The 49,648-nt window shown below is 65.6% G+C and carries 45 protein-coding genes, 3 tRNA genes and 1 pseudogene; 11 read left to right on the top strand and 38 right to left on the bottom strand.

Annotated elements, in window-relative coordinates; all coding sequences use genetic code 11:
- Positions 1–293: 293 nt before the first annotated feature.
- The 10 genes from rseP to GH737_RS00435 all read right to left on the bottom strand — a co-directional run bounded on the left by rseP (position 294) and on the right by GH737_RS00435 (position 9,062).
- On the bottom strand, positions 294–1,421 hold the full coding sequence (rseP, locus tag GH737_RS00480; protein ID WP_155262895.1) for an RIP metalloprotease RseP: 1,128 nt from the start codon (positions 1,419–1,421) through the stop codon (positions 294–296).
- Positions 1,421–2,581 carry a 1-deoxy-D-xylulose-5-phosphate reductoisomerase gene (locus GH737_RS00475; protein ID WP_155262894.1) on the bottom strand — a complete coding sequence of 387 codons (1,161 nt, stop codon included), beginning with the start codon at positions 2,579–2,581 and terminating at the stop codon, positions 1,421–1,423. The genes rseP and GH737_RS00475 overlap by 1 nt, the downstream gene beginning before the upstream one ends.
- Positions 2,578–3,210 (bottom strand): phosphatidate cytidylyltransferase, encoded by a 633-nt coding sequence (locus GH737_RS00470; RefSeq protein ID WP_230558542.1) that lies wholly within the window; start codon positions 3,208–3,210, stop codon positions 2,578–2,580. Before GH737_RS00470 ends, GH737_RS00475 begins: the two co-directional genes overlap by 4 nt.
- Positions 3,207–3,953: a polyprenyl diphosphate synthase gene (gene uppS, locus GH737_RS00465; protein WP_275401936.1), complete on the bottom strand. Its 747-nt coding sequence runs from the start codon at positions 3,951–3,953 to the stop codon at positions 3,207–3,209. The genes GH737_RS00470 and uppS overlap by 4 nt, the downstream gene beginning before the upstream one ends.
- Positions 3,950–4,498 (bottom strand): ribosome recycling factor, encoded by a 549-nt coding sequence (frr, locus tag GH737_RS00460; RefSeq protein WP_155262899.1) that lies wholly within the window; start codon positions 4,496–4,498, stop codon positions 3,950–3,952. The genes uppS and frr overlap by 4 nt, the downstream gene beginning before the upstream one ends.
- Positions 4,499–4,513: 15 nt before the next feature.
- Complete coding sequence (gene pyrH, locus GH737_RS00455; protein WP_155262893.1) at positions 4,514–5,236, bottom strand: UMP kinase; 723 nt, start codon at positions 5,234–5,236, stop codon at positions 4,514–4,516.
- A gap of 88 nt (positions 5,237–5,324) precedes the next feature.
- Entirely contained in the window at positions 5,325–6,269 is a 945-nt protein-coding gene (gene tsf / locus GH737_RS00450; RefSeq protein ID WP_155262892.1) for a translation elongation factor Ts, read from the bottom strand.
- A 92-nt stretch (positions 6,270–6,361) separates the two neighbouring features.
- A complete protein-coding gene (rpsB, locus tag GH737_RS00445) occupies positions 6,362–7,117 on the bottom strand; it encodes a 30S ribosomal protein S2 (protein WP_155262891.1) in 756 nt (251 codons plus the stop codon).
- Positions 7,118–7,485: 368 nt separating this feature from the next.
- Positions 7,486–8,283 carry a CDP-alcohol phosphatidyltransferase family protein gene (locus GH737_RS00440; RefSeq protein ID WP_155262890.1) on the bottom strand — a complete coding sequence of 266 codons (798 nt, stop codon included), beginning with the start codon at positions 8,281–8,283 and terminating at the stop codon, positions 7,486–7,488.
- Between the two features lie 38 nt (positions 8,284–8,321).
- Entirely contained in the window at positions 8,322–9,062 is a 741-nt protein-coding gene (locus GH737_RS00435; RefSeq protein WP_155262889.1) for a phosphatidylserine decarboxylase, read from the bottom strand.
- A 105-nt stretch (positions 9,063–9,167) separates the two neighbouring features.
- On the opposite strand from GH737_RS00435, the gene GH737_RS00430 reads away from it, so the two are divergent.
- Positions 9,168–10,403, top strand: a complete 1,236-nt coding sequence (locus GH737_RS00430) for an NADP-dependent isocitrate dehydrogenase (protein WP_155262888.1) — start codon at positions 9,168–9,170, stop codon at positions 10,401–10,403.
- Here the strand turns inward: GH737_RS00430 and GH737_RS00425 are convergent.
- A complete protein-coding gene (locus GH737_RS00425) occupies positions 10,321–11,610 on the bottom strand; it encodes an FAD-dependent oxidoreductase (RefSeq protein WP_155262887.1) in 1,290 nt (429 codons plus the stop codon). The genes GH737_RS00430 and GH737_RS00425 overlap by 83 nt on opposite strands.
- A gap of 47 nt (positions 11,611–11,657) precedes the next feature.
- Between GH737_RS00425 and GH737_RS00420 the strand changes: the two genes are divergently transcribed.
- Positions 11,658–13,472, top strand: coding sequence for a cation:proton antiporter domain-containing protein (locus GH737_RS00420; RefSeq protein WP_155262886.1), 1,815 nt, complete (start codon positions 11,658–11,660; stop codon positions 13,470–13,472).
- A gap of 19 nt (positions 13,473–13,491) precedes the next feature.
- On the opposite strand, the gene alaS is transcribed toward GH737_RS00420, so the two are convergent.
- Positions 13,492–16,149: an alanine--tRNA ligase gene (gene alaS, locus GH737_RS00415; protein WP_155262898.1), complete on the bottom strand. Its 2,658-nt coding sequence runs from the start codon at positions 16,147–16,149 to the stop codon at positions 13,492–13,494.
- Between the two features lie 78 nt (positions 16,150–16,227).
- Between alaS and mtgA the strand changes: the two are divergent.
- Together mtgA and GH737_RS00405 are read left to right on the top strand one after the other, a co-directional pair.
- Positions 16,228–16,953 (top strand): annotated as a pseudogene (gene mtgA / locus GH737_RS00410) (monofunctional biosynthetic peptidoglycan transglycosylase); the annotation flags it as partial.
- 329 nt (positions 16,954–17,282) lie between these two features.
- On the top strand, positions 17,283–17,927 hold the full coding sequence (locus tag GH737_RS00405; RefSeq protein WP_155262884.1) for a hemerythrin domain-containing protein: 645 nt from the start codon (positions 17,283–17,285) through the stop codon (positions 17,925–17,927).
- A 28-nt stretch (positions 17,928–17,955) separates the two neighbouring features.
- Here GH737_RS00405 and dnaE read toward each other — a convergent pair whose 3' ends face one another.
- The 6 genes from dnaE to proS all read right to left on the bottom strand — a co-directional run bounded on the left by dnaE (position 17,956) and on the right by proS (position 26,572).
- Positions 17,956–21,396, bottom strand: coding sequence for a DNA polymerase III subunit alpha (gene dnaE, locus GH737_RS00400; RefSeq protein WP_155262883.1), 3,441 nt, complete (start codon positions 21,394–21,396; stop codon positions 17,956–17,958).
- Between the two features lie 60 nt (positions 21,397–21,456).
- The gene (locus tag GH737_RS00395; RefSeq protein WP_155262882.1) at positions 21,457–22,008 is read right to left on the bottom strand and encodes a hypothetical protein; all 552 of its coding nucleotides are present in this window, start codon (positions 22,006–22,008) and stop codon (positions 21,457–21,459) included.
- Between the two features lie 55 nt (positions 22,009–22,063).
- Entirely contained in the window at positions 22,064–23,107 is a 1,044-nt protein-coding gene (locus GH737_RS00390; RefSeq protein WP_155262881.1) for a lysozyme inhibitor LprI family protein, read from the bottom strand.
- 58 nt (positions 23,108–23,165) lie between these two features.
- The gene (locus GH737_RS00385) at positions 23,166–23,843 is read right to left on the bottom strand and encodes an ABC transporter ATP-binding protein (RefSeq protein WP_155262897.1); all 678 of its coding nucleotides are present in this window, start codon (positions 23,841–23,843) and stop codon (positions 23,166–23,168) included.
- 31 nt (positions 23,844–23,874) lie between these two features.
- Positions 23,875–25,125, bottom strand: a complete 1,251-nt coding sequence (locus tag GH737_RS00380) for a lipoprotein-releasing ABC transporter permease subunit (protein ID WP_155262880.1) — start codon at positions 25,123–25,125, stop codon at positions 23,875–23,877.
- A 124-nt stretch (positions 25,126–25,249) separates the two neighbouring features.
- Complete coding sequence (gene proS, locus GH737_RS00375; protein WP_155262879.1) at positions 25,250–26,572, bottom strand: proline--tRNA ligase; 1,323 nt, start codon at positions 26,570–26,572, stop codon at positions 25,250–25,252.
- 471 nt (positions 26,573–27,043) lie between these two features.
- Between proS and GH737_RS00370 the strand changes: the two genes are divergently transcribed.
- Both GH737_RS00370 and metC read left to right on the top strand, forming a co-directional pair.
- Positions 27,044–27,283 carry a YgaP family membrane protein gene (locus tag GH737_RS00370; RefSeq protein ID WP_155262878.1) on the top strand — a complete coding sequence of 80 codons (240 nt, stop codon included), beginning with the start codon at positions 27,044–27,046 and terminating at the stop codon, positions 27,281–27,283.
- Between the two features lie 75 nt (positions 27,284–27,358).
- Positions 27,359–28,513, top strand: a complete 1,155-nt coding sequence (gene metC / locus GH737_RS00365; protein ID WP_155262877.1) for a cystathionine beta-lyase — start codon at positions 27,359–27,361, stop codon at positions 28,511–28,513.
- Between the two features lie 5 nt (positions 28,514–28,518).
- Here metC and GH737_RS00360 read toward each other — a convergent pair whose 3' ends face one another.
- Positions 28,519–28,830 carry a hypothetical protein gene (locus GH737_RS00360; RefSeq protein WP_155262876.1) on the bottom strand — a complete coding sequence of 104 codons (312 nt, stop codon included), beginning with the start codon at positions 28,828–28,830 and terminating at the stop codon, positions 28,519–28,521.
- A gap of 148 nt (positions 28,831–28,978) precedes the next feature.
- Positions 28,979–29,055: transfer RNA gene (locus GH737_RS00355), tRNA-Met, on the bottom strand.
- Between the two features lie 125 nt (positions 29,056–29,180).
- On the opposite strand from GH737_RS00355, the gene GH737_RS00350 reads away from it, so the two are divergent.
- Positions 29,181–29,603: a DUF3775 domain-containing protein gene (locus tag GH737_RS00350; protein WP_155262875.1), complete on the top strand. Its 423-nt coding sequence runs from the start codon at positions 29,181–29,183 to the stop codon at positions 29,601–29,603.
- On the opposite strand, the gene GH737_RS00345 is transcribed toward GH737_RS00350, so the two are convergent.
- The 3 genes from GH737_RS00345 to GH737_RS00335 form a co-directional block, all read right to left on the bottom strand.
- A complete protein-coding gene (locus GH737_RS00345; protein WP_155262874.1) occupies positions 29,596–30,096 on the bottom strand; it encodes a 2'-5' RNA ligase family protein in 501 nt (166 codons plus the stop codon). The genes GH737_RS00350 and GH737_RS00345 overlap by 8 nt on opposite strands.
- Positions 30,081–30,590 carry a PRC-barrel domain containing protein gene (locus tag GH737_RS00340; protein ID WP_155262873.1) on the bottom strand — a complete coding sequence of 170 codons (510 nt, stop codon included), beginning with the start codon at positions 30,588–30,590 and terminating at the stop codon, positions 30,081–30,083. Before GH737_RS00340 ends, GH737_RS00345 begins: the two co-directional genes overlap by 16 nt.
- A 149-nt stretch (positions 30,591–30,739) precedes the next feature.
- Complete coding sequence (locus tag GH737_RS00335) at positions 30,740–32,680, bottom strand: potassium transporter Kup (RefSeq protein ID WP_155262872.1); 1,941 nt, start codon at positions 32,678–32,680, stop codon at positions 30,740–30,742.
- A 176-nt stretch (positions 32,681–32,856) separates the two neighbouring features.
- On the opposite strand from GH737_RS00335, the gene ald reads away from it, so the two are divergent.
- Complete coding sequence (ald, locus tag GH737_RS00330; protein ID WP_155262871.1) at positions 32,857–33,963, top strand: alanine dehydrogenase; 1,107 nt, start codon at positions 32,857–32,859, stop codon at positions 33,961–33,963.
- A 42-nt stretch (positions 33,964–34,005) separates the two neighbouring features.
- Positions 34,006–35,415 carry a S41 family peptidase gene (locus GH737_RS00325; protein ID WP_196232893.1) on the top strand — a complete coding sequence of 470 codons (1,410 nt, stop codon included), beginning with the start codon at positions 34,006–34,008 and terminating at the stop codon, positions 35,413–35,415.
- On the opposite strand, the gene GH737_RS00320 is transcribed toward GH737_RS00325, so the two are convergent.
- The 9 genes from GH737_RS00320 to GH737_RS00280 form a co-directional block, all read right to left on the bottom strand.
- Positions 35,351–36,040: a tetratricopeptide repeat protein gene (locus tag GH737_RS00320; protein ID WP_196232892.1), complete on the bottom strand. Its 690-nt coding sequence runs from the start codon at positions 36,038–36,040 to the stop codon at positions 35,351–35,353. The two genes, GH737_RS00325 and GH737_RS00320, sit on opposite strands and share 65 nt — an antisense overlap.
- Entirely contained in the window at positions 36,001–36,387 is a 387-nt protein-coding gene (locus GH737_RS00315; RefSeq protein ID WP_230558541.1) for a cytochrome c-type biogenesis protein, read from the bottom strand. The genes GH737_RS00320 and GH737_RS00315 overlap by 40 nt, the downstream gene beginning before the upstream one ends.
- A gap of 71 nt (positions 36,388–36,458) precedes the next feature.
- Entirely contained in the window at positions 36,459–36,986 is a 528-nt protein-coding gene (locus GH737_RS00310) for a redoxin family protein (protein WP_155262867.1), read from the bottom strand.
- Positions 36,983–38,917, bottom strand: a complete 1,935-nt coding sequence (locus GH737_RS00305) for a heme lyase CcmF/NrfE family subunit (RefSeq protein WP_155262866.1) — start codon at positions 38,915–38,917, stop codon at positions 36,983–36,985. The genes GH737_RS00310 and GH737_RS00305 overlap by 4 nt, the downstream gene beginning before the upstream one ends.
- Positions 38,914–39,354: a cytochrome c maturation protein CcmE gene (ccmE, locus tag GH737_RS00300; RefSeq protein WP_155262865.1), complete on the bottom strand. Its 441-nt coding sequence runs from the start codon at positions 39,352–39,354 to the stop codon at positions 38,914–38,916. The genes GH737_RS00305 and ccmE overlap by 4 nt, the downstream gene beginning before the upstream one ends.
- Positions 39,351–39,479: a heme exporter protein CcmD gene (locus GH737_RS00295; RefSeq protein ID WP_155262864.1), complete on the bottom strand. Its 129-nt coding sequence runs from the start codon at positions 39,477–39,479 to the stop codon at positions 39,351–39,353. The genes ccmE and GH737_RS00295 overlap by 4 nt, the downstream gene beginning before the upstream one ends.
- Complete coding sequence (ccmC, locus tag GH737_RS00290; protein ID WP_155262863.1) at positions 39,476–40,192, bottom strand: heme ABC transporter permease CcmC; 717 nt, start codon at positions 40,190–40,192, stop codon at positions 39,476–39,478. The genes GH737_RS00295 and ccmC overlap by 4 nt, the downstream gene beginning before the upstream one ends.
- A gap of 11 nt (positions 40,193–40,203) precedes the next feature.
- Positions 40,204–41,253, bottom strand: a complete 1,050-nt coding sequence (locus GH737_RS00285) for a Glu/Leu/Phe/Val family dehydrogenase (protein ID WP_155262862.1) — start codon at positions 41,251–41,253, stop codon at positions 40,204–40,206.
- Between the two features lie 30 nt (positions 41,254–41,283).
- A tRNA-His gene (locus GH737_RS00280) sits at positions 41,284–41,360 on the bottom strand.
- 189 nt (positions 41,361–41,549) lie between these two features.
- Here GH737_RS00280 and GH737_RS00275 point away from each other — a divergent pair.
- Positions 41,550–42,260 carry a Crp/Fnr family transcriptional regulator gene (locus GH737_RS00275; protein ID WP_196232891.1) on the top strand — a complete coding sequence of 237 codons (711 nt, stop codon included), beginning with the start codon at positions 41,550–41,552 and terminating at the stop codon, positions 42,258–42,260.
- Here GH737_RS00275 and GH737_RS00270 read toward each other — a convergent pair.
- From GH737_RS00270 to lon, 6 genes are all read right to left on the bottom strand, one after another.
- The gene (locus tag GH737_RS00270; RefSeq protein ID WP_155262896.1) at positions 42,257–43,666 is read right to left on the bottom strand and encodes an alpha,alpha-trehalose-phosphate synthase (UDP-forming); all 1,410 of its coding nucleotides are present in this window, start codon (positions 43,664–43,666) and stop codon (positions 42,257–42,259) included. The genes GH737_RS00275 and GH737_RS00270 overlap by 4 nt on opposite strands.
- Complete coding sequence (locus tag GH737_RS00265; RefSeq protein ID WP_155262860.1) at positions 43,663–45,444, bottom strand: glycoside hydrolase family 15 protein; 1,782 nt, start codon at positions 45,442–45,444, stop codon at positions 43,663–43,665. Before GH737_RS00265 ends, GH737_RS00270 begins: the two co-directional genes overlap by 4 nt.
- On the bottom strand, positions 45,441–46,199 hold the full coding sequence (gene otsB / locus GH737_RS00260; RefSeq protein WP_155262859.1) for a trehalose-phosphatase: 759 nt from the start codon (positions 46,197–46,199) through the stop codon (positions 45,441–45,443). Before otsB ends, GH737_RS00265 begins: the two co-directional genes overlap by 4 nt.
- A gap of 27 nt (positions 46,200–46,226) precedes the next feature.
- Positions 46,227–46,301: transfer RNA gene (locus GH737_RS00255), tRNA-Val, on the bottom strand.
- A 56-nt stretch (positions 46,302–46,357) separates the two neighbouring features.
- Positions 46,358–46,648, bottom strand: coding sequence for an HU family DNA-binding protein (locus GH737_RS00250; RefSeq protein ID WP_275401935.1), 291 nt, complete (start codon positions 46,646–46,648; stop codon positions 46,358–46,360).
- A gap of 78 nt (positions 46,649–46,726) precedes the next feature.
- A complete protein-coding gene (gene lon, locus GH737_RS00245) occupies positions 46,727–49,126 on the bottom strand; it encodes an endopeptidase La (protein ID WP_155262857.1) in 2,400 nt (799 codons plus the stop codon).
- 94 nt (positions 49,127–49,220) lie between these two features.
- Here lon and GH737_RS00240 point away from each other — a divergent pair, with 94 nt between their 5' ends.
- A complete protein-coding gene (locus GH737_RS00240) occupies positions 49,221–49,436 on the top strand; it encodes a hypothetical protein (protein ID WP_155262856.1) in 216 nt (71 codons plus the stop codon).
- Positions 49,437–49,648: the final 212 nt, after the last annotated feature.

Genomic DNA, 49,648 nt, shown 5'->3' with positions numbered 1-49,648 from the left:
GAGCCGCTGGTTGCCGCGCACCGTGATCGAGCGGATTGTCCCTTGCGCGGCCTGTACGGGGGCGAGCGCGGGCTGGGCCGCCTGCGGCGCTGCGGGGGGCTGCTCGGCGGGGGCCGTCTGCGCGAGCAGAGGCGCTGCCGAACCGCCAAGCACGGTGCCAATCAAAAGCATCGCGCCGGTTCGCCGGCTAAAAGTCGTCGTCCTTGAAATCACCCGTCCCCGCCTTTTGTGCAGTTGGTGCTACGGCGCCCTTCGCCGATTAGCCTCCGGTTGTCGCCCCTGCCCCAAGCCTCCTAACCAATCAAGCGTTGAAGCCGATCCCACAGACCGATGGAGCCGAGATCGTTGACGGTCGTGAAGACCACGAGCGCAAGGATGAGAGCCAGACCACCGCGGAAGGCCCAGTCGAGCGCCCGCGCACTGAGCGGGCGGCGCCTGATCGCTTCCACTGTGTAGAAAAACAGATGTCCTCCATCCAGCAGCGGGACTGGCAAGAGGTTGATGAATCCCAGATTAATTGAGAACAGCGCCAGCAGCTGAACGAACGGCAATGCGCCGAGCGATGCCTGCTGTCCGGCGATCTGAGCGATCTTGATCGGGCCTCCGACGTCCTCGGTCCCGCGCCTGCCGGTGACGATCTGGCCCAGCCCGTCGATCATCGTCCGGGTGATCCGGAAGGTGTAGGTGGTTGCCTCCGGGATGGCGTCGTAGACTGGCAGGCGCTGAAGCACACCGGTCGTCGGGTAGACGCCGAGCAACCCACGGGTGAAGCTCTGGCCGAAGGGGTCGGTAACCGTGTCCGACTTCAGACGGACGCGAATCTCGTGCACCTCGCCGGCGCGTTCGAAGCGCAGCGGGACCGACTCGTTCGGACGCAGAAGCACGACCGAGCGGATGTCCTCGAAATTCGGCGTGCCCTGCCCCGCGACCGACAGGATCTTGTCGCCGGGCCTGAGCCCTGCCTCTGCCGCAGCGGTGTCCGGAACGACCTCGCCGACGACGTTCGTCCGCGGCGCGCCGAGCGTCATGAAGAAAGCCGCGAAAATCAGGATCGCCAGGAGGAAATTGGCCATTGGCCCGGCGAGGACGACGAGGAAACGCTGCCAGACGGGGCGCAGCTGGAAAGCCTTGTCGCGAAGCTCGGGCGGGATGTCATCGAGCGCGGCGGGATTGCTCGCCGGACTCATGTCGCCGACAAAGCGCACATAACCGCCGAGCGGTAGCCACGCGACTTTCCAGCGCGTCCCCTGGCGGTCGGTCCAGCCGAACAGCTCGTGCCCGAAGCCGATCGAGAAGATCTCGGCCGGGATGCCGAACATCCGCGCCACCAGATAATGGCCAAGCTCGTGGAAGAAAACGAGCGGGCCCAATGCGCAGATGAATGCGATCAGGATCAGCCACAGCGGCGGCTGCGGGAGCATTAGTGGCAATCCTCGGTCATCAGCGATTCAATAAGCGACCGCGTGGCGCGGTCGATTTCCAGCACCTCGTCGATGGTTTGGGGCGCAGGGAAATCGGCAGAGTCGAGGGTCCGTTCGACGAATTCGGCGATTTCAGGAAAGCGCAGGCGATTGCCGAGGAAGCCGGCGACGGCGACCTCGTTGGCGGCGTTGAGGACGATCGGGGCTGCGCCCCCGGCTTCGAGCGCCTCGCGCGCGAGACGCAGCGCGGGGAAGCGACTCAGATCGGGCGTCTCGAAGTCGAGCCTGCTGATTGCCGCAAGATCGAGCCGCTGGGCGGGCGTGGCGATCCGCTTGGGCCAGGCGAGCGCGAACGCGATCGGGATACGCATGTCAGGCGATCCCAGTTGAGCGAGCACGGAACCGTCGACGAACTCAACCAGCGAGTGAACCACCGATTGCGGGTGGATGAGCACGTCGATCCGCTCGGACGGAAGCCCGAACAAATAGCGTGCCTCGATCAGCTCGAGGCCCTTGTTCATCATCGTCGCCGAATCGACCGAGATTTTGGCGCCCATCGACCAGTTGGGATGGGCGCATGCCTGTTCGGGCGTGGCGCCGGCAATCGTCTCGGGCAGCGCCGTGCGGAACGGTCCTCCGCTCGCGGTCAGGATGATTCTTGAGACATCCTCCGCGCGAGAACCCGCCAGACATTGGAATATCGCATTATGCTCGCTGTCTATCGGTAGCAGTGTTGCGCCGCTCGTCTGCGCCGCGCGGGTCATCAGCTGCCCGGCCGTGACGAGGGCTTCCTTGTTGGCCAGAGCCACCGTCGTGCCGGCCTCGACGGCCGCCATCACCGGGCGGAGTCCAGCGCACCCGACGATCGCGGCAATCACGATTTCCGCGTCCGCCAATGCGGCGTCGATCAGCGCCGCCTCGCCCGCCGCTGCCCGGCAGCCGGTACCGGCGAGCAGGGCCTGGAGCTGTTCCAGTCGGGATTCGTCAGCGAGGACAGCGAGCTTCGCGTCCATCCGGCGGGCGATGTTCGCGAGTCCCTCGGCACTGGTCGCGGCCGTTACCGCGACAACCTCGAACCGGTCGGAGTTGCGCTCTATGAGATCGAGCGTCGACTTGCCGACCGAGCCAGTCGCGCCCAAGATGGAGATCTTTCGCCTCACGTCAGCCCCAGTAGCTGCGCCGCGGCCGTAAGCACAGCCACGGGCACCAGCCCGTCGAGCCGGTCGAGCACGCCGCCATGCCCCGGCAGCCAGGTGCCCGAATCCTTCACACCGGCGCGCCTCTTCATGCCGCTCTCGAACAAATCGCCCGCCTGCGCGGCGACCGCCAGCACCGGAGCGAGCGCCAGGAGCGCAACGCCAAGGCCGGTCGCAAGCGCCCATGCGCCGCCGAGCAGCGTTGCCGCCGCGATACCGCCGTAGAGCCCCTCAACCGTCTTTCCCGGACTGATCGCCGGCGCGAGCTTGCGCCGTCCGAAGCGGCGCCCTGCGAAATAGGCGCCGATGTCGGTCGACCAGGTTACGATGAACACCCAGATCAGCAGCTCGAGCCCGTGCGCATCGCGCTCACGGATCCAGAGCAGCGCGAGCGCCGGGATCAAGGCATAGAGGAAACCGCTCGCGTACCACACCGCGCCCCGGCCGCGGACGAGCCGGGTCCATTCGTAGAACATCGCCGTCGCGACTGCAGCCACAAAAACCGCGAACACGGTCCCGCCGAGCACCGCCGTCAGCAGCGCCGCCGCGACGAGGAGGAGACCGGTGGCGGTGCGGACGAAAAGCTCGGTCACCGACCACCGAAGCGCCGCTCGCGCGCCGCGAACTGCTCTAGCGCCGCCGCGAAGTCGCGCTCGGCGAAATCGGGCCAAAGCGTACCGACGAACATCAGCTCGGCATAGGCCGCCTGCCACAGCAGGAAGTTCGACAGCCGCACCTCGCCCGAGGTGCGGATCAAAAGGTCGAGCTCGGGCAGGCCGCGGGTCTGCAGTTCGCCCGCGAGTGCATCCTCGTCGATCATTTGCGCGTCGACATCGCCCGCGACCGCCTTTTCGGCCAGATTTCTTGCCGCCGCGACAATCTCGGCGCGCGAGCCGTAGTTGAGCGCGACGACCAGCGTCAGCCGCTGGTTTGTCGCCGTGTGGTCGATCGCCCGGTCGAGCCTCGCCACCAGGTCCGGCCCGAACGCCGAATAGTCGCCGATCAGCCGGAGCTTTACGCCCTCCTTGTGAAGCGTCGCCAGCTCGCGCTCGAGGTAGAAGCGCATGAGGCCGGTGAGGTCGGCAATTTCCTCACTGGTGCGCTTCCAGTTTTCCGACGAGAAAGCGTACAGCGTCAGCACCTCGACGCCATGGTCGACCGCGGACTGCATCGCCCGCCGCACCGCTTCCGCGCCGGCCTTGTGCCCGGCGACACGCGGCAGCCCGCGCTTTTCGGCCCAGCGGCCGTTGCCGTCCATGATAATCGCGACGTGGCGCGGAATCCTCGAGCCCCCCGCAAGCCCGGCGGCGCCCTTGGGGGCGGGAGCGGCGCTCACTTGCCGAGGATTTCCTTTTCCTTCGCCTCGGCCGCCTGGTCGATCTCCTCGATCGTTGCGTCGGTCAGCTTCTGTACCTCGTGCTCGAGCCGCTTGCGCTCGTCCTCGCCGATCTCGTGCTTCTTCTCGTCCTGCTTGAGGTGGTCCATCCCGTCGCGGCGCACGTTGCGAACCGCGATGCGCGCCTTCTCGGCATATTGACCGACGAGCTTGGCGAGCTCCTTGCGGCGCTCTTCGGTGAGCTCGGGGATCGGAAGGCGGATGAGCTGGCCGTCAGTAATCGGGTTCAAACCCAGACCGGCCGAGCGGATCGCCTTCTCGACCGGGCCGACATTCGAACGGTCCCATACCTGTACGGTCAGCATCCGCGCCTCGGGCACGGACACCGTGGCGAGCTGGTTGAGCGGCATATTGGCGCCGTAGACCTCGACGTTGATCGGATCGAGCAGCGCCGTCGAGGCACGGCCGGTGCGAAGCCCGCCAAGGTCGTGCTTCAGCGCCTCTACCGCCCCGTGCATCCGGCGCCTGAGGTCGTCGGTGCTCATCGTAGTCGTCATCATCTACTCTCCATTCTGCACGATCGTCGCCGTCCCGCTCCCCGCTAGCACGCGGGCGAGGTTGCCCGGCTGGCGGACGTTGAAGACGACGATCGGGATATTGTTGTCGCGGCACAATGCCACGGCGGCGGCGTCCATCACCTTGAGGTCGTCGCTCAGCACCTTGCCGAAGGTCAGCGTCTCGTAGCGGGTGGCATCGGGCACCTTCTTCGGGTCGGCGGTGTAGACGCCGTCGACGCTGGTTCCCTTGAACAGTGCATCGCAGCCCATTTCGGCGGCCCGCAAAGCGGCAGCGGTGTCCGTCGTGAAGTACGGATTGCCGGTGCCGGCGGCGAACAGGACGATGCGCCCTTTTTCGATGTGCCTGAGCGCGCGGCGACGGATGTAGGGTTCGGACACGCTCGCCATCGGGATCGCCGACTGGACTCGGGTGTCAACGCCGAGGCGCTCGAGTGCGTTCTGCAGCGCCAGCGCGTTCATGACCGTCGCGAGCATCCCCATATAATCGGCGCTCGCCCGGTCGAAGCCCTTGGCTGCCGCCGCCATGCCGCGGAAGATGTTGCCGCCGCCGACGACCAGGCAAAGCTCGTGCCCCTGCCCCTTGGCTTCGGCGATCTCTCCCGCGAGCCCTGCGGCAGCGTCGGGATCGATCCCGAACTGCCCCTGCCCCATCAGCGCTTCGCCCGACAGCTTCAGCAGGATCCGGTTGAAGCGCGGGCGGGTCATGTGGCGAGTTGGTCCTTCGGCAACGAAAAGGGCGGACACGCTTTAGCGCGCCCGCCCCGTTTTCCAACTGCTAAGCAGCAATCGTCGCTTAAGCGACCGGCTCGGCCTTGCTCGCGCCGGCGGCAGCCGCGACTTCCGCAGCGAAGTCTTCCTGCTTCTTCTCGATCCCTTCGCCGAGCTGAAAGCGGACGAAGCCGATCAGCTGGATGCCGGTCCCGGCCTGCTTCGCGGCGGATGCGACGACCTCGGCGACCGGGGTTTTGTTGTCGCGGACGAAAAGCTGGGTGAGCAGCGCATTCTCCTTGCGGAACTTGGCAAGGCCGCCCTCGACCATCTTCTCGACGATGTTCTGCGGCTTGCCGCTCTCCTTCGCCTTTTCCATGGCGATGCCGCGCTCGCGCTCGATCAGGTCGGACGGAAGGTCGTCGGCGGCCAGCGCGAGCGGGTGCGCCGCGGCGACGTGCTGGGCGATCTGCCGGCCGAGCTCGTTCAGCGTCTCACCAGGCGCGGCGCTATCGAGCGCGACGAGGACGCCGATCTTGCCGAGGCCCGGAGCGACCTGGTTGTGGACGTAGGGCACGACCGCACCCTCACCGACCTCGAGCACCGCTGCCCGGCGGAGCGACTGGTTCTCGCCGATCTTGGCGATATTGTCGGTCAGCTTCTCCTGGACCGTGCCGCCGCCAGGGTACTGCGCCGCGCCGAGGGCTTCAACGTCGCTGCCGTGCTGCAACGCGAGCTGGGCCGCGTTGCGGACGAAATCCTGGAAGATATCGTTCTTGGCGACGAAATCGGTTTCTGAATTGACCTCGACGAGAGCGCCGCGGTTGCCCTCAACCACAGCTCCGATCAGGCCCTCGGACGCCGTCCGGCCGGCCTTCTTGGCAGCAGCCGAGAGACCCTTGGCGCGGAGCCAGTCGATGGCCGCTTCCATCTCGCCATTGTTCTCGGCGAGCGCCTTCTTGCAATCCATCATTCCAGCGCCGGTGCGCTCGCGAAGTTCCTTGACGCTTGCGGCCGTAATGTCAGCCATTTGGTATTCCTTTCGTTCCCCGGCGAAGGCCGGGGCCCAGCCCAAACAAGAAGATTCTGGACTCCGGCCTTCGCCGGGGTACAGGCCAGCTCTTAAGCCTCCAGCGCGGCTTCGACCGGCGGCTCGGCCATTGCGCCGACGTCCTCGCCGCGCGCGGCGGCGTTGCCGCTTCGGCCCTCGTTGGCGGCCTGGGCGACCGCGTCGGTATAGAGGCGGATCGCGCGGCTCGCATCGTCATTGCCGGGGACCGGGAAGGCGATGCCGGACGGATCACTGTTCGAATCGAGGATCGCTACGACCGGGATACCGAGCGTGTTGGCTTCCTTGATCGCCAGCTCTTCCTTGTTGGTGTCGACGACGAACATGACGTCGGGGAGCCCGCCCATGTCGCGGATACCGCCGAGGCTCTTCTCGAGCTTGTCGCGCTCGCGGGTGAGTTGGAGAACTTCCTTCTTGGTCAGGCCGGCCGTGTCGCCGCTGAGTTGCTCCTCGAGGCTCTTGAGCCGTTTGATCGAGTTGGAAATGGTTTTCCAGTTGGTCAGCATGCCGCCGAGCCAGCGGTGATTGACGAAATGCTGACCACTCGCTTGAGCGGATTCCGCGATCGCGTCCTGCGCCTGGCGCTTGGTGCCGACGAACAGCACCTTGCCGCCGCGCGCCACGGCCTGCTGGACGAATTCCAGCGCGCGGGCGAACAGCGGCACGCTCTGCGACAGATCGATGATGTGCACCCCGTTACGATCGCCGAAGATGTACGGCTTCATCTTGGGGTTCCAGCGGTGGGTCTGGTGGCCAAAATGCGCTCCGGCCTCGAGCAATTGCTGCATGGTGACGACGGTGGTCGCCATTGGTCTTCTCCTTCCGGTTCTGCCTCGGCGGAGCCAGTCACCGGCCTTTCGGCCAGCACCGGTATGTCAGCTCCGCCTGTGGGATGCCGGCCACCTAGTCGAACAGGCCGCCGCTTTCAAGGGCTTGGCCGATGGGCCGAGCGAGCGCTTGACAAGTGAGAACAAAAAGAGAACATTGCAGTCCTCACCCCGGGCGGCCCCACTTTCCACCGGAACAAATCAGGTCCGGCTCGGTTGGGCGCTCTCAAGAAGGATGGACACGATGATCGCAGCGCTGGGCACCCTCGCCTTTCTCGTCACCTTGTGGCTGATCGTGGTTCTGGGCGCTTCGGTTCTTGAGGAAAGCGGCGCGAAAATCGCGGCTGCCTTCAAGGGCGTGCCTCGGGCGACGTTGCGGCACGGCCCGCTCGGGCTTCGCTCGCGTGCCCGTTTCCGCCAGCCGATCCGCGGCCGAGCGCAGTGGCGCGCCGCTGCTTGACTCGCGCATAGCTCGCAAGGCTGAACGGGATCATTCCCAGGTAAACTACGGTAATCGCGAGAAGCACGTGCCACGGCGCAGTCAGCAGCGCCGCTCCGAGCAACGCGATTCCGGCAAGTGCGAACAGCCGCCAACCGCTTCGAATCCGAACGCTCGACCAGCTGTAGGTCGGTACGCTCGAGATCATCAGCAACGCGACGAACAGCACCCACGGCATCACGACGTACCAGGCCTGGAACCAGACGCTGCCGGTCACCAGCCACAGGAACACTGGAAGGAAGGCCAGCCCCGCCCCGGCCGGCGCGGGCACGCCGGTGTTAAATCCGGCGGATTTGTGGGGCTGCTCAGTCGCATCGATGCGCGCGTTGAACCTCGCGAGCCGCAGCGCGCAGCAAACCGCCAGCGCCAGTGCCGCCACCCAGCCGAACTTGGGTGCATGTTGCAGCGACCACAGGAACAGGATCAGCGCGGGCGCGGTTCCGAAGGCGACATTGTCACTGAGGCTGTCAAGCTCGGCCCCGAACTTGCTCTGGGCGCGCAGGAGCCGGGCGATTCGGCCGTCCATGCCGTCGAGAACGCCGGCAATGATGATTGCGGCGAGCGCCTTCTCCCATTCGCTGTCGACGGCGAAGCGGACGCCCGTGAGGCCCGAGCACAGCGCCAGTGCAGTCACTGCGTTGGGCACCATGGCGCGAAATGGAATCCCTCGCGCCTCGCGCTCCTCGATCACTGGCTGACGCCCGTCAGAGTCGCATCGACGCCGACTTCAGCGAGCACAGTTTCACCGGCGATTGCACGCTGGCCGAGCAGAACCTTGGGGGCCGTGCCCGCAGGAAGGTAGACGTCGACCCGGCTGCCGAAGCGGATGAGGCCGATTCGCTGCCCCGCCTCGACGTCGTCGCCTTCGCGAACGAACGCGAGGATGCGCCGCGCGATGAGGCCGGCGATCTGGGTCATGCCGATCCGGAGCCCGTCCGCGCCCTCGATCAGGAAATGCTGCCGCTCATTGTCCTCGCTCGCCTTGTCGAGGTCGGCATTGACGAACTTGCCGGGCACGTAGGCGATGCGCCGGACGCGGCCGGTGATCGGCGAGCGGTTAATGTGGACGTCGAACACGCTCATGAAGATCGAAACGCGGGTGCACTCTGTCTCGCCGAGGCCATCGTCCGCGCGCAGCTCCGGTGGCGGCGGCACTCTGGCGATCATCGTCACGAGCCCGTCCGCCGGCGCGATGATCAGCTTGTCGCCGAAGGGGGTGGTGCGCACCGGATCGCGAAAGAAAGTCGCGATCCAGATCGTGATCCCGACCAGCACCCAGTCAAGGACGTGGACGTGAAGCAGAAAAGCGAAGAATGTGATCGCCGCAGCGCCCACAACATATTTGCGGCCCTCGGGATGGACCGACGGGAAGCGCCACTTGACCGTCGTGGCGGGAAGCGGCGTGTCATGCTTGTCGAGGGCGGGCATCAGCGTTCCTTAAAGGGCGCTTGGCGGCCGCACAACGGCGCGGTTGCGTGGCTGTGCCGTGCATCCTAGAGCGCCGCCAACTCCGAAAGACCGCAGGAAAGCGCGATGGCCAAGATCAAGGTGAAGAACCCCGTCGTCGAACTCGACGGCGACGAAATGACCCGCATCATCTGGGAGTGGATCCGCGAACGCCTGGTCGAGCCCTATCTCGACGTCGAGCTGATCCGCTTCGACCTGTCGATCGAGAACCGCGACGCTACAGAAGACCAGGTCACGGTCGACGCGGCGAACGCCATCAAGCAGCATGGGGTCGGGGTCAAATGCGCGACGATCACGCCCGACGAGGCGCGGGTCGAGGAGTTCGGCCTCAAGAAAATGTGGAAATCGCCCAACGGCACGATCCGCAACATCCTCGGTGGTTGCATTTTCCGCGAGCCGATCGTGATCTCGAACGTGCCGCGGCTGATCCCCGGATGGACCGACCCGATCGTGGTGGGGCGCCATGCATTCGGGGACCAGTATCGCGCGACCGACTTCCTCGTGCCCGGGCCAGGTAAGCTGACGATGAAGTGGATAGGTGAGGACGGGCAGGAGCTCGATTTCGACGTGTTCGACTTCCCCGGCTCCGGCGTCGCGATGGGCATGTACAACCTCGACGCGAGCATCCGCGACTTCGCCCATGCCTGCTTCAACTACAGCCTCGACCGCGGCTGGCCGCTCTACCTCTCCACGAAGAACACCATCCTCAAGGCCTATGACGGCCGTTTCAAGGACATCTTCCAGGATATTTACGACAAGGAATACAAGGCGAAATTCGAAGCTGCCGGCATCGAATATCAGCATCGCCTGATCGACGACATGGTGGCATCCGCGCTCAAGTGGAGCGGCAAGTTCGTCTGGGCTTGCAAGAATTACGACGGCGACGTCCAGTCGGACCAGGTCGCGCAGGGCTTCGGCTCGCTCGGGCTGATGACCTCGGTGCTGATGACCCCGGACGGCAAGACGGTCGAGGCCGAGGCGGCGCACGGCACGGTCACCCGCCACTACCGCATGCACCAGCAGGGCAAAGCGACCTCGACCAACCCGATCGCGTCGATCTTCGCCTGGACCGGCGGCCTCAAATATCGCGGCAAGTTCGACGATACGCCCGACGTGGTGCGCTTCGCAGAAACGCTCGAGCGGGTTTGCGTGGAAACGGTCGAGGCTGGTCAGATGACCAAAGACCTGGCGATCCTCGTCGGCCCCGAGCAGCCGTGGCTTACGACCGAGCAGTTCTTCGAGGCGATCGCGAAGAACCTCGAGGCGGCGATGGCGGAGACGACTCAACCGCAGCCCGCTTGAGCCCCGCGTCCGGCGAACGGATGTGCTCGCGCCGGACGCCGAGACCGATGACCCTCGCGGGAATCCGTCGAAGCACCGGGAAGCGGCCGAACAGCCGCAGCACCAGCGGCACCTTGTCGAGAACGGCCTTGCGGACGACCAGCGGTGTCAGCACGCGATCATGGACGGTCTTCTGGCCGCGCTGGATGACCTTCGTCGGAAGCATCCGCCGATCCTGCACCTGTTCCAGCAACCCATCGACGTTCTCGCCGCGCGCCAGCGGCCCGGCTAGGATGTTGGCTGCCGCGACCGCATCCTGAACCGCAAGATTGATCCCGACTCCGCCGACCGGCGACATGGCGTGCGCCGCATCGCCGATCGCTAGCAGTCCGGGCCGCCACCAGCGCGTCAGCCGGTCGAGCGACACCGAGAGCAGCTTCACCTGGTCCCAGTCCTTCAGCGTGTCGACAACTGACGCCAGCCCGGGCGCGGCTTTTGCGATGTCCGTGCGGAACGCCTCGATGCCTCTTGCCTGGATCTCGTCTGCCGCGCCTTTCGGAACGACATAGGCGCACTGCCAGTAATCGCCGCGGTCGATTTCGACGACCAGGGTTCCCGAGCCGAACGTCCCGCCCGTCTGGTTCTCGGCCGTTTTCGTCTTCGGAAGCCGGAACCACAGGACGTCGATCGGCGCTCCGAGGTCCTTCTTCGGAAGCCCCGCCTTCTCACGAAGGGCCGAGCTGCGCCCGTCGGCCGCAATCACGAGCCGCCCGCTCACCTCGTCTCCGCCGGCAAGGCGAACGCCCGCAACGCGCTCCTTCTCGAAAAGGAGGTCGACGACCTCGGCCTCCATTCGAAGCTGGAAGCCGGGATAGCGTCGCGCCTCGTCGGCGAGGAAATCGAGGAAGTGCCATTGCGGCATGAGCGCGACGAACCGGCTCTCGACGGGAAGGTGGCGCATGTCCGCGATGGTGACCTGGCGGTCGGCGACCCGGACCGAGAGCGTGCGGACCTCGTCGTGCGGCCGCTTGAGGAACTCTTCGAGCAGGCCGAGTTCGCGCAGCAGCTCGAGCGTCGAAGGGTGAACCGTGTCGCCGCGGAAATCGCGGAAGAAATCGGCATGTTTCTCGAGCACCTGCACCTTGCAGCCGGCCCGGGCGAAGAGGAGTCCCGCCATCATGCCCGCGGGGCCGCCTCCAGCGATCACCAGATCCTCATCTGACGTCATGGCGTCAGGCTCTACCGCCGTTTCGCAGAAAAGGGCAAAGACGGAGCATGGAAGGTGAATTTGCAACATCTGGATTTAGCGACGCCCTGGTTATCCTGGGTGCCGCGGGGCTCGTCATTCCGGTTTTCGCGCGCTTCCGAATCAGCCCGATCATCGGGTTCATCCTGATCGGAATTGTCGTCGGTCCCGCCGGGTTCGGATCGCTCGCGGCCGCCGATCCCTGGCTCCATTACATCACCATCTCGAACGCCGAGCGGGTTGCCCCGTTCGCCGAGCTGGGAATCGTCCTGCTGCTCTTCTCGATCGGGCTCGAGCTCTCGCTTCGCCGCCTGTGGTCGATGCGCCGCCTCGTCTTTGGGGTCGGCGCGACCGAGCTCATCGGCTGTGCGGTGATCATCGGCGCCGGGCTTCACTGGATCGGTCAGGGGTTGCCCGGCTCAATCGGCCTCGGCCTCGCCCTTGCACTCTCGTCGACGGCGATCGTGATCCCGCTGGTGGGGACGCACTCCGCGGTCGGGCGTGCCGCCTTCGGCATGCTCCTCTTCGAGGATGTCGCCCTCGTCCCGATCGTGTTCGCGCTAGGCGCGATGGCGCCGAGCGCCAGCGCAGGGTTCGGTCCGCTGGTCGGAACCTTGCTGCTCGGTGGGGCGGTCGCCCTGGGACTCCTCTTCGGCGGCAGGCTTCTGCTCCCGATCCTGTTCGCCCAGGCGGCGCGCACTAAAAACCCCGAAGTGTTCCTCGCGGCCTGCCTACTCGTGGTCATCGTCGCCAGCCTGGTCACCTCCGCCATCGGCTTTTCCGCCGTGCTCGGCGCACTGATCGCCGGCATTGTCATCGCCGAAACTGAATATCGCGGCGAGGTCGAGGTCGTTACCGCGCCCCTTCGCGGCCTCGGCCTCGGCATTTTCCTGATCACGGTTGGAATGAGCGTCGACCTCGGACTGGTTTACGCCAATTGGCCCAGCATCCTCGCCGCGCTCGCCTCCGTGCTCGTCATCAAGGGGGTTGTGACTGCCGCGCTTCTTAGAGCTGCGGGGAGCCGAACGGGAGTCGCGGCCGAGACTGGGTTCCTTATGGCCTCGCCGTCCGAAACCACGCTGATCGTGCTCGGCTCGGCAACCGCGGCGCAACTGATCCGGCCGGAAACGGCGGCATTCTGGCAGATTGTCACTGCACTGGGGCTCACCATCACCCCCGTGCTCGGCGTGATCGGACGTCTCGCCGGCCGCCGAATCGACCGAACCGGCGACGCCGAGCTCGGAGATGAGCTCCACGAGGGAGGGCCCGGGAAAGTCGTCATCGTCGGCTTCGGACGCGTCGGTCGGGTCGTCGCGGACATGCTTGCCGCTCACGATCGCGACTATGTTGCGATCGACGCAGACACGGATGCGGTCCGAGGGGGCCGCAGCAAGGGATATCCGGTGCTGTTCGGCGATGTGTCTCGCGGAACCCTCGTCGGGCGTCTGCAACTCGGCCGCCCGAGCGCGGTCATCCTGACAATGGATACGCCGGTGCTGGTCAACCGCCTGGCGCGGCGTCTGCGTGAGGCGTTCCCGGAGCTGCCGATCATCGCCCGCGCCCGCGACACGGCGCACGCCGTCCAGCTTTACAAGGCCGGCGTCACCGACGCGGTCCCGGAGACGCTCGAATCCTCGCTGCTGCTCTCTGAAGCTGCGCTCATCGACCTGGGAGTCGCGGTCGGGCCAGTGATTGCGTCAGTTCATGAGAAGCGCGCCGAGCTGCGTGCCCAGATCATGGCCGAAGCCGAGCTGGATCGGGAACCCCGCTTCTGGCGCCGCCGATTGCGCGACTCGGGTCAGCCGCCGGACGAAACTTCGGACCGCAGCGCGCCGGCGGCGTAAGTCGTGAAGTCGGCGCGGATCACGCCGCGACCTTTTCCAGCGCGTCTTTGACTGCATCGAGCGCGTCGCGCGCTTTTGACCCGTCGGGCCCACCGCCCTGGGCCATGTCGGGACGCCCGCCTCCGCCCTGTCCGCCGAGCGTGGCGACAGCGACCTTGACCAACTCGACGGCATTGACCTGGCCCGCGAGATCTTCCGTTACACCGACGACAACGCTGGCGCGGCCGTCATTGACCGCAACGAGCGCGCCGATACCCGAGCCGAGCCGCTTCTTCATATCGTCAACAGCGGCCCGCAAACCTTTGGGATCGAAGCCATCCACGACTTGGCCGATGAATTTGTGGCCACCGACCTCCTCAGCCGCCGGGCCTTCGGACCTGGCAGTGCTTCCACCCATCGCGAGTTGCTTCTTGGCGTCGGCAAGCTCGCGCTCGAGCCTGCGACGCTCCTCGACGAGGGACGCGATCCGCGCGGGTACGTCGTCGGGGGCACTCTTGAGCGTTGCCGCGGCCTCGCGCAGCTTCGCCTCACGTTCGGAGAGCCACCGCCGCGCTGCCTCTCCGGTCAGCGCTTCGATGCGCCGTACGCCGGACGAGACCGCGCTCTCCGAGACGATCTTGAGCAGCTGGATGTCTCCGAGAGCGCGCACGTGCGTGCCGCCGCACAGCTCGACCGAATAGTCGTTGTCCGTGAGCCTGCCCATCGAGAGCACGCGCACCTCGTCGCCGTACTTCTCGCCGAAGAGCGCCATCGCTCCCGCCGCGATCGCCTCATCCGGAGTCATCAGCCGCGTCGTCACCGGCTCGTTCGAGCGAATCTGCGCGTTCACCTCCGCCTCGACCGCCCCGATCTCGTCGCGGGTGAGCGCCTTCGGGTGCGAGAAATCGAAACGGAAATAATCGGGCGCGACGAGGCTGCCCTTTTGCGTGACGTGGGTGCCGAGGTGCCGACGCAGCGCCGCGTGGAGCAAATGCGTCGCGCTGTGGTTGGCGCGAACGCGGTTGCGGCGGTCGCTGTCGACCTTCTGGTGGATGGTGTCGCCGACCGCAAGCTCCCCGCCGAGGATTTTGGTTCGAAGCGCATGAAGCTTGCCCAGGGGTTTGGATGTTCCTTCAACTTCACCTTCGAAACCTTTGAGAGTGGTCAGTTTTCCGGAGTCGCCAATCTGCCCGCCGCTTTCCCCGTAGAAGGGCGTCTGGTTGAGCAGGACTTCAACCGTCTGGCCGATCCCGGCAGTATCGACGCGTTGACCGTCCTTGACGATCGCCAGGACCACACCCTCGCCTTCGTCCCCCGAATAGCCGGTGAACTCGGTCGCGCCATGTTCCTCGACGATGTCGAACCAGACGTCCTCGCTCGCTTTGTCTCCCGAGCCCTTCCACGCGGCGCGCGCGGCCGCCTTCTGCGTCGCCATCGCGGTGTCGAAGCCGGCCCGGTCGACCCGCAGCCCGCGCGCGCGCAACGCATCTTCGGTCAGATCGTAAGGAAAGCCGTAGGTATCGTAGAGCTTGAACGCGGTTTCGCCGGCGAGCGTGCCGCCGTCGGGAAGCCCCTCAGTGGCCTCATCGAGCAACCTCAGGCCGGTCACGAGCGTCTGCCGGAAGCGCGTCTCTTCCTGCTGCAGCGTCGCTTCGATCAGCGGCTGCGCGCGGATCAGCTCGGGATAGGCTGCGCCCATCTCGGCCACCAGCGCCGGCACCAGGCGCCACATCAGCGGCTCCTTCGAGCCGAGCAAGTGCGCATGGCGCATCGCCCGACGCATGATTCGGCGCAGGACGTAGCCCCTACCCTCGTTGGCCGGGAGAACCCCGTCGGCGACCAGGAAGCCGGATGCGCGCAAATGGTCGGCGATCACCCGGTGGCTCGCCTTGTTCTCGCCTTGCGCCCTGGTCTGGGTCAGCTCCTCGCTCGCCGCGATCAGCCCCCGGAACAAGTCGATGTCGTAATTATCCGGGACGCCCTGGAGCACCGCAGCGATGCGCTCGAGGCCCATCCCGGTGTCGATGCTCTTGCTCGGCAGCTCCGACACGATCTCGTTCGCCGTCTGCTCATATTGCATGAAGACGAGGTTCCAGATCTCGACGAAGCGGTCGCCGTCCTCATCGGGGCTACCGGGAGGGCCGCCCGGGATATGCTCCCCGTGATCGTAGAAGATTTCGGAACAGGGACCGCACGGCCCGTCGTCGCCCATCGCCCAGAAATTGTCCTTGGTGGGGATCCGGATGATCCGGCTCTCGGGAAGGCCTGAGATCTTCTTCCACAGCTCGAACGCCTCGTCGTCGGTGTGGTAGACGGTCGCCGTCAGCCGCTCGGCAGGAAGGCCCCACTCCTTGGTCAGCAAGTCCCACGCAAGCTCGATCGCGCGATCCTTGAAATAATCGCCGAACGAGAAATTCCCGAGCATTTCGAAAAACGTGTGGTGCCGCGCCGTATAGCCGACATTGTCGAGGTCGTTGTGCTTGCCGCCCGCGCGGACGCATTTCTGCGAGGTGGTCGCGGTGCTGTAGGGCCGGCTCTCGAGGCCCGTGAAGACGTTCTTGAACGGCACCATGCCCGCGTTGACGAACATCAAGGTCGGGTCGTTGTGCGGCACCAAAGGCGCCGATTGCACCCGCTCGTGGCCGTTCTTCCCGAAAAAATCGAGGAAGCTGCGGCGGATGTCATTCGTCGAGGTCATCAGCGCGATGTAAATGCCCTGCTGCACCGCGGCAAGGCGAGGCCTTGGCAGTGCCGGCAATTCCGCTAGTCAACCGTGATGGCCAAGCGGAAATCCACGATCCCACATTACAAGCGCCGCCGCGAGCACTCATTTCTCGGCAGGCTCATCGGCTGGATCGTCAAGCTGATCCTCGCATTCCTCGTCATCTCGGTCCTCTGGGTGCTCGCCTACCGCTTCGTAAGCCCGCCGGTCACCTTCAACATGATCGGCGACTTCTTCGCCGGGCGCGGCGTGCACAAGGACTGGATGCCGATTAGCCGGATCGACCGCGACATGGTCCGCGCGGCGATCGGCGCGGAGGACAGCAAGTTCTGCTCGCATAACGGCTTCGATGTCGAAGCCATTGAAGACGCGATGAAACGCAATGCGTCGGGCGGGCGAATCCGCGGCGGCTCGACGATTAGCCAGCAGACCGCCAAGAACGCCTTCCTGTGGAACGGCGGCGGCTATGTGCGCAAGGGCGTCGAAGCGTGGTTCACCTTCCTGATCGAGCATCTCTGGGACAAGCGCCGGATCATGGAAGTCTATCTCAACCTCGCCGAGACCGGCATCGGGACCTACGGCGTGAACGCGGGTGCGCAGCGTTATTTCGGGCATGACGCGAGCGCAATGAGCGCGACCGAGGCGGCGCGTATCGCCGCAATCCTTCCGCTGCCCAAGAAGCGCGGGGCGATTGCGCCAAAGGGTTTCACCGGCCGCTACGGCAATACGATCGCCGCGCGGATCGGAGTCGTCGGCCGCGATGGTCTCGACGGCTGTGTCTACAAGGGTGCGCCCGCACCGGTGAACAAGGCGCCGCCGAAGGTGACCAGGGAGCAGCGTCCGCTGCCGGGCGAGGAATATGAAAGCCCCAGGGCGCTCCCGCCGCTCGAAAATGTGGTGAGCGAGCTTCCGCCGACTTCGGCCGAGCCGCTGGAGCAGCAAGCGAGCCCTGCCGAGACGAACGAAGCCGCCATGTTGCCGGAGCAGCCGCTGGAGCCTTCGAACTCGTTCTGAAGACGCGTCGAACGGTGGCTTGAGAGCGCCTCGCAACAGGAACGCCGCGCAACCCCCGTCCGTTGTGCCAGACAAATCCAACAAGGAGGAAATCTATGGCCACGCGTACCAAAAGCCGGCAGTCGGATCGCTCGTCCTCGAACCGCAGCAGCTCGGCCGGAAGCAACCGCAGCAGCAATGAACGCAGCGCCTTTTCATGGGGCGAAAGCGGACCGATCATCGCCGCTGCGCTTGGCGGCGCAGCGCTCGGCTTTGCCGCAAACTACGGCCGCAAGTTCATCACCCAGGCGGTTTCCGGCATTTCCGGCGACTGGGACGAAGTCCTGGCAACCGAGCACGACTTGGCATTGGCGGTGTTCGACAAGATGCTCGCGACCGATTCCAGCCAGACATGGAAGCGCAGCATGCTACTGATGCAGCTTACGCACATGCTCGACAAGCATGCGCACGAAGAGGAAATGGTCGTTTACCCGGCGCTGCGCGAGGCAGACCAGGCGGTCGAGGCCGACCAGCTCAATGCCGAGCACGGCTATATCAAGACCTTCCTCTACGAGCTCGGCAAGATCGGCCCGGACGCGTCGAACTGGCTGGAAAAGGTTCGGGAATTCCGCGTCTTGGTGGCCGAACATGCCAAGATGGAGGAAGGGCAGGTCTTCCCCGCGTTCAAGCGCAACCTCGACGAAGAGCAGAACGCCAAGATCACCGCCCTCGTCAACAAGGACGGTTTCTGGGCGGCGTGACGCTTCCCTCTCCTCTCGCAGGAGAGGGTTATCCGACCAGCGCCAGCTTCGGTTGCTGGGTCGAAAGCTCGACGCGGCCCTCTCCCGCGATGCGCTCGATGCGCGCAGCCATATCCGCGTCGAGTGCGAAGTCGCGCCCTGCGACGATTTCGGCCTCGCCGCCGTTCGCGAGCGGAACGGTTAGTGTCACCTTGCCGTTGCCGCCGCGCGCGCCGGCCAGTTCGCCGACGATTCGCTCGATCGCGGCCCGATCCGGCGCATGGACGACCAGCTGCAGCCGCGTCCGCCTGGCGAGCTCAGAAAGAGGCTGGACTCGCTTGACGGTGACCCGGGGCGTTTCGTCGCCGGACCGGCGGTCCAGCTCCACGGTGAGGAGCCCGCACTGCCCTGCCTTCGCAGCGGCTTCGAGCGCGACCGTGGCGTCATCTTCGAACGCGGTTGCGACGAATTGGCCCGATGGGTCGCTAAGCGTCGCCATCATGTAGCGCCGGCCGCGTGCCGAGGTTCGCCAGCGCGTGTCCTCGACCAGCCCCGCCATGGTCGCGCTGACACGCTCGCCCTCAGCGATACGAACGTCGACGAGCTCCGCGAAGGTCTTCACCTTGTGCGCGGCAAGGAGGTGCTTGGCTGAATCCACCGGATGGGCGGAGAAGTAGAAGCCGAACGCCTCGCGCTCGGCAGCCATCCGCTGTGCCAGCGTCCATGACGCATCGCGCGGCAGCCGGATCGGGGCAGCCTCGGCAGAATTCACACCGAACAGGCCGGCTTGCCCGGTCTCCCGCTGTTCGTGCGCGCTCGCCGCATGCGCGAGGATCGTCTCTGCGGCCGCGGACACCGCCGCCCGCTCGGGTTTGAGCGCATCGAAGGCGCCGGCGCCCGCCAGGCTCTCGAGCTGGCGCCGGTTGAGCAGCCGCGGGTCGATCCGCGCCGCGAAATCCTCGAGGCTGGCGAACGGCCCATTCATTGCCCGGTCCTCGACCAGCGCTTCCATGGCCTTTTCGCCCACGCCCTTCAGCGCGCCAAGGGCGTAACGGACCGCGCCGTCCTCGACTGTGAAGGAAGCCCCGCTCGCGTTGATGTCGGCCGGCAGGCAGTCGATCCCGCCGCGGCGCATGTCTTCGACGAACATCGCGAGCTTGTCGGTGAGCGCCAGGTCGAAGCTCATCGACGCCGCGTAGAATTCCGCGCGGTGATGCGCCTTGAGCCATGCCGTCTGGTACGTAAGCAGCGCGTAGGCCGCCGCGTGGCTCTTGTTGAAGCCATAGCCGGCGAACTTGTCGATCAAGTCGAACAGCTCGTTCGCCTTGGCATCGGAAATGCCGTTGTGTTCGGCGCACCCTTTTACGAAGGTCGCGCGCTGCGCATCCATTTCCGACTGGATTTTCTTGCCCATCGCGCGCCTGAGCAGGTCGGCGCCGCCGAGCGAATAGCCGGCGAGGATCTGCGCCGCCTGCATCACCTGCTCCTGGTAGACGATGATCCCGTACGTCCCTTTGAGGATTCCTTCGAGCAGCGGGTGCGGATATTCGATCGCCTCCTGCCCGTTCTTGCGACGGCCGAACATCGGAATGTTATCCATTGGCCCCGGCCGGTAGAGCGCGTTGAGCGCGATGATGTCCTCGAACACCGTCGGCTTGACTGCCGAAAGCGTGCGCCGCATGCCTTCGGACTCGACCTGGAACACGCCGACCGTGTCGCCGCGCTGGAGCAGGTCGAAGACCGCGGGGTCGTCCCACGGCAGCGCGCCGAAATCGATCTCCACGCCTTGGTCGGCGAGCAGGCGCTGGCCCTGCTTCAGCACTGACAGCGTCTTCAGCCCGAGGAAGTCGAATTTCACCAGCCCCGCCGCTTCGACATATTTCATGTCGAATTGGGTGACCGGCGTGTCGGAACGCGGGTCGCGGTAGAGTGGGACGAGCTCGTCGAGCGGCCGGTCGCCGATCACCACACCGGCCGCGTGGGTCGAGGCGTGGCGCGGCAGCCCCTCGAGCTTCATCGCCAAGTCGAACAACCGCTTGACGTCGGGGTCCTTATACTCGGCCGCCACCTCGGAAACGCCGTTCAGCGACCGCTCGAGGGTCCACGGATCAGTCGGATGGTTCGGGATCAGCTTGGCGAGACGGTCGACCTGGCCATAGGGCATTTGCAGCACCCGGCCGGTGTCCTTGAGCACTGCGCGCGCCTTCAATCGCCCGAACGTGATGATTTGCGCGACCTTGTCACGGCCGTACTTGCCCTGGACGTAGGCGATCACCTTGTCGCGATGGGTTTCGCAGAAGTCGATGTCGAAGTCGGGCATCGACACGCGCTCCGGGTTGAGGAAGCGCTCGAACAGCAGCCCGAGGCCGATGGGGTCGAGATCCGTGATGGTCAGCGCCCAGGCGACCACTGATCCCGCGCCGGAGCCGCGCCCGGGACCCACCGGAATATCGTTCGCCTTGGCCCATTTGATGAAGTCTGCGACGATCAGGAAATAACCGGCGAAACCCATGCTCGTAATGATCTCGAGCTCGTAGTCGAGCCGCTCGCGGTAGGCCGCTGTCTCTTCCTCTGGGCGACCGGCGAGCCGCCGGTCGAGGCCCGCTTTCGCGTCGCCGCGAAGCTGCTCGTCCTCGTTCTCGCCGAGCCGCGGCAGGATCGGCCGGCGCTTCGGCGCTGCGACTGCGCAGCGCCGGGCGATCACCGCCGTGTTTGCGAGCGCTTCAGGCAAATCGACGAACAGATCGGCCATCGCCTTACCGTCCTTCAGCCAGGCCTCGGACGACGAAGTGACGCGGTCGGCGCTTTCGACATAGGCCGAATGGGCGATGCACAGCATCGCGTCATGCGCGGCATGGAACGACAGGTCGGCGTACGCAGCCGGGTTCGTCGCCACCAGCGGCAACTCGCGGGCGTAGGCGAGCTCGATGAGGCCGGGTTCGGCGACCTCTTCGACAGGATCGCGGCGTCGGCTGATTTCGATGTACAGTCGCCCGGGGAAGAGCCCTTCCAGGCGCTGGAGATAGGCTTCCGCCCTGCCCTGCTGCCCGTCGGCGATCAGCCGCGCCAGTGCACCCTCCGCGCCTGCGGTAAGCGCGATCAGGCCGTCGGACAGGCCGTCGAGCTTCGCAAAGGCGACATGGGGCTCTTGCTCGAGCGGCCGGTCGAGATGCGCGGAGGAAACCAGCTTGCAGAGGTTCGCGTAGCCCTGGTCATCCTTGGCAAGGAGAACGAGCCAGTCGATGCCAGCTTCGCCACCCAGGTCCGTTGGACGCGCCACCGCGAGCATCGCGCCGACGATCGGCTGCACGCCCTTGGCGACGCACGCGTCGCTGAACGGCATGACGCCGTAAAGCCCGTTGCGGTCGGTGACGGCGATCGCGGGAAAACCGAGCATCGCCGCCCGCGCCGCGACCGTCTTCGGCTCCATTGCTCCTTCGAGCATGGTGAAGGACGAGAAGACGCGGAGCGGAACATATGGCTCGTTCATTCGCCGATTATGAGCCGCAGCGCCCTAATCTGAAAGCGCGGCCGGGACGATTTTCCACAGCTAAAACTTGGGGAATGCCTGGACGTGCCGGTAGAGCAAATCGAATGCCGGCTTCCAACTCTTCCCCTCGTCGCTCGACGCTTCGCCCCACTGCCGCACCTGTCCATCAGGCTGCTTCTGGTAGTTCATTCGTACCAGCGCATCCTTCCCCGGTCCGGCAAAGCCCGGCCAGGTGCCGGTGATCGACATCACGCCATTCGCGAAGCCGCCCTCGAAGTCGGCCCGGGTGCCGCTTGAATCGACCCAGGTCTGGCGCCAATGCCTGGATTGAGGATCATAGGAACTGAGGCTGCCGCCGCCGCCAGTCAGCTCCTTGCCAAGCGGCATCCAATTCTCGCGGACGGCGCAGCCACTATACTTTTTTTCGATCAGCGAATGGGCCACGATCTTGTCTGCGCCGTTGGGATGCACCTCCCACTTGCCGACCCAGAAATCGAGCTGGTGGGATTCGGGCGTGTCGCAGCCCGCCGGGCCCGCAGGCGCAGGCTGCGCGAGCGTGGGGCCAGCGGCGGCCACGAGCGCGGCTGTTACGGCAAGCGAAGTCCGAACCATCCGAGGCCTCCTCGTCGCACCATAGTGATGCACCAGCGCAGCGTCGGCAACAGGCTCAGCGCGGCGGCGTCCAATTCCCTTCCATGATGTCGCGGATCTCGCGCATGCGGCCGACATAGGCATCGGCCATGCACGAGCGGTTGGGGCAGCGGTCCCGATAGGAGAGGAAGCGGTCGCGAGTCCGTTGCAGCAGGGCTTTCTCCTCGGGAGAGGCGGACGCCAGCGCTCGCCGGTATTGCGTCGCCATGTTAACGTCGAGCGCCGCGAGGCCGCTGTCGGAGCAGACCGCGATCTCGCCCTTGGTGCTCGCGTTCGAGCAGTCGAAGCTCGGGCGTGCGCCGGAGTTCGTCTTCGGACCGACCTCCTTGTTCGCGGATTCAGAGGCGGAGACGTCCGGCACCGTCTGGCCGCTATCGGGCGCCTCAGTCATGGGCATTTCTCCCGGTTCACCGCTAGCAGGCTGCCCCTCCTGCTGGGCGACGCGCGTCAGCGTCGCCAGGGGCGTGACGATCGCGTCCGCGCTTCGCAGCGCGACGACGTTGCCGCTTCCGTCGGCGGCCGGCTGCACGGTATAATCGACGTCGGAGGTGAGCGTCCGCCGGCCGCCCACGATCGCGACTCCCGGCGGCAGGTCGAGCGCAAGCGACGCCGAGCAATTGACCGCTCCAGTCGAATTGTCCTGGCTTTCCATCACGGGGTTTTCGACCCGGAGCACAGCATAGCCGGACAGGTTGTTGAACGCGGCCTCGTCGCTTCCTCGGACCTGCGCCGCCCGGTGGAACAGCTCGCGCTTGATGAGATCGTAGGTCGCCTTGCTCGTGCACAGTTTCGCCGGATCCGCGGGCGCAGCTGCGTTCTGGGCAGCCTCGTTCCCGATCAGTTTGTCCTGGTCCGGGTTACGGCTGGTGGCGAAATAAGCGACCAGAAGCGCGAGGATGATCAGCCCGGCGATGAGCGCAATCGTGGTCCAGTTCAGGCCCGTCCCCCCGCTTCGGCGTTCGCGAACGACATCGGCGTCGCGCCCGCTCTCCCGCCGCTCTTCCTCGGCTTGCCGTTCGGGGCCGATGGGCCACTCGGGGGGGCGATCGGGGCCGTTCATCGCGGAGTCCTCATTTGCATTACAGGCCACGAACGCAGTTCACCCTTTGAGGATGCAATCACTTCGCCGGCTCGAGCCTTCCCTCGTGCAGCCTGACGACGCGGTCCATCTTGGCTGCGATGCGCTCGTTATGCGTGGCCACGAGCGCCGCGGTCCCCTCCCCCCGGACCAGTCCCATGAATTCGGCAAAGACCGTGTCGGCAGTATGCTCGTCGAGATTGCCGGTCGGCTCGTCGGCCAGCACCAGCGGCGGCTTGTTGGCGAGCGCGCGGGCGACCGCCACGCGCTGCTGTTCGCCGCCGGACAGTTTCGACGGCCGGTGGTCCAGCCGATCCGCAAGGCCGAGCGCACCGAGCAATTGCTCCGCCCTCTCGCGTGCAGGCTGCATTTCCGCGCCGCGCACAAGCTGCGGAAGGACGACATTCTCGACCGCGTTGAACTCGGGCAGCAGATGGTGGAACTGGTAGACGAAGCCGAGCAGGTCGCGACGCAGGCGCGTGCGACCCTCGTCGTCGAGCTCGGAAGCCTCCTCGCCCTTGAGCTGGATCGACCCTTCGAACCCGCCCTCGAGAAGCCCGACCGCCTGCAGCAGCGTCGACTTGCCTGAGCCCGACGGCCCAAGCAGCGCGACGATCTCGCCCGGCTGGACCGCGAGATCGACGCCGCGCAGCACCTCGATCGTGACGTCGGCCTGGGTGAAGCTGCGCTTGAGGCCACTCGTGGCGAGGATCGGCATCGCGTCCCGGCGGAGCGTCCGCGAAGACTCCTCACTCATAGCGCAGCACCTGCACAGGGTCCGTGCTCGCCGCCTTGTAGGCGGGATAGAGCGTGGCGAGGAACGACAGGATCAGCGCCGTCAGCACGATTGCCGCGATCTCCAACGGGTCACTCTTGGCAGGGAGATCGGTGAGGAATCGCACCGACGGGTCCCACAAATTCTGACCGGTTATCGCCTGGATCGCGTCGACAACGTCCTGCCGGAAGAACAGGAATATCGCGCCCAGGACGATGCCGAGCAGGATACCCAGCGAGCCGATCGTCACGCCGACCGTCACGAACACCTTCATCATGCCTCTGCGGCTCGCTCCCATGGTGCGCAGGATGGCGATGTCGCGAGTCTTGGCGCGGACCAGCATGATCAGCGACGACAGAATGTTGAAGACCGCCACCAGCACGATCAGCGAGAGCACGATGAACATCGCGACACGCTCGATCTCGAGCGCCTGGAACAAGGCCGAGTTCATCTGCCGCCAGTCGGTGATGACTCCCTTGCCCTGGACGAGCTTGCGCAGCGGCGCGAGAATTTCCTGCACCTTGTCGGGATTGCTCGTCTGGATTTCGATCATCCCGACCTGATCGCCCATCAGCATCAATTCCTGCGCGTCCTGCATCGGCATGATGACGAACGCCTTGTCGTAATCGTAGACGCCGATCTCGAAGATGGCGCCGACCGTGTAGGTTACTTCGCGCGGGACGGTGCCGACCACGGTCGAGCGGCCTTCCGGGTTCCACAGGGTGATCTGGCTGCCGGGATAAGCGCCGAGCGTATCGGCAAGCCGGGAGCCGAGCGCCACGCGGTTGCTGCCCGGCGCGATCGAACGGATGTCGCCGGCGAGCACATTCGAGGTGATCGTCTTGTTGCCGCGGATGTCCTCGACCCGCATGCCGCGCACCAGCACGCCTTCGAAGCGGCCGTTCGCGGTTGCCATCAGCGGCGTCTCGATCAGAGGCAGCGCCGATGTCACGCCGGGCGTCTTCTTCGCGGTATCGGCGATCCGCTGCCAATCCGGCAGCCTTCCGCCGTACCCCTGGACGACGGCGTGGCCGTTCAATCCCACGATCTTGTCGAAAAGCTCGGCTCGAAACCCGTTCATCACGCTCATCACGATGATCAAGGCAGCGACGCCGAGCGCGACCGCGATCAGGCTGATCGACGCGACGAGGAAGATGAACCCCTCGCCCTTGCCGGGAAGGAGGTAGCGCCGGGTGAGCATCCGCTCCGCGCGGTTGAGGATCATGATTCTGCCTGTACCCCGGCGCAGGGGCACCCCGCAAAGTAGTACTTTGCGGGGACCCCGATGGCCGGGGTCCAGAAGTTCTTGTTGGGCTGGATCCCGGCCTTCGCCGGGGTACACAGGTGCTTCATTCCGTCAGCCTCGCCAGCGCGCTTTCGAGGCTCAGCTCCTCGCGCTCGCCGGTTGAACGGCGCTTTAACTCGACAGTGCCGCTGGCGATGCCGCGCGGACCGACGACCACCTGCCAGGGCAGTCCGATCAAGTCCATCGAGCCGAGCTTGACGCCGCCGCGTTCGTCGCGGTCGTCGTAAAGCACCTCGACCCCGGCGCGGATCAACTCGGTGTACAACGAGTCTGCCGCGGCGACGCTCGCCCCGTCGTCAGCGCGCATCGTGACGATCCCGACCTGCCACGGCGCAACCGCCTCGGGCCAGACGATCCCTGCGTCATCATGGCTGGCTTCGATGATCGCTCCGACGAGGCGCGACACGCCGACGCCGTAGCTGCCCATCATGGGCGTGACGGGCGTGCCGTCGCGGCCCGAGACCTTGAGCCCCATGGCCTTCGAATATTTGTCGCCGAAGTAGAAGATGTGCCCGACCTCGATCCCGCGCCCTGTGCGGCGGTTGCCTTCGGGCAACACTTCCCACTTCGCGACGTCGTGCGTCTCGTCCGTGGCGGCATAGGTCGAATTCACGCGGTCGAAGAGGCCCTGCAGCCCTGTTTCGTCCCCGTAGTTGAGGCCGGCCTGGTTCCAATCGAATTCCTCGTACGCCGCATCGTAGAACACCTCGCTCTCGCCGGTCGGCGCAAGCACGATGAACTCGTGGGACAGGTCGCCGCCGATAGGCCCCGACGCGGCCTTCATCGGCACCGCGCGGATCCCCATCCGCTGGAAGGTGCGCAGGTACGCCAGCATCTGCGTGTAATAGCTCTGCCGCGCGGCCGCCTCGTCGAGGTCGAAGCTGTAGGCGTCCTTCATCAGGAACTCGCGCCCGCGCATCACGCCGAACCGCGGCCGGACTTCGTCGCGGAACTTCCACTGGATGTGGTAGAGCGTGCGCGGCAGATCGCGGTAGCTCTTCACCTCATCGCGGAAGAGAACTGTGATCATTTCCTCGTTGGTCGGCCCATAGAGCATCTCGCGGTCGTGCCGGTCCCGGATGCGCAGCATCTCGGGTCCGTACGCCTCATACCGGCCGCTCTCGCGCCACAGGTCGGCCGACTGGAGCGTCGGCATCAGCATTTCCTGCGCACCCGCGCGGTCCTGTTCCTCGCGGACGATCTGCTCGATCTTCTTGAGCACCCGGAAGCCGAGCGGCAGCCACGCATAAATGCCGGCGGCGGTCTGGCGCACCAGCCCTGCGCGGAGCATCAGCTTGTGGCTGACGATCTGCGCGTCGGCGGGGCTCTCCTTGAGAACGGGGAGGAATGCTCGGGACCAGCGCATGGCGCCGCGCTGTAGGGTCACAGCACCGGGCGTGCAACCGGAGCTGCCGGGCTCATGTCATGTGTCCCCACCGACACAGCAGCGACGAAAAAGCAACCTGCGTCAATTTCCCGGCGTGACAGCGCTTCTGCAGGGTCCTACTCAAATTTCCATCCGAACGCATGGCTCTTGGGCCGGGTTCGGGTGGCGGCCGGGATGTCGCGAACGCTCGTGCTGGGGAACGGGCTGATCGCGTCCTGGGGATTCTGGCCGCGGCACATCCAAGGGGGCTGACGAGCAATCGTCACGCACGGCGCCCGGATCGCTGGTCGATCCGGGCGTTTGCTTTTGAGCAATCATATTGACGTCACGCCGCAGTTAAGGGATCAGCCCGTCAAGCCAAGCAAGGCGCAAACTCGGCCGTTGTGTCCTCGCGGTTCAGGCGTATCATGAACCACACGGGACCACGGTGATCACAAGGGGATAGACGACATGGCCAGGAATGTCGGACCGGAAGACCGGGTCGTTCGAATCGTTCTCGCAATTGGGCTCGCGGTCCTCGCCTATCTCGGCGTGCTTCCGCCCGTGGCGACGATCATCATGGTGGTCCTCGCCGCCTACCTGCTCATCAGCGGCCTTCTCGCGCGCTGCATCTTCTACAAGGTGATCGACGTCGATACGAGCATCCAGGAGCAACCCTACTCGACGACGGACGACCGGGCAGGACTCTAAGCTCGGAACGACGCGCGACACCTCTCCGCCGTCTTGGCCGGCTTCTCTTGAGCTGCGGCCGTATGAATGCATCCCATGACCGATCGTGACAAAGGCAAGGCAACCCGGCTGGTCGAAGGCGGGCGGCGCAAGGAGTGGCGCCGCCGGTTGGTCAATCCGCCCGTGGAGCGCGCATCGACGATCCTGTTCGACAGCGTCGCCGATCTCCACGCCAGCCGACCGGCACTCGGCACATATCGATATGGCTTGCAGGGAACTGCGACACAGTGGGCGCTTGCCGAGGCGCTGACGGAGCTCGAGCCCGGCGCCGCCGGGACCGCGTTGTACTCCTCGGGGCTTGCTGCGATCACGACTCCCCTGCTTGCCGTCCTCGAACCGGGCGACGAGCTGCTGGCAACGGACAGTGTTTACGGGCCCACACGCCGATTCTGCGACAGCTTCCTCAGCCGCTACGGCGTTGCCACCCGCTACTACGACCCGCTGGTCGGCTCCGGCATCGCCGACCTGATCGGCAACCGCACGCGCGCAATCCTGCTCGAGAGCCCTGGATCGCTGACCATGGAAGTGCAGGACGTCCCGGGCATTTGCGCGATCGCGCGCAAGCGCGGCATCGTTACTTTGCTCGACAACACCTGGGCGACGCCCCTGCTCTTTCCGGCAATCGCCGCCGGCGTCGACATCACGGTCCTTGCCGCCACCAAATATGTCGGCGGCCACGCCGATGTGATGCTCGGGGCCGCCACGGCAACTCCGGACCATTACGACCGCCTGCAGGAGATCAGCTGGGACCTCGGCCACTGCGTCTCGCCCGACGATGCGTGGCTCGGCTCGCGCGGGCTGAGGACCATGGCCGTCCGCCTGAAGCAGCACGAGGAGAGCGCTCTCAAGGTCGCAGACTGGCTGAAGTCACAGCCGCAGGTCGGCCGCGTCCTCCACCCCGCTTTCTCCGACTGCCCCGGCCATGAGCAGTGGAAGCGCGATTTCCACGGCTCGTCGGGCCTGTTCTCGTTCGAGCTCAAGGGCGCGCGCGCCGCGTTCATCGACGGCCTCGAATTGTTCGGCATCGGCTACAGCTGGGGCGGGTACGAGAGCCTGGCGCTTCCGATCAGTCCGTATCGAACGACAAGCACCGCGCCCGCACCCAATCTCGTCCGCCTGCACATCGGCCTCGAGGATCCCGACGATCTAATCGCCGACCTGGGCGAGTCCCTCGCAGCCCTCGAGCGCTGAACGCGCTAGCGAAGCAGCAGGATCGCGATCACCGCGACAAGGCAGCCCAGCAACAGGGCCTCCAAAATCCCCAGGCGCAGCGATTTCTTGCGCGCTGCTTTGCGCCGGGCGGATTCGTCTTCGGCCTTGCGCTGCTCGCGAGCCCGCCGCTCGGCTTCCGCGGTAGCCCCATCGAACCCTGCGCTTCCAAACCCGCGATCGAGGAACTCGCGCAGCTCCTGGTGGCTGCGCGCGTGCCACCACGCCGGCGAAAAGCATTCAGGTGCCGCTTCCGTGCATTCGGCATCGGCGTACGCAAGCGTGTCATCGGCTATCATGGACGCACCCTCCAGATCGAGAAAGCGACCACCGGACGGAATCCCGTCGGCCCTCAGGAGCGCGAAGCGAGGGCAAAATCGTTCTTAAGCCGAAACTGGGTGGGAATTAAGTGTGCTTTAGTGAGGGGGCGCGCGCCCGGAAAGTGGATGGTAGCGGAGGAGGGACTTGAACCCCCGACACGCGGATTATGATTCCGCTGCTCTAACCAGCTGAGCTACTCCGCCCCAAAGCCTGAAAGGCGCCCGCCCGGGGCGCTGGAGGCGCGGCATATAAGAGCGTGCATCGGGCCGGTCAACGCGAGGAACCGCTTAATGCTGCTGTCGTTGAGCGCGCAGGAGAAGAGGCTTCGATGGACCCGCTCACGCCGCTCGAAACACTTTGCCGGATTATCCTGCGCGCGCGGGAATATGAGGCGCAGACGGTCGACTATGCCGACGACCAGGACGCGGACGACGTCGACGATGAACAGGAAGGCGCGCTCAGCGTGCTCGAGGACGACATCAACGACAGCGTCGAGGAAGAGCTTCGCGCCGTTTTCGAGGATCTCGGCGAGGATCAGCTCGCCGAGGTGATCGCCTTTTGCTGGGTCGGCCAGGGCACCTACGAGGCGGCCGATTGGGACGAGGCGATGGATGAGGCGCAGAGTCTCGTCGGCGAAAGCGTCGACGAGGCCATCAACGAGCTGATGGACCAGCCGATGCTCGCCTCGGTGCTGGACTCAGGCCTCGCGGCGTTCGATCTCAGCTGCGACGGCATCGGCGACGTCACCTGAACGGGTAGGTCGCGATCCGCTCCCACGGACCGTCGAGGTAGCGGTGGATGGCCAAGCCGGCGATGGATAGCGGGCGTGGCTGAAAACTTTCCTCGAGACTGGCTTTCAGCGCACGCGCGACTTTCGGCGCCACCTTGTTCTGAATGGTAATGTGCGGCCGCCACCCGCCGCTATCCTGAGCGCCCAAGAGACCGTGCAGAGCGTCGGCGAGTTCGTCGCGAACGGCGTCCAGGTCGGGCGAGACGACCCGAAAGGCAACCCCACCACCGAGGTCCATGAGGCCGGCAATCGTCGCCTTGGTCGTCCGGCCTCGAACAGTGCCGCCTAGTCTCGATCGAAGCGCGGTCTCGGCCGACGGAGGAAGCGTACGGAACATGGTGAGGTGCGCCGCCACCCGATTGCGCTCGGAAGGATAATGCGCGCGCCGAAGCGCCTCAAGCCACGAAAAGTCGCCGAGTGCGATTTCCGCGGTGACTATCAGTGCCCCGGCCATTCGTCCCTTCGCAGCTCATCAAGGTGTTCGAAGCGATCCGCAGCCAGGTCCGTGACGACAAGTTCGCCTTCAACATGTGCGTCGTTCCATGAGAGTCGGCGCAGCTTTTCGCCGACGCCGGCCACCCCTCCTTCCGACACGACGAGATAATCCAGGCGGCCGCTGCGGCAGCCGGCCATCGCATCGATGCAATGGCCCACTTCCGCCTGGCCGCATCGCACCGGGGCTCTGCTGAGCAGCGACACGGGGAATAGCGCTTCCCCGGGACTGCGCTCGCTTGCTTCCGAGGCCGAACGGGCACCTTCCTCCACGCCTGCCTGACGCCCGAGCCAGCGCCACACGCCGAATGTGTTCAGGGCAAGCAGAACGACATTGGTCCACATGAGCGCGGGCTGATCCGACAGCGCGCCGACGGCAATCCAGCACAGGGCGCCGATCGTGAAGACCGCGAAACCGTATCCAGTGATGCGCGAGCCGAGGTTCGATGCGGTCATGAACGCGCCGATAATGGTCGCGACGGTCGCGGCCCAGGAAATAGTGTCAGCCATTTGGCGGCAATGCGTGTGCCTGCAACATGTATCCCTGCCAACGCACCGACCCCGCCCTGGAAAGATTGGGCTACTGCTTTGACGGGAGCATAAAATCAGATTTCCACTTGGCTCCCGAGCTCGACGACGCGGTTCGTCGGAAGCTTGAAAAATTCCATCGCGCTTTCGGCGTTGCGCAGCATCCAGGCGAACAGCTTCTCGCGCCAGATCGCCATTCCCGGTCGCGACGAGGGCAGCAAGGTCTGCCTCGCGAGGAAGAAGCTGGTGTCCATCATCTTGCACTGCGGACCGATGCCCTTGAGCTGCGCGAGCGCCGCGGGGACGTTGATTTCCTCCATGAAGCCGTAGCGCAGCACGACGCGGAAGAAGCCGGCGCCGTAATCCCTCGGCTCGAGCCTCTTCTCGTCGGGGACATAAGGGACATCCTCGATCTTGACGGTCAGCAGGATCACGCGCTCGTGGAGCACCTTGTTGTGCTTGAGATTGTGCAGCAGCGCATGCGGCACGCCGCTCGACGCGCTGGTCATGAACACTGCAGTCCCGGGGACCCGCGCTGCGCTCGGCGCGGCCGACTTGATGAAAATCTCCATCGGCAGGCTGGCCTCGTTCATCCGGGCGATCATTAACTGCCGGCCCTTGGCCCAGGTCGTCAGGAAGGTGAAAGCGATCGCGCCCACCAGCAGCGGGAACCAGCCCCCCGCGGGCACTTTGGTGAGGTTCGAGCTGAAATAGCCGATGTCCACGGTGAAGAAGAGCACCACCAGCGCAGCCGAGAGGACGCGGTTCCACTTCCACATCGTGAACAGCACTACGGCAATCAGCACCGTGTCGATGAGCATGGCGCCAGTCACCGCGATCCCATAGGCCGCGGCGAGGTTCGACGAAGTCTGGAAGGTGAGGACGAGCAGCAGCACCATGATCATCAGGGCCCAGTTGACGACGGGGATGTAGATCTGCCCGGCGGCGCTTTCGCTCGTATGGGTAATTCTGAGGCGCGGCACGAAGCCGAGCTGAATCGCCTGATGCGTAACCGAAAAGGCGCCGGAGATGACCGCCTGGCTGGCGATGATCGAGGCCAGCGTCGCGAGGATCACCAGCGGCAGTCGCCACGCTTCCGAAGCGAGGTAGAAGAAGGGGTCCCTGACCGCGGTCAGCACGACATTCGGCGGAAGCGAGAGCAGCATCGCACCCTGCCCCATATAGTTGAGCAGCAGCGCCGGCAGGACGAAATACAGCCATGCCGCCTTGATCGGTTTTCGACCGAAATGGCCCATATCCGCGTAAAGCGCCTCCGCGCCGGTCAGGGCGAGTACGACCGACCCCATCGCAAGGAACGCGCGCATCGGCTCGGTTGCAAAGAAGGACGCGGCATTGAGCGGGTTTATCATCGCCAGCATGACCGTTGGGCGGTCGACGATGTGAATCACCCCCAGCACTGCCAGCGCGGCGAAGTAAACGAGCATGATCGGGCCGAACATCATGCCGACGCGCGCCGTGCCTCTCGCCTGTATGGCAAACAGCCCGACGAGGATCACGACCGCCGCGGGGATGACGAACGGGGCGAACGCCTGCTGCACCGTCGTCAAGCCTTCGACCGCGGAAAGCACCGTCACGGCCGGCGTGATCATGCTGTCGCCGTAGAACAGCGCGGTAGCGAACACGCCGAGCATGACGATCCCGCTGGTCCATCTTTTCTTGCCGCTGATGGTGCGGTTGATCAGCGCCAGGAGGGCCAGGCTGCCGCCTTCACCCTTGTTGTCCGCGCGCATGATGATGAACACATATTTCAGAGTCACGACGATCATCATCGACCAGAAGATCATCGAGAGGACCGCGTGTATATGGAACTCGTCGGGCACCAGCGGGTGGTGGCCCGCGAAGGTTTCGCGGAACGAATAGATCGGCGAAGTGCCGATATCGCCGAAGACGATCCCGACCGCTCCGATCGCGAGCTTGTAGAGCGGCCCCTGGGCGTGCCCGTGCGCGGGATCGTGTGGCGCCTCGGCTTCGGCGGCTCCAGTGGCGGTGATGCTCATGCTTTAGGGTTCGGACTCGACTGTCTGAGGCTTCGCATCCCGGCGGCCGCGAGCGAGATCATCTCTCGCGGAGGCGCCCCACTAGCACTGCCGTTCCGGCCCCGCAATCGCAGGGGACAGAGGCGAAAAGCCGGTCTATAGGCCCGCGCAACCATCTAGCTGGAGCGAACGAATAAATGCGCATCGGGGTGCCAAAGGAGATCAAGGTTCACGAGTATCGCGTTGGGCTGACGCCGGCTTCGGTCGCCGAGCTCGTCGCCCACGGGCACGAGTTGTTCGTGGAGGCTGGCGCGGGTCAAGGAATCGACTGCCCGGACAAGGCTTATGAAAAGGCCGGCGCGACCATCCTGCCGGATGCGAAGTCTGTGTTCGACTCCGCCGACATGATCGTGAAGGTCAAGGAGCCGCAGCCGCAGGAAATCGCGATGCTCCGGCCCGGCCAGATCCTGTTTACTTACCTCCACCTTGCAGCGGACAAGGAGCAGGCGCTCGGCCTCTTGAAGTCCGGCGCGATCTGCATCGCTTATGAAACCGTGACCTCGAAGACCGGCTCGCTTCCGCTGCTCAAACCGATGAGCGAGGTGGCGGGCCGGATGTCGGTCCAGGTCGGCGCCCATTATCTCGAGAAGGAGCAAGGCGGTCGCGGCGTGCTGCTCGGCGGCGTTCCTGGAGTCGCGCCGGCCAAGGTCGCGATCCTCGGCGGCGGCGTGTCTGGGGTCAATGCGGCGCAGATGGCGACCGGCATGCGCGCCGACGTGACGATCTACGACATCAACAACGACCGCCTTGCCGAGCTCGACATGTTCTTCTCGAGCCAGATCAAGACGGCCTACGCGTCACGTGCGGCGATCGCCAGCGCGGTCAAAGAAGCCGAGCTGGTGATCGGCGCCGTGCTCGTTCCCGGCGCCGCTGCGCCCAAGCTCGTCACCCGCGAGATGCTGAAGACGATGAAGCGGGGAAGCGTGCTCGTCGACATTGCGATCGACCAAGGCGGTTGCTTCGAGACCAGCCACGCGACGACCCACGCCGACCCAGTCTACGAGGTCGACGGCATCATCCATTATTGCGTGGCAAACATGCCCGGAGCGGTCGCGCGCACCAGCGCCTTCGCGCTCAACAATGCGACCCTTCCGTTCGCGCTGAAGATCGCCAGCCTCGGCGCAGAGGAAGCGATGCGGCAGGATCCCCATCTGGCAAACGGCCTCAACGTGTCGGACGGTAAAATCCGCCACTTGGCCGTCGCCGAGGCGCTCGACCTCTCCTTCGAGCCGGTTGCCGCCTGATCGATGAGGCTGTGGGGGGCTCTGGCTGCGGTTGCGGCGGCCATGTCTTTCGCTGGGCCGGCATGCGCCGAGCCTTTCGACCGGGCGGCATGGCTCGCCGACCTCGAGCAGGCGCGGCAGGCGTTCCACGAGAAATATGCCAACCTCGATTGGCTCGAGGGCGAGCGCGAGGTCGGCGTCGACAAGCTTTTCGCCGATCTGGCCAAACGGATGGGCCGCGCGCAGAACGATGCGCAGGCCATGGCGGTGTTCAACCGGCTCGCCCGCAAAACCGGTGACGGTCACGTCGTGATCGAGTGGCCGGAACCGACGGCCGCAGCGACGACTTCGAGTGGCGGAGCGCCGTCGGCGAGTTTCGACCTGTGCGGCAGCATCGGCTACGACCAGCGCCAGAATGAGCCGGGCACAGCGCAGGCGTTGCCCGGGTACGCCGAACTCGCATCCACCGGCAGCCCGTTCCACGCAGGCACATTGACCGTCGGGGACATCAGGGTCGGGGTCGTCCGCATCGGCATCTTCCAGCCGCAGGGCTATCCCGAGCTGTGCCGCGCGGCCGTTCACGAACTGGCGATTCCGGCCGACAAACCTTGCGATGACGAGTGCCAGAACAGGATCGTCACCTTCGCCTACCGGGATCTGACCGTGACGCTCGAGCAGCGGCTGCAGGAGCTCGCGGCAGCTGGCGCAACCACCCTGCTAGTCGACCTCACGAACAATGGTGGCGGGTCCGAATGGGCGGAAGCGGCGGCGCGGATGTTCTCGTCGCGGAAGCTCGTCTCCGAGCGCCGGGGCTTCGTTCGCGGCGAGCATTGGGCGAAGCAGTGGCGTGATCTCGGCGGGCAGCTCCGTGAATTCGCCAAGGACGCACCAGCCGCCGACAAGCAGCGGCTGCTGCGGTGGGCCGCCGAAGCCGATGCGGCGCTGAGACAGGCGCAAGCGCCCTGCCCTGCGACCTCGCCGGCCTGCCCGCGGACCGCCACTGCGGGTTTCTCCGTGGGGCTCGTGGGTTCCGCCCCGGCGGGTGCGTTCGACGGGAAGGAATGGGGCGTGCTCGTCTTCAACCCCGCTCAATTCCCCTACCACGACGGAGTGTGGAATGGACCTCTGATCGTCCTGACCGACCAGGAGACATGGTCGGCGGCGGAAGAATTCGCGGCCGTGCTCCAAGACAATCGCGCGGCAGTCGTCATGGGTGCCCGCACCGGCGGCGCGGGCTGCGGCTACACCTGGGGCGGCACGCCGACGACGCTGAAGAACAGCGGCGCCGTTCTGAAACTGCCCGACTGCGTCCGCTTCCGGGCCGACGGTTCGAATGAGGTACGCGGAATCCTGCCCGACGTTCCGGTCCCCCTTCGCGCCGACGACGGACTCGCGTTGCGGGCGCGGCTTATCGCGGAGAAGCTTCCGGAGGCGATTGCGCACGCTCGCGCGCTCCAGGCGCAGGCGCGCTGAGCGCCGCGACGCCTTGCTCCACCAGCGGTCGCCAGGCTGCTTCGGGCGGTGCCTTTGCGAGAATCTCTTTCCATTGCCTGACTGCGCCTTCGCGATCCCCGGAGCGGGCGAGCGCAAGGCCGTAGAAGAACGGAGCAGCGGGATGGCCGGGCGCCGCCTGTTCGGCGCGGCGAAAGGCGAGCTCCGCGGCAGGAGTCAGCCCGCGCGCATGATCCACCAGCGCGTTGCCGAGGCCGATCCACAGCTCCGGATCGCCGGGATAGCGTTTGACCGCATTCTCGAGGATTCCGACCGAATCCGCGCTGTTTCCGGCGCGTGCCAGTGCCTCCGACATGCGCAGCCATGATTCGGCCGCAGTGAAGCTCCCGAAGAATGCGTGGCGCGCCTCGGTGAGCGGCAGGAAGTTGCGCCCCTCGCTTGTCTCGGCGGGTGCGCCCGGCAGGTCGGGGCTGCCCTGGAGCGCGTAGCCGGCGCCGCCAAGCAGCAACGCCGCCGCGCTTGCAGTGAGCCCCGGTCCCCGAACGCCGAGCAGCCGGATGCCACCAATACTTGCGCCAATCAGCACAAGGAGGATGAGCCAGCCCATCAGCGGCCCTTCAACCGAATGCGCCGGCGGATCAGCCACGCTCCCGCGAGCAGCAGCGCAATGGGCGCCAGCCACAGCGGCCAGGCCGCTGGCTCCGCGGTCGGCTTGTAACTGATCCAGCTTCCGTAGCGGTCGATCAGCCAGGCGCGGATCGCGCTCGGCTTTTCGCCAGCCGCGATGCGCCGCCGCACGAGATCGCGCATGTCGCCGGCAAGCTCCGCGTCGGAGTCGGCAATCGACTGGCCCTGGCAGACGAGGCACCGGATCTGCTCCATCAGCGCCTGCGCCTGCGCTTCCTGCCTCGCGTCGGGCAGTTGGCGGTTCGACCAGTAGGATGGCGGCAGATTGCTGTCGGCGAGTACTGGCGAACACAAGATCATCGTCATTCCCGCGAAAGCGGGAACCCATCTTTTCATTTTGCTGGGTCCCCGCTTTCGCGGGGATGACGAATGAACGCTCACCGCGCCTGCTCCAGCTTCGCCAGGATCATCGGTACGTCGCTGTGTTCGATCGCACCGATGTGCTGGTAGCGGATCACGCCTTTGCCATCGACCACGAAGCTTTCGGGAACTCCGGACGAGCCCAGCGAAATCTGGACCTGGCTCCGCTCGTCACTTCCGATCCGCTCATAAGGGTCGCCGTTCAGCGCGAGAAATTCGGCGAGATCTTCCGGCCGGTCGCGCACTGCAATGCCGTCGATCCGGACGCCCCTTTCCCTGAGCGCCTCGAGCACCTTCACCTCGGTGACGCACGGCACGCACCAGCTCGCGAAGATGTTGACGAGGTGCGGTTGCCCGGACGCAAGATCTGCCGACGACAGCGCCGGCTTGCCGGGCAGTGCTTCGCCGAGGTCGAAACCGGGCACTGCCTTGCCTTCGAGCGTCGAATGGACGTTGGTGTCCGCCGGGGTCGCGAGCCGCCACACCAGCGCGGCGATGATGAGGAGCAGAAGCGCCAAAGGCGCGAAGCGGACGGCGCGGGTCATGCGTAGCGTTCCGTTCGCCATTCGGCCGCCCTCGACCGGCGCCGGAACAGCATCCAAATCCGGCCGAAAAGCGCGAGCGCCCCGCCCAGAGCGATCAGCCCACCGCCGGCCCATATCAGGGTTACGAACGGTTTCCACCACAGCCGCAGCTGCCACGCGCCGGAAACGTCCTGCCTGCCCACCACGGTGTAGAGCTGGCCGTTCCAGAAGCTCGCGATCGCGGATTCATTGGTTTCCATTGGCGGGTCGGAGAAATAGCGCATCTGCGGCGCCAGCGTGACAATGCCGGAGCCGCGCGTCGCGCGCAGTTGCGCCTGGATCGCTGTCCAGTTCTTCCCAGCGGCCGGCGTGACACTTTCGAGCTGCACCTGCCACGGGCCGACAGACAGCACGTCACCGGGGTTCGCGATCGCAAGCCTCTCGGTCGTGAAGGCGGAATTGGCGGCCATGCCGGTCAGCGCCACTGCAATTCCGAAATGCGCGACAACCATCCCCCACGTCGCAAGCGGCGCGCGCAACGGGTTGCGGCCGATCAGCGGGAGGATGCTCGCGGCGGCGAGATATGCTGCGACCGCGAACCCGAGGCGCGGCAGAATATGGATTTGCGGCGCAAGGATGATCGTGATCGCGAGCGCGGTGGCGCCGAGCAGCGCCGGCACGGTCAGCTTTTTGAGCACCGGCCGCCGCTCGCGGCGCCAGGCGAGCAGTGGGCCAACGCCGACCAGCGCCGCAAGGAGTAGCGCGAGCGGCCCCGCGACGGCGTTGAAATAGGGCGTCCCGACGGACATTTTCTCGCCGCTGACCGCCTCGGCGAACAAGGGGTAAAGCGTGCCGACGAACACGACGCCGAGGATGACCGTCAGGAAAAGGTTGTTGATCACCAATCCGCTCTCGCGGCTCACCAGCTCGAACGGCGCGCCTTCCTTGAGGTTTGCCCCGCGCACCGCGAAAAGAACGAACGCCGCTCCGACGTAGATGGCAAGCAATGCCAGCAGGAAGGTCCCGCGCTCCGGGTCGATGGCGAAAGCGTGAACCGAGGTCAGGATGCCCGAGCGGACGAGGAAGGTTCCGACCATCGACATGGAGAAGGCGATGACGGCGAGCATCATCGTCCACGCCTTGAGTGCGCCTCGCGCCGCGAGCACGTTGATCGAGTGAAGCAGCGCGGTCGCCGCGAGCCACGGCATCAACGACGCATTTTCGACCGGATCCCAGAACCAGTAGCCGCCCCAGCCGAGCTCGTAATAGGCCCAGTAGCTTCCGGCGGTGATGCCGAGCGTCAGCAGCAGCCATGCGCCGAGCACCCACGGGCGCATCGCCCGCCCAAGGCGGGAATCCACCTCGCCGGTGAGCAATGCGCCGACGGCGAGGCTGAAGGCAACCGATAGGCCGACATAGCCGAGGTAAAGCGTCGGCGGGTGGAACGCGAGGCCGGGGTCCTGGAGCAAGGGGTTGAGCCCTTGCCCGTCCGGCGGCGGAGGCCACAGCCGGGCGAACGGGTTCGAGGCGAACAGCAGGAATGCATAGAAGCCGAGCGCCAGGAGAGCCTGCGCGCCGAGGGCGGCGAGAAGCGTGCGCTCCCCCGTCCGATGCGCGAGGACTGCGAGGAACGCGCCGGCGACGGCGAGGATCGTCACCCACATCAGCATCGAGCCTTCGTGGTTTCCCCATGCGCCGGCGACCTTGTAGATGAAGGGTTTGACGACGCTGCTGTTCTCGAACACCAGCGCGACCGACATGTCGCTGCGCGCGAACACGACCAGCAGCATGACGAAGGCAACGAGCGTCAGCACGCCCTGGACGAGGGCGATCGAGCGCATCGCGCGCGCGACCTCGGCGCCGCTGCGCAGTGCAAGGATCATCAGCAGGAACTGAAGCGCCGCGAGACCGGCGGCGAGCCACAGCGCCGCAAGGCCCGTCTCGGCGATCATTTCTCGAGCGTCTGGCCGGCCTTGTGCTCGGCGGCGAGATTGCCGAGCTGGGGCGGCATGTAGCGCTCGTCGTGCTTAGCGAGGATCGTGTCGGCGACGAACGTGCCATTCTCGAGCCGCCCTTCCGCGACGGCTCCCGTGCCCTCGCGGAACAGGTCCGGGACGATCCCGCGATAGACGACCGGCGTCCGCGCCTTGCCGTCGGTGACGACGAAGCGGATCGTGACGCCATCCGGTAGGTGTTTGATGGAGCCCTCCTCGACCATTCCACCGAGCCGCATCGCCTGTCCGGCCGGCGCCTGACCGCCCGCGATGTCCGCCGGCGTGTAGAAATAGGAAGCACGGTCGCGTAGTCCCCACATGGCGAGCAGCACCGCGGCAAGCACCGCCGCGATCGCTGCCGCCACGAGCACGAGGCGCTGGTTCTTCGGCTTCATTTGCGGGTGATCGCGTCGGCGGCCGCTTCCGCCCGCCGCATGGATGCGAACGACCATAGCAGCAAGGCGGCCGTCAGGAGGATTGCCACCGCATAAGCCGCAACGACGAAGGGCCACGGGTTCATGCGGTGCCCATCCGCCGCATCCGCGCCTCGACCTTGGTTTCGGCAAGCTCGGCGCGCATCCGCATCAGCACTGCCGCGCCGAACAGGCAGGTGAAGCCGACCATCGTCAACGGCAGCGGCCACAGGATGCTGTTATCGATGCTCGAGCCGCTCAGGCCGATGCTCTGCCCTTGATGAAGCGTACGCCACCACAGCACCGAATAGTGGATGATCGGCAGGTTGATCGCGCCGACGAGGCCATAGATTGCGGCAATGCGCCCCTCACCGCCGCGCTCGCGCTCGGCCGAGCCAAGCGCGATATAGCCGAGGTAGAGGAAGAACAGCACAAGCATCGAAGTCAGGCGGCCGTCCCATTCCCACCAGGTTCCCCAGGTCGGGCGGCCCCAGATCGAGCCGGTGACCAGGCAGATGGCGGCGAAGGTTGCGCCGGCGGGCGCGGCGGCTCTTCCCGCGACAGCCGCAAGCGGATGGCGCCACACGAGCTGGCTGACCGACGCCGCGGCAATACCCGCCCATCCGGCCATACCGAGCCATGCCGATGGGACGTGGATGTAGAGGATGCGCACGGTCTCGCCCTGGAGATAATCGGGCGGCGTGAGCGTCAGGCCCGCGACCATGCCGCCAATCGCCAGCGCGAGGCCGACGAGCAGCAGCCAGCTGGTCGCCGGTCGGGCGATGCGCAGGAAGCGAGCGGGATTTGCCAGAGCGTGCACGTCGGTGCGGCTTATGCCCTTCCGATCAGCCTTTGCGCCATAGCGTCGGCAACCGAGGCCGGATCCGTGCCCGTTTCCGAGCCTTCGGCCCAGATCTGCTCGAGCCGCCGCGGGATGCCTTCGATGCGGTGACGCACGAGGCTGGCATCGCCGTCGCCGAGATACTCCGTGCAGACGTTGATGATGCCGCCGGCATTGATGACATAATCCGGTGCATAGAGGATCTGGCGCGCGAGCAGCCGCTCGCCGTCTTCGGGGGTAGCGAGCTGGTTGTTCGCCGCGCCCGCGACCACGGGAACCTTCAGATCGGGGATCGTGCTTTCGTCGAGGATCGCGCCGAGCGCGCACGGGCTGAGGACGTCGGCCTCGATGCTAAGGATTTCCTCGGGCGACACCACCTTGCCCCCTGCCCTGTCAGCGAGCTTCTTCGCCTTGGCGTGATCGATGTCGGCGATCGACAGCCTCGCGCCCTCCGCGCAGGCGTGCAGCGCGACTCCCGTCGCGACGCTTCCGGCGCCCTGCAGCGCGATATGGAGGCCGTTCAGACTGTCTTTGCCGAGTGCCCATTTGACCGCGGCCTTGATGCCGAGGAACACGCCGAGCGCGGTGTGCGGGCCCGGGTCGCCACCGACGTCTCCCGCGGAATTCGGCAGTCCCGCCACGAACCCGGTCGAACGCGCGACCTCGATCATGTCGGTCACGCTCATGCCGACGTCTTCAGCCGTGATGTAGCGCCCGCCGAGCTTGTCCACTTCCTTGCCGAATGCGTGGAGCAGCTCGGGTGACTTGGTCCGCTCTTCGTCCGCCAAGATCACCGACTTGCCGCCGCCGAGCGGCAGTCCGGCCATCGCATTCTTGTAGCTCATCCCGCGCGACAGCCTCAGCGCATCGACCAGCGCTTCCTCGTCCTTGGCATAGTGCCAGAAGCGCGCCCCGCCCGCGGCCGGGCCGAGATGGGTCGAATGGACGGCGATGATCGCCTTCAAACCGGACTTGTGGTCGGTGAAGAAGTGAACCGCTTCGTGGTCGTCGAAGTCCGGCAGGCCCCATGGCGTGGTCATTGGAATGCGCTAACTCTGCATTGCGAGGAATGGGGCGATCGAGGGGACTTGAACCCCCGACCCCTGGTACCACAAACCAGTGCTCTAACCAGCTGAGCTACGATCGCCACGGTGCGTATCGGGAGCGGCTCCCTTGCCCCGCGCGGGGCACTTAGGAGGCGGGGCGAAGGAACGCAAGGCGCGCACGCGCGCCGCAGTTCCATGCAAACTTTTGATAAATGCATGTTATATAATTCTTCATGTATGCCTTGCGTCTCCCTCTAACCAGGCGCATCGTTGCACGGGGAGAGGCCGCTATGGCGAGTCGGCGATTCAAGTCGGCAACGCAGGGGGTGTCCCTGCGCGAGACGCTGATCTCAGCGGGCCTCGAGCCCTATCTCGCCGATCTTCTCGACGAGATGTCGCATCGTGTCCTGCAGGTTGAGCCTCGCCGGCCGTTTCGCGAACCGGGCGCCGCGCGCGACGAAGTCATGTTCGTCCGCTCCGGGATCCTCTCCAAGTTCAAAAGCGATTCCTCCGGCCGCCGGCAGATCGTCGCGTTGCGCTTCCCCGGCGAGGGAATCCTTCCGAGCGGCGGCATCGCCGAATATGGCATCCAGGCCATCGTCCGAAGCGAAGTGATGGTCGGACGGGCCGAAGACTTCGACCCCATCGTTGACGCGCATCCGGAGCTGCATCGCTTCTTCCGGCGCCTCATCCAGCGCAACGAAGCTATCGGCTACGAATGGCTGGTCAATTGCGGAAGGCGGGACTCGACCGCGCGCGTCGCCCATCTGCTGTGCGAGACCGCGGTGCGGATGCACGTCAAGGATGCGCACATGCTCAACCCCTTCACACAGCAGCAGATCGCCGACATCACCGGTCAGACCTCGGTCAACGTCAATCGCGTGCTTGCCGACATGGAGCGCCAGGGGCTGATCAGGCGGAAAGGCCGCGAGATCGAATTCAGCGACTGGACCGAAATCCGTCGCGTCGCGAGCTTCCAGCCCGATTATCTGGCGATTTAGGCGCTTTCGCTCGAGACTTGCTCGGCGGTGCGCAGCGGCGGCGCCATCAGCGCATCGGTGAAGCGCGTGCGCCACCAGTGCACGTCCTCGCGATCGACATTCGCCTTCATTGTTCGCCAGCGCGAAATACGCTCCTCCTTCGGCATCCTCAGTGCTGCGCGGATCGCGTCGGCGATTTCCTCGGCGCTGTGGGGGTTGACCAGCAGGGCGTCGGTCAGCTGCTCGGCGGCGCCCGCGAAGCGCGAGAGGATCAGCACGCCGGGATCGCCCGGTTCCTGCGCCGCCACGAACTCCTTGGCGACAAGGTTCATGCCATCGCGAAGGGGGGTCACGAGCGCGATCTTCGCCGCGCGGAATACGCCCGCGAGCTCTTCCCGCCGGTAGTTCCGGTTGACGTAGCGGATCGGCACCCAGTCGAGATCGGCATGCTCGCCGTTGATGCGGCCCGACAATCCCTCGAGAGTCTCCCGGATGCGCCGGTACGATTCGACAGTGCCACGCGACGTCGGCGCAATCTGCAGCAGGAAGACGAGCTTCCGCTCCTCGGGGCTCTCGGTCAGAAAGCGCTCGTAGCCGCGAAAGCGCTCTTCCACGCCCTTGCTGTAGTCGAGCCTGTCGACGCCGACGATCATCACCCGCTTGTCCGCGCTTTCGCGCATGCGCGCCGCGGTTTCGATCGCGACCGGTCCATCGGCGAGCGCTTCGAAGTGTGCGGCGTCGATCCCGATCGGGCAGCTGATCAGCCGGACCTCGGCTCCATCGGCGTGAGCGACGCCGTCCACGAGCTGGATTCCGAGCTCCTCCTCGGCATAGGTGCAAAAGGATTTCAGCCATTCCTCGGTCTGGAACCCGATGACGTCGTACGCAAACATCGATCGGACCAGCTCCTGCGCCTCCGGAAGCGTCGCAAGCAGACGGGGGGGCGGCCACGGAATGTGAAGGAAGAAGCCGATCCGATTGCGGCAGCCCCTGCGGCGCAACTCGCGACCCAGCGGGATCATATGATAATCCTGAACCCAGATCGCGTCGTCGGGCTCGATCAGCGGACGCACCGTTTCCGCGAAGCGGACGTTAGCGCGTTGGTAGCCCCCGGCAAAGTCACGCTCGAATTCCGCAAGATCGATCCGGTAGTGAAATAGCGGCCACAAAGTGCGATTCGCGTAGCCGTTATAATATTCATCGATGTCCTGGTCTTCGAGATCGACCGTGCCCGTCGTAACGCCGTCGACACGGTTGAAATCGATGTGTCCCGAAAAGCGGTCGGTCCGCTTGCCCGACCAGCCGAACCATAGTCCGCCGGATTCGCGCAGGGCCGCGGTAAGGGCCATGGCGAGCCCGCCGCTGGCCTTCGACAGCTCGCCGCTGGCGACGGACACCCGGTTCGAAATGGCGATCAGACGACTCACCGGATCGAGCTCCACGGTCTGCTCAGCAGGGCGGCACAATTAATCATTCCGACAAGCGAATAGGTTTGCGGATAGTTTCCCCACAGTTCTCCCGTGACCGGGTCAATGTCTTCCGAAAGCAACCCCGAAGCGGTGCGGCGATCGAGCATCTCTTCGAAGAGGGAACGCGCGTCCGCAGTGCGCCCGACCGCCTGCAGAGCCTCGATCAGCCAGAACGTGCACACGTTGAACGCGGTTTGTGGCATCCCGAAGTCATCCTCGGTCGCGTATCTGAGCATGTGCGACCCACGCCGAAGGCTCCGTTCCAGCTCGCGCAGCGTGCCTTGGAAGCGCTCGTCATCCGGCCTGAGGAAGCGCAGGTCGAGCAGCTGCAGCAAGCTGGCGTCGAGCACGTCCCCTTCGAAGGTCGCGGACAGCGTCCCTGCCTCGCTTCGCCACGCCGCTTGCTCGATGTTCGCACGGATTTTGGCGGCGCGCTCGTTCCAGAATTGCGCACGATCCGTCACGCCGAGGGAGTCAGCGGCATTGCCTAGACGATCGCAGGCGGCCCAGCACATGGCCGCCGAATATGTATGCACCGCCTGTCTCGTCCGCAGCTCCCACAAGCCGGCGTCGGGCTTGTCATGGACCTGCCATGCGAGCTCCCCGACCCTTTCGAGCGATTTGAAGTCCTCGATGCCCGACGGACGCAGCAGCCGCTGATCGAAGAACGCCTGCACGCTCGACAGCACGATCTGGCCGTAGGCATCGTGCTGGACCTGCTCATAAGCCTGGTTGCCGACCCGCACGGGTCCGAGTCCGCGATAGCCTGGAAGCAGCGGCGCGATACGCTCCTCGAGCCGCGCCTCGCCGGCAACGCCGTAGAGGGGCTGGACCCGCCCTCCCCTCGCGCCATCGACGATGTTGCCGAGGAAGCCGAGATAGGATTCGAGGACGTCGAGCGCGCCGAGGCGATTCAGTGCCTGAACTGTGTAATAAGCGTCGCGAATCCAGCAGAAGCGGTAGTCCCAATTGCGTTCGGAACCGTCATGCTCGGGGATCGAGGTGGTCAGCGCCGCGACGATCGCGCCCGTCTCTTCATGCTGGCACAGCTTGAGCGTGATGGCGGAGCGGATGACCGCCTCCTGCCATTCGAGTGGAATGGCGAGGCCGCGGACCCATTCGCGCCATTCGGAGATGGTCCGCTGCAGCATGTTCTCGACCGACTCGTGAAGGTCGCCCTCGAAGCTCTCGTCGGGGCCCAGGAAGAAATAGAGCGGCTGCTCGACCCGGAATTCGCGCGCTTCGCTTACATAGCTGACCGGCGCGTTGGTCGTGAGGCGCATCGGCAGCGCCGTGAACTCGAACCGAAGGTGGTTCGATCCGCCGGGCACGGGCCGGGTCGGGGAGCCCCAGTCTGAAGTCGCATTCAGTGTCACTGCAACGCGCGGGCTGCCGGCAAGCGGACGCACGATCCTGACGAATGCCACCGGCCGGTACGGCCGCCCGTTGCGGCAGAAGCGCGGACAGAAGTCGATGATTTCGACGGCGTTGCCGGCGCTGTCGCGTTGGACCGTCCGAAGCACCGGGGTATTGCGCAAATAGGCCTGCTCGATCTCCGCGCAGTCCTGCAGCTCGATCGACCAGCAGCCACGCTCCGCATTGCCGCCGCCAAGCAAGGACGAGAAGATTGGATCGCCGTCGACCCGCGGCACGCACGCCCAGACGAAGCGCCCGGAGCGATCGACAAGCGCGCTCACCTGGCAATTGCCGATCGGCCAGAGGTCGAGCGAGGTCATGCGCTCTCGCGTGCCTCATCGAGCCACGCGAGTGTCTCGGCGACAGACCCTATGCGATAAGTTGCCGAAGTCGGGCGCGGATCGCCGACGAGGACCCCGGCGCCACCCAAAGCCCGCGCAGCGACGAAAGCCGGCTCGTCCGTCAGGTCGTCGCCGAGGAACAGCGGCCGCGACCCGAGGAACGGCGGCTCGCTCGCGATCCTGCGTAAGGCGTCGCCCTTGTCGGAGCCGCCGGGCCGCAGCTCGAACACCATCTTCCCCGGCTGGATTACGAGTCCCGACACGCGCGCGGCCTCCGCAATTGCAGTGCGGCATGCCTCTTCCGCAGACGGTGCCCCGCGGAAGTGAAGCGCCACGCCGAGCGGCTTCGCTTCGACCAGCACACCCGGGTGCTTTCGCTCCAGCGTCCGCAGGCGTTGAATGACCGCGTCGAGAGCCTCGGGGCGTTCGCCCTCGCTCGTCACCCGTCCGCCGGTACGCGTTTCGAGGCCATGATGGCCGCCAATCGTCAGGCGAACGGACCCGATCAGATTCTCGACCTCCGCCGAATGGCGCCCGGTCAATATTGCGACCCTGCCATCTAGCCGGTCGGACAGGCGTTCAAGGAGCCTGCGTAGCTCGCTGCTGACGACAATTTCGTCAGGAGTCGGCGCGATCTCCACGAGCGTGCCGTCGAAATCGAGGAACAGGCCTGCGCCGCGCAACAGGTCGCGCGGCGGCCGCTCCCCCGGAGCGGTGGTTGGGTCCACAGTCATGGTTTGAGGGGGTCAGGTAGCGGGGCATGGTGGGCGCGGCAAGGATTGAACTTGCGACCCCACCCGTGTGAAGGGTGTGCTCTACCGCTGAGCTACGCGCCCACGCCCTGGCTGAAGTGCGGCGGATATAATGCCCGGATTTCGCCTGTCCACCCAGGCTATTGAACTGCGTCCTTGAGGACCTTGCCGGGCCTGAACTTGGGCTGGGAGCTTGCCGCGATCTGCATCGGCTCGCCGGTCCGGGGATTGCGGCCCGTGGATGCCTTGCGGCGAGTGACCGAGAAATTGCCGAACCCGACCAGGCGGACTTCGTCGCCGCGCTTGAGCGTTGACGTGATGACTTCCAGCATCGTCTCGACGGCACGCGCGGCCTCGTTGCGGTTGAGCCCCGCGCGGTCCGCGACATGGCCGATGAGTTCCTGCTTGTTCATGCCCCGGCTCTCCCTCACGGCCCGCGAGACTCGCGCACGAGGCGCACCTGCCTTTAAGGCAAGAGTCTCCGCTCCTGTCCAGTAGCTGTCTGAACCCTAGTGGCGAACAGGAGCACCGGCGTCCCCAATCGGCGGGTGCACCGGCGGTTCGGCAGCATGCTCGTCGGCGTCGGTCCATTCGATAGGCTGCAGCGGCTCGACCAGCGCGCGCGCAAGCACCTGGTCGACATGATCGACCGGCACAATTTCGAGCGCCTCCGTCACCGTCGACGGCAGCTCGACCAGGTCCTTTTCGTTCTCTGCCGGGATCAGCACGGTCGTGATCCCGCCGCGAATCGCCGCAAGCAGCTTCTCCTTGAGGCCGCCGATCGGAAGCACCCTGCCGCGCAGCGTCACCTCGCCCGTCATCGCCACGTCGCGGCGAACCGCAATGCCGCTCAGCGTCGAGATCATCGCCGTCACCATGCCGATGCCCGCTGACGGCCCGTCCTTGGGCACCGCCCCTTCGGGCAAATGGACGTGGATGTCCTTGCGTGCGAAAATCGATGGCTTGACGCCAAAGGCGGGGGCGCGCGCTTTGACGAAGCTCATCGCCGCCTGGATCGATTCCTGCATCACTTCGCCGAGCTTGCCGGTCGTCTTGATCTGGCCCTTGCCCGGCACTGTGACCGCTTCGATCGTCAGCAGCTCGCCGCCGACCTCGGTCCAGGCGAGGCCGGTGACGGCGCCGATCTGGTCCTCCTCCTCGCCCATGCCGTAGCGGAACTTCCGGACCCCCAGGAAATCGCCGAGGTTTTCGGGCGTAAGCTCGATCTTTTCGGCCTTTTTCTCGAGGATTTGGCGAAGCGACTTGCGCGCGACCTTGGCCAGCTCGCGCTCGAGCGTGCGCACGCCCGCTTCGCGCGTGTAATGCTGGATGATCTTGCGCAGCGCCTCGTCGGTGAAGACCAGTTCCTCCGCCTTGAGGCCGTGGGCTTCCATCTGCTTGGGGATCAGGTGGCGCTTGGCGATCTGCACCTTCTCGTCCTCGGTGTAGCCCTCCAGGCGGATGATCTCCATCCGGTCGAGCAAGGGCTGCGGCATGTCGAGCGAGTTCGCGGTGGTCACGAACATCACATCGCTGAGGTCGTAGTCGAGCTCGAGATAATGGTCCTGAAAACGGCTGTTCTGCTCCGGGTCCAGCACTTCGAGAAGCGCCGAGCTCGGGTCGCCGCGGAAGTCCTGGCCGAGCTTGTCGATCTCGTCGAGCAGGAACAACGGGTTCGACGTGCCCGCCTTCTTGATGTTCGAGATGATCTTGCCGGGGAGCGAGCCGATGTAGGTTCGCCGGTGGCCGCGGATTTCCGCTTCGTCGCGCACGCCGCCCAGTGACTGGCGCACGAACTCGCGGCCGGTCGCCCGCGCGATCGACCGCCCGAGCGAGGTCTTGCCGACGCCCGGGGGCCCGACGAGGCACAGGATCGGCCCCTTGAGCTTGTTGGTACGCGCCTGGACCGCGAGATATTCGACGATCCGGTCCTTGACCTTCTCCAGCCCATAATGGTCTTCATCGAGGACGCTTTGAGCCTCGGCGATGTCCTTCTTGAGCTTCGATTTCTTGCCCCATGGCAGTGCCAGGAGCACGTCGAGGTAGTTGCGCGCGACCGTCGCTTCGGCCGACATCGGCGCCATCGCGCGAAGCTTCTTGAGCTCCGCGGTGGCGCGAGTTTTCGCCTCCTTGGACAGACGCGTCTTGCGGATTTTCTCGGCGAGTTCGGCGAGCTCGTCGCCGCCCTCCTCGCCTTCGTTGCCGAGCTCGCGCTGGATCGCCTTCAGCTGCTCGTTGAGATAATATTCGCGCTGCGTCTTTTCCATCTGGCGCTTGACGCGGCTGCGGATCTTCTTCTCGACCTGGAGCACGCCGAGCTCGCCTTCCATGAAGGCGAAAACCATCTCGAGACGACGCGACGGATTGAGCTCCCCGAGAAGCGCCTGCTTGTCTGCGACCTTGATCGACAGATTCGACGCCACTGCGTCGGCGAGCACCGAGGGATCCTCGATCTCCGACAGCTGGATGCCGGTTTCCGGCGGTAGCCGTTTGTTGAGCTTGGCGTAATTCTCGAACTGGTCGATGACCGAGCGCATCAGCGCCTGGGCTTCGGGCCCGTCGGCGGCATCCTCGTCGACCTCCTCGATCTCCGCGGCCATGTAGCCGTCGCGCTCCACGAGATCGACGAGACGCGCCCGTTTCACGCCTTCGACGAGAACGCGCACCGTGCCGTCCGGCAGCTTGAGCAGCTGCATCGCCGTCGCGATCACACCGAGGTCGTACATCGCGTCGCGATCGGGGTCGTCCTCGCCCGGATCGAGCTGGGCGACGAGGAATAGCTCCTTGTCGGCGGCCATTGCCGCCTCGAGCGCCGCGACCGACTTTTCGCGGCCGACGAACAGAGGGACGATTCGATGCGGGAAGACGACGATATCGCGAAGCGGAAGGATCGGGAGAAAGCGAGTCATGGGCGAGTATATGGGCGGCCCCGCTCACCGGCGCAACAAAGGTCCGGAACATCGGTCCCCCAACAAACGCTCTATGCCGCGCAAGGAGGCGGCAATGGCCGAGGACAGGGAAAAGATCAGCACCGGGCCGAACGACAGGCCCATTAACGAGACGATTGCGGGCACCGGCCCAGGTATCGCCGACGACAGCCTCGCGCCTGGCGAAACCGAAATCCCTGACGCGCCTAACGACGAGCAGGTCGAGGAAACGGCCGAAGAAATGGGCGCGCCGACAGCGGAAAAGGACACACTTCCGCTGGAAGGTGAATGAATCGCGCCTGTTGGAAGGCGGCGATTCTGTAATCGTTCAGTTTCAACGACTACAGTGGCGATATGAACCTTCGCCATTCGCTACTCGCGCTCAGCGCACTTGGCCTCTCCGCCGGCGCTTCGGCGCAATATTGGTATCCGCCGGCGCCAATGCCGCCTGCCCCGATGCCGCCGCCGCCGCGCCCGCCCATGGCAGCACCGCCGCGCGCCGCC

The organism is Sphingomonas segetis (assembly GCF_009720245.1).
GTDB lineage: Bacteria > Pseudomonadota > Alphaproteobacteria > Sphingomonadales > Sphingomonadaceae > Sphingomicrobium > Sphingomicrobium segetis.
Note: the sequence above shows the minus strand (reverse complement) of the source record. Positions and strands in the feature narration are given on the sequence as shown.

Coding starts and splice junctions, on each gene's coding strand:
- rseP (WP_155262895.1), bottom strand. CDS start 1,421: ATGCTCCCGCAGCCGCCGCTGTGGCTGATCCTGATCGCATTCATCTGC.
- frr (WP_155262899.1), bottom strand. CDS start 4,498: ATGAGCACCGACGACCTCAGGCGCCGGATGCACGGGGCGGTAGAGGCG.
- pyrH (WP_155262893.1), bottom strand. CDS start 5,236: ATGACCCGCCCGCGCTTCAACCGGATCCTGCTGAAGCTGTCGGGCGAA.
- tsf (WP_155262892.1), bottom strand. CDS start 6,269: ATGGCTGACATTACGGCCGCAAGCGTCAAGGAACTTCGCGAGCGCACC.
- rpsB (WP_155262891.1), bottom strand. CDS start 7,117: ATGGCGACCACCGTCGTCACCATGCAGCAATTGCTCGAGGCCGGAGCG.
- GH737_RS00440 (WP_155262890.1), bottom strand. CDS start 8,283: ATGGTGCCCAACGCAGTGACTGCACTGGCGCTGTGCTCGGGCCTCACG.
- GH737_RS00435 (WP_155262889.1), bottom strand. CDS start 9,062: ATGCCCGCCCTCGACAAGCATGACACGCCGCTTCCCGCCACGACGGTC.
- GH737_RS00430 (WP_155262888.1), top strand. CDS start 9,168: ATGGCCAAGATCAAGGTGAAGAACCCCGTCGTCGAACTCGACGGCGAC.
- GH737_RS00425 (WP_155262887.1), bottom strand. CDS start 11,610: ATGACGTCAGATGAGGATCTGGTGATCGCTGGAGGCGGCCCCGCGGGC.
- GH737_RS00420 (WP_155262886.1), top strand. CDS start 11,658: ATGGAAGGTGAATTTGCAACATCTGGATTTAGCGACGCCCTGGTTATC.
- alaS (WP_155262898.1), bottom strand. CDS start 16,149: ATGACCTCGACGAATGACATCCGCCGCAGCTTCCTCGATTTTTTCGGG.
- GH737_RS00405 (WP_155262884.1), top strand. CDS start 17,283: ATGGCCACGCGTACCAAAAGCCGGCAGTCGGATCGCTCGTCCTCGAAC.
- dnaE (WP_155262883.1), bottom strand. CDS start 21,396: ATGAACGAGCCATATGTTCCGCTCCGCGTCTTCTCGTCCTTCACCATG.
- GH737_RS00395 (WP_155262882.1), bottom strand. CDS start 22,008: ATGGTTCGGACTTCGCTTGCCGTAACAGCCGCGCTCGTGGCCGCCGCT.
- GH737_RS00390 (WP_155262881.1), bottom strand. CDS start 23,107: ATGAACGGCCCCGATCGCCCCCCCGAGTGGCCCATCGGCCCCGAACGG.
- GH737_RS00385 (WP_155262897.1), bottom strand. CDS start 23,843: ATGCCGATCCTCGCCACGAGTGGCCTCAAGCGCAGCTTCACCCAGGCC.
- GH737_RS00380 (WP_155262880.1), bottom strand. CDS start 25,125: ATGATCCTCAACCGCGCGGAGCGGATGCTCACCCGGCGCTACCTCCTT.
- proS (WP_155262879.1), bottom strand. CDS start 26,572: ATGCGCTGGTCCCGAGCATTCCTCCCCGTTCTCAAGGAGAGCCCCGCC.
- GH737_RS00370 (WP_155262878.1), top strand. CDS start 27,044: ATGGCCAGGAATGTCGGACCGGAAGACCGGGTCGTTCGAATCGTTCTC.
- metC (WP_155262877.1), top strand. CDS start 27,359: ATGACCGATCGTGACAAAGGCAAGGCAACCCGGCTGGTCGAAGGCGGG.
- GH737_RS00360 (WP_155262876.1), bottom strand. CDS start 28,830: ATGATAGCCGATGACACGCTTGCGTACGCCGATGCCGAATGCACGGAA.
- GH737_RS00350 (WP_155262875.1), top strand. CDS start 29,181: ATGGACCCGCTCACGCCGCTCGAAACACTTTGCCGGATTATCCTGCGC.
- GH737_RS00345 (WP_155262874.1), bottom strand. CDS start 30,096: ATGGCCGGGGCACTGATAGTCACCGCGGAAATCGCACTCGGCGACTTT.
- GH737_RS00340 (WP_155262873.1), bottom strand. CDS start 30,590: ATGACCGCATCGAACCTCGGCTCGCGCATCACTGGATACGGTTTCGCG.
- GH737_RS00335 (WP_155262872.1), bottom strand. CDS start 32,680: ATGAGCATCACCGCCACTGGAGCCGCCGAAGCCGAGGCGCCACACGAT.
- ald (WP_155262871.1), top strand. CDS start 32,857: ATGCGCATCGGGGTGCCAAAGGAGATCAAGGTTCACGAGTATCGCGTT.
- GH737_RS00325 (WP_196232893.1), top strand. CDS start 34,006: ATGTCTTTCGCTGGGCCGGCATGCGCCGAGCCTTTCGACCGGGCGGCA.
- GH737_RS00315 (WP_230558541.1), bottom strand. CDS start 36,387: ATGACGATGATCTTGTGTTCGCCAGTACTCGCCGACAGCAATCTGCCG.
- GH737_RS00310 (WP_155262867.1), bottom strand. CDS start 36,986: ATGACCCGCGCCGTCCGCTTCGCGCCTTTGGCGCTTCTGCTCCTCATC.
- GH737_RS00305 (WP_155262866.1), bottom strand. CDS start 38,917: ATGATCGCCGAGACGGGCCTTGCGGCGCTGTGGCTCGCCGCCGGTCTC.
- ccmE (WP_155262865.1), bottom strand. CDS start 39,354: ATGAAGCCGAAGAACCAGCGCCTCGTGCTCGTGGCGGCAGCGATCGCG.
- GH737_RS00295 (WP_155262864.1), bottom strand. CDS start 39,479: ATGAACCCGTGGCCCTTCGTCGTTGCGGCTTATGCGGTGGCAATCCTC.
- GH737_RS00285 (WP_155262862.1), bottom strand. CDS start 41,253: ATGACCACGCCATGGGGCCTGCCGGACTTCGACGACCACGAAGCGGTT.
- GH737_RS00275 (WP_196232891.1), top strand. CDS start 41,550: ATGGCGAGTCGGCGATTCAAGTCGGCAACGCAGGGGGTGTCCCTGCGC.
- GH737_RS00265 (WP_155262860.1), bottom strand. CDS start 45,444: ATGACCTCGCTCGACCTCTGGCCGATCGGCAATTGCCAGGTGAGCGCG.
- otsB (WP_155262859.1), bottom strand. CDS start 46,199: ATGACTGTGGACCCAACCACCGCTCCGGGGGAGCGGCCGCCGCGCGAC.
- lon (WP_155262857.1), bottom strand. CDS start 49,126: ATGACTCGCTTTCTCCCGATCCTTCCGCTTCGCGATATCGTCGTCTTC.
- GH737_RS00240 (WP_155262856.1), top strand. CDS start 49,221: ATGGCCGAGGACAGGGAAAAGATCAGCACCGGGCCGAACGACAGGCCC.